The sequence below is a fragment of the Flavobacterium sp. genome (assembly GCF_027531905.1).
Lineage (GTDB): Bacteria > Bacteroidota > Bacteroidia > Flavobacteriales > Flavobacteriaceae > Flavobacterium.
In genome coordinates, this window is sequence record NZ_JAPZSU010000021.1 from 1 (window position 1) to 57,671 (window position 57,671).

Sequence of the window (57,671 nt, forward strand, 5' to 3'; positions counted from 1 at the left end):
TGAAGCCAAATATTCCAAACAGTCTAAGTCTGTTTTGAATGTGTCAAAAAAATCAATAATACTTTCTCCTTTGAATGATTCCATAACCTTTTTTGTTTTCCGAAATATAAGAAAATATCTTTACAGCTCTATACATTTTTAGCAATGGCTTTGGCAGTCATCGTTTTTCCACAACCTGTTTTGCCATAAAGTAACATTTTATTGGCTACAGGTAAATCATATTGTTCGAGTACTTTTCGAAATTGATACTCCTTTAAAAATTGATGGATTTGTTGTGAAACTGCTTCATTAAAGACAACATCTTCAAGGAGGACATTACTTCGGTCCGTAAAATATAATAAACTCAAAAGGATTGAATTAGAGGTTGTAGGTGCAAAAGTATAAAAAAAACAGCTATCGATTTGGATAGCTGTTTTCATTTTTCTCAATGGATTTATCAATTAAGACCCACACATTTCACACTCATCTGGTCCTGCATTTTTGGCCAATTCAATCATGGCTCTGTATTCTTCAGGAGTCATTTCTACCGTTTCAACTTCAACCGCTTCAAGGGGTCTTGCTTTAGGTTTACTTTCTGGTATTGCCTCTTCTTTTTTATCATTATTCAAAGTGAACTTAATCGCATCTACTGCTGCTTTGGTTCTCAAATAATACATTCCGGTTTTCAATCCTGATTGCCAAGCATAGAAATGCATAGAAGTTAATTTTGAATAATTAGCATCTTGCATAAACAAGTTCAGAGATTGCGATTGATCAATAAAATACCCTCTTTGACGAGACATGTCAATAATATCTTTCATAGACATTTCCCAAACTGTTTTGTACAGATCTTTTAAATCTTGAGGAATGGCGTCAATATTTTGTACAGAACCATTATTTCTCATGATTTCTTGTTTCAACGTTTCATTCCATAAACCACGTTCTACCAAGTCATGCAATAAATGTTTGTTTACTACAATAAACTCACCAGAAAGTACACGTCTTGTATAAATATTAGAAGTGTATGGTTCAAATGCTTCGTTGTTTCCTAAAATTTGAGAAGTAGAAGCTGTTGGCATTGGCGCTACCAGCAAAGAGTTACGCACGCCATTAGCCATTACTTCTTTTCGTAAAGCAGACCAGTCCCATCTTCCTGATAACTCTTCGTCTTTTAATCCCCAAAGATTGTGTTGGAATTCTCCTTGAGAAATTGGAGAACCCTTGAAAGTAGAGTAAGCACCTTCTTCTTTAGCCATTTCCATAGAGGCAGTAACCGCTGCAAAATAAAGGGTTTCAAAAATTTCTTGATTCAATTTCTTTGCTTCGTCGCTTGTAAAAGGCATTCTAAGTAAGATAAAAGCATCGGCTAATCCTTGCACTCCCAATCCTACCGGACGGTGACGAATATTAGAATTTTCGGCTTCTTTTACTGGGTAGTAATTTCTATCAATTACTTTATTTAAATTACGAGTTACTCTCTTAGTTACTTTGAACAATAATTCATGGTCAAACTTTCCGTTTTCAATGAACATTGGTAAAGAAATAGAAGCTAGGTTACATACTGCAATTTCATCTTTTGACGTGTACTCCATAATTTCGGTACACAAGTTTGAAGAGCGAATCGTTCCTAAATTCTTTTGATTCGATTTACGATTAGCCGCGTCTTTATATAACATATAAGGGGTTCCTGTCTCAATTTGAGATTCTAGAATTTTCTCCCACAATTCTCTAGCTTTGATCGTCTTTCTTCCTTTACCTTTGCTTTCATAATCAGTATAAAGGGCTTCAAATTCTTCGCCATATACATCATACAATCCTGGACATTCGTTAGGACACATTAAGGTCCAATGTGCATCTTCTTGCACACGTTTCATGAATAAATCCGAAGTCCACATCGCATAGAATAAGTCTCTTGCACGCATTTCTTCTTTTCCAGTATTTTTTTTCAAATCCAAAAATTCAAAAATATCGGCATGCCAAGTTTCTACATAAACCGCAAAACTTCCTTTACGTTTTCCTCCTCCTTGATCTACATAGCGTGCGGTATCGTTGAATACACGTAACATAGGAACAATCCCGTTTGAGGTACCATTAGTACCGCGAATATAAGAACCTGTAGCTCTCACATTATGAATAGAAAGTCCAATTCCTCCAGCAGATTGTGAAATTTTAGCCGTTTGTTTCAACGTATCGTAAATTCCATCAATACTATCGTCTTGCATCGCCAAAAGGAAACAAGAAGACATTTGAGGTTTTGGTGTTCCTGCATTAAATAAAGTTGGCGTTGCGTGCGTAAAGAATTTTTTAGACATTAAGTCGTAGGTTTCAATAACCGATTCTAAATCGTCTAAATGAATACCCACAGAAACACGCATCAACATGTGTTGCGGACGTTCGACTATCTTTCCATTGATTTTCAATAAATAAGAACGCTCTAATGTTTTAAAACCAAAATAATCATAATTAAAATCACGGTTATAAATGATATGAGAATTCAAGAATTCAGCATTTTCCATGATTACTTTATGTACTTCATCAGAAAGTAAAGGCGCTTTTTGACCATTTCTAGGATTTACATAATGATACATTTCGTTCATGGTTTCTGAGAACGACTTGTTGGTATTTTTATGCAAATTAGAAATAGCAATACGAGCGGCCAATTGTGCATAATCTGGATGCGCAATGGTCATTGAAGCAGCAGTTTCGGCCGCTAAATTATCCAATTCAGAAGTAGAAACGCCGTCATACAAGCCTTCGATTACACGCATGGCTACTTTTACAGCATCTACTAAATCATTCAAACCATAGCATAGTTTTTTAATTCTATCTGTGATTTTGTCGAACATTACTGGCTCTTTGTGGCCATCTCTTTTTACTACGTACATAATTTTTGGTTTTAAAAAACAGCAAATCCCTTTGCTATTTTAGGGTATTTGTAATCATTGAATTGGGAAACTAATCCCTAAAATGTTTTGTTTAATTTGAAGCAAATAATACCTTATCACCATAAAAATTCACGCCCAATATAATGGGCAAAATTTAATAGGCAATAAAAAGAACTAATTACTTCTAATTACTAAACGATACTACTTAACTTTTTAAAAATCAGCGTCGAATGAAATCTTCTGCGCGTCACTGTCTGTGTTCATTACGCCCGCTTTCTGATATTCTGCTACTTTTTTCTCAAAGAAATTGGTTTTTCCTTGTAACGAAATCATATCCATGAAATCAAAAGGATTTGTGGTATTGTATTCTCTTTCGCAACCTAACTCAACCAACAAACGGTCGGTTACGAATTCTAAATATTGTGTCATTAATCCTGCATTCATTCCAATCAAACTAACCGGAAGTGATTCAGTGATAAACTCTCTTTCAATATTTAAAGCGTCAACTAAAATTTCTCTTATACGCTCTTTTGGAACTTTATTAATCAGATGATGATTATGCAAGTGTACTGCAAAATCACAATGAACACCTTCATCACGAGAAATCAACTCATTAGAAAATGTCAATCCTGGCATTAAGCCGCGTTTTTTTAACCAAAAAATAGAACAAAAACTTCCTGAAAAGAAAATTCCTTCAACAGCGGCAAAAGCAATCAATCGCTCTGCAAATGAATCAGATTCAATCCATTTTAACGCCCAATCAGCTTTTTTCTTGATGGCAGGAAATACTTCAATAGCGGTAAATAATTCGTTTTTCTCTGCTTCATCTTTTACATAAGTATCAATCAACAAAGAATAAGTTTCGCTATGAATGTTTTCCATCATAATTTGAAAACCATAGAAAAATTTAGCTTCTGCATATTGCACTTCGTTTACAAAGTTTTCGGCTAAATTTTCATTTACAATGCCATCAGAAGCGGCAAAAAAAGCTAAAATATGTTTGATGAAATACTTTTCATCTCCACTTAGCTTATTATTCCAGTCGTTTAAGTCTTGAGATAAGTCAATTTCTTCAGCCGTCCAAAAACTGGCTTCCATTTTCTTATACCATTCCCAAATATCATGATGCTTGATTGGAAAAATCACGAAACGATTTTTATTTTCTTGTAAAATTGGTTCTAATTGTGACATTTTTATTGTTTCTTTTTTTTTGATTTTTTAAGAGAAATTTAATCCATCTGGGGATTACAAAGATTGTGAAATATTGCGTGTATTAAAAGTCAAACTTATTCACAATCGACTCTAGTTTTTAACAAAGGGCTATTTTCGAAATACTGAAATTTAATTTTACAAATATTTGATTTTTAGTACGTTATGCTTTACAAAAAACAAACAAAGCACGTTAGAATATAGGATTTTAAAACTCCTATGCAAGCAAAAAAAGATATTTTTTGGATTTATTTTTTTAGATCATTTGCTACTTTTTCGAGCTCCATATACCAGTCTTCTCCAAACCTTCTAATGAGTGCTTCCTTAACAAATTTGTACACTGGAACTTCTAATTCTTTTCCAAGTGAGCAAGCATCGTCGCAAATATCCCATTTGTCGTAATTAACCGCAGCAAAATCACTAAAATCTTTTACTCTTATAGGATACAAATGACAAGATACTGGTTTTTTCCAGTCGATTATGCCTTGGTTGTAAGCTTGTTCGATACCGCAAAGCGCTGTTGCACCATCAAAAATAACATACGCACAATCTTTATTGTCGATTAATGGCGTTTCTAAATCCCCATCTGTTCCTTTTAGCCAAGTCCCTTGCGATTCTATAGCCTCTATACCTTGTTTGCGCAAAAAAGGTTTTACTTTAGGATAAATCGTTTCTAGAATTTTAGTTTCTTCAACGCTCAAAGGCGCTCCTGCATCGCCATCAACACAACAAGCACCTTTGCATGCAGATAAATTACAAACAAATTCTTTTTCGAGTATATCTTCTGATACGATGGTTTTTCCTAATTGAAACATGAGGGTGCGCTTATTTTTATTTTTGAGGCAAAGTTAATGAAACTCACGGAGTCTACTGTTTTTTAATCCTTCTTTAACTATTAAACTACTTTAATCCGCAAAAACAGCTTTGATAAAACGATTATCAATAACTACCAAATCGTAAGTAAAACAAAGAGAGGAGCATGTTTTTTTGACGAAAATTATTAAAAAAACACTATTTATTGTATCAAACTACTAAAAATCTATGCAATGTTTTACCTTTGTCCCCAAAAAAAGTATGTTAGAATTCAATTTAAGAGAAATCGCTACTGTAGGAATGGTACTATTTGCCGTGATTGATATTGTCGGTTCTATTCCAATCATCATTAATCTTAGAGCCAAACACGGACATATTGAATCCGAAAAAGCCTCCTTTGTTGCTGGCTTAATCATGATTGTGTTTCTTTTTATAGGAGAAGAATTTTTAAGTTTGATTGGAATTGATGTTCATTCTTTTGCTGTTGCAGGTTCGTTTGTGCTTTTCTTTTTGGCACTCGAAATGATTCTCGGCATTCACTTGTACCGAGACGAAGAAGCAAATTCTGCCTCCATAGTACCTATTGCTTTCCCTTTAATTGCAGGGGCAGGAACCATGACCACATTGTTATCCCTTCGCTCTCAATTTCATACCATCAACATTATTATCGGCATCATTCTAAATATTGTATTGGTTTATTTTGTTTTGAAATCTTCTGGTAAAATCGAAAAAATGTTAGGCAAAAATGGGCTTGGAGTCGTTCGTAAAACTTTTGGCGTTGTCCTTTTGGCTATAGCTGTTAAATTATTTGCAGCTAATGTTAAAGGTTTGTTTGCCTAATATAAAATTTTATAAATTTACTCCCTCGAATACTTTTAATCACCCCATGTTGACCACGAAATATTGGAGGGTTAAATCATAATTTAATAAATCCCATGAAGATCTTTACTACTGTTTTAATTTTTTTAGCTGTTGCTTTAATCGTTTTTAATATTACCTTATTGGACTTTTCAGAGCCTTTCAAAGGTAATAGCGGAGTAGCACTTATTGGTGTTGGAGCCTCTTTTTGTGCTATTTTAATTCTTCTGATTTTTAGAATTTCTAAAAAAATTGAAGAAAAAATGAACGACAGCATCTAAATGTTTGATGTTTTAATTATCGGCGGAGGCGTTTCGGGCGTGTCCTGTGCTTTAGTTTTAGGTTCTGCCAAGAGCAAATCTTTTGTTTCAAACAAAAAAATTGGAATTATTACCCATCAAAAAACCTCTTCGCTACAAGAAGCCTTATTCAATAATGCCTACGGAATTCCTGCTGGAACATTAGGTAGTGATTTGTTAAAACACAGCCTCTCACAATTAGGCACTTCCTATCCTCACATCATTCAAATTCCCGAAGAAAAAGTATTTAAAATTGAAGGTGACTACCCTATTTTTAAAGTTATTACAAACAAGAACACCTATACTACCCGAAACCTTGTTGTAGGTATTGGATCAGCTAACACATTTGCCATCGAAGGCTTGATGCAGTTTGTAGAACCTCATAAAAAAGCCTTACCAGAGAAGCAACGTATACAATTACGAAATATAGATCACAAAGTCTCAGAGGGTGTTTATGTTGTTGGAACACTTGCTGGCTGGAGAAGTCAACTAGCCATTGCGGCCGGAAGTGGTGCAGCTGTTGCAACAGACATTCTTACTTTATGGAATAATGGCGTGCAAACGCATGCTCATGATAGCATTCGTTAATTTCATTTTTTAGTCAAGACTTTTTTGACCATTTCATCTTGTTTCAAGACAATTTGATAAAAATAATCTTCGCCGTATAATTGTCTGGCAAATTCCGCTTTGATGTATTGATTTACCGCTATTTTACTTTTTTCTAATGGAAGTAACAAACCATTTCTTTTAAGGTAATCTTGAAAGAGGTCAAAATACTTCTCAGCATTGTATTGCATTTGAAATTCTTGGAAAGTTAATCCCTTAAACGCTTTTCGATCTTGGTCCAAGACTTCAAAAACAAAATGTCCAACCACTCCAGATTGTTCTAATATTGCTGCATTTTCTTCTTCCTTTTCGGTACTTATTGGCACAAAAACATCAGGAACGATTCCGCCACCGCCATAGACTAATTTGCCTTTTTTGGTTTTAAATTTCAACGTATCAGCAACTTTAATGCTGTCTTTGTGAAACAATTCGCCATTCAAATAACGGTGTTCCGATTCTTTAAAATAATCGGCATTGCCTTTAGCATAAGGCTTTTGTATAGAACGCCCTGAAGGAGTATAATATCTAGCCACGGTCAAACGTACGGCTGAACCGTCTTTAAAATCCATTTCGCGTTGTACTAATCCTTTACCAAAAGAACGACGTCCTACTATGGTTCCTCTATCGTTGTCTTGTATTGCTCCAGCCAGAATTTCGCTTGCGGAAGCACTATTTTCGTTGATTAAAACAAACAATCTGCCCGATTCGAAATTCCCTTTTTCGGTAGCGAAGGTTTTTTCTATCGTTCCGCTTTTACTTTTCGTAAAAACAATCAAGTCGTTATCTTTCAAAAAATGATCGGCTATCTCTATGGCTTCTTCCATATACCCTCCGCCATTATCACGCAAATCCAAGACTAGCGTTTGTGCGCCTTGCTTTTTCAATTTTGTCAATCCTGAATTAAATTCGGCAAAAGTAGTTTCGGCAAAACGGTTAATTTTGATGTAACCTACCGTAGGATTCAACATCAAAGCCACGTCGACACTTTTTAGCGGAATTATAGCTCTTTTTATTTTGATTTTGAGCTTTTGGTGTGTGGTTTTTCTGTAAACCGTCACTTCAATATCAGAGCCAACTGTTCCTTTTAGCTTTGCAAAAAGACTATCACTAGGTAAATGGCGTCCGAATAATTTGGTTTTTCCTGCGTATAATAATCGGTCACCGGCTTGTATTCCTGCTTTTGCCGAAGGGCCATTCGCAACAGGTTTTATAACCGCAACGGTATCTTTGTACATGTAAAAATTGATTCCGATCCCTACAAAATCGCCTTTCATACTCTCGGCAACCTGTGTTTGTACGCTTGGCGGAATATAAACAGAATGAGGATCTAACTTGGCCAAAATATTATCTACGGTCATATTCACAATAGAATCCGTATTGACATCGTCTACATACTCATTATTGATGAAATCAATCAAAGAATTCAACTTTGATTTAGAAGAATTTGAAGCTACTAAACCCGGATTTCTCGAAACATTTAGGTATCCGCCAATAGCCACGCCAAGTGCTAAAGTAGCACTCAACAGTATGGGCAAATATTTGTTTTCGAATTTCATTTAGTCTTCTAAAACAGGAATATGAATGACTTCTACGCCTGCTTTGATTAAAAATTGTATTCCAGAATCATCACGATATCCGTTTTGGTACACGACCCTTTTAATTCCTGATTGATGAATCAACTTACTGCATTCTTTGCAGGGAGAAAGTGTGATGTACAAGCTAGCTCCTTCACAAGATTGTGTGGATCGAGCGACTTTGAGAATGGCGTTCGCTTCTGCATGTAATACATCCCAACGCGTTAATCCTTCGTCGTCTTCGCAACAATTATCAAATCCTGAAGGCGTTCCATTGTAACCATCGGAGATAATCATTCGGTCTTTTACAATGATGGCTCCTACTTGTTTGCGTTTGCAATACGACAACAAGCTCCATTCTTTGGCAATTCGCAAGTAGGCTTTGTCGTATTTATTTAATTTAATTTCGTTCATTTTTATCGTAACCAAAATTCACTTTCAACAATCATTGGAAGCACTACACCGATGACAAAAGAAGACATAACCAAAGTCCAATCTCTTTTTGAAAATCTAAAAACTGTTTGTACAATATAAGACAGTACCAAAACTACAAAAACTACTGCAATCTGCGCCGCTTCAATTCCTAAAGCGAATTCGCAAAGGGGTAATAATTTAGAGTTGGCTGTTCCGCCTAATATGGTTTTGAAATAGTTAGAAAATCCTAAACCGTGAATGATCCCAAAGAACAAAGTGATAAAAAACACCAGATTAATACTCTCTTTTTTACTGGACTTTCCAGCAGTAAACAAATTAAACAAAGCCGTTATCAAAATCGTAATGGGAATCAGCAATTCGACCACGTTTACTTTTATAGCTATAATACCATAAACCGAAAGAAACAAGGCCATCGTATGACCAACTGTAAACAAAGTAACCAATAACAAGATGCGTTTCCAATCGTTAAACGAATACGGAACTGCTAAGGCGATTAAAAATAAAACATGATCATAAGCATGAATATCTAAAACGTGGCGTAAACCGATTTGAAAATAAATCCAAAATTCTGACATAAGAAAATAACTATTTTTTTGATTAAGGGTTTGTAAACTTACGATAATTTTTGAAAAGGAAGAGCGTGAAAATTGTAATACATCGATAAAAAAACAAATAAAAAAATGGATTATTTCTAGAACACTTTCCTACTTTTTTGAATAAATTCGTATCTTTATTTCAAACACAAAAAAACAACTATTATGTCAATTTCAGATTTATTTGATAACGAATTCAAACAACGAAACAAAGGTCATTTTTCAGCTATTGTTCGTGTCGCTTTAGCAGATGGAAATACTACACCAGAAGAGCAAGCTTTTTTGGATAAACTGGCTTCTCGTTTGGAAATATCTACCGAGGAATACCACGAAATTTTGAAAAACCCCTTAAACTACGATATTAATCCGCCTTATTTGTATACGGAGCGTTTAGAAAGATTGTATGACTTGGGTCGTATGGTTCACGTAGATCATCATTTGGGTGATGCACAAGAACATTTATTGGTACGTTTCGGTTTGGCGCTAGGCTTTACCCCAGGAAATGTGGGTTACATTGTCAACAAAGCTTTAAATTTACTTGATAAGAAAGTAGACTTAGACACCTTTGTTTTTGAAATGAAGAATATGAATAAGTAGTCTTTAGTGATTAGTGACTTGTATGTCCTTAATAATTATTTCTTAGTGACATAGCAAAAAATTATTTTAAAACAGAAAACCGGTGACTCTTACAGCTACCGGTTTTTTTATGATTACAACAAAGAAGCGAATTGTTTTTCTTTTAAGCCCTGATCGCAGCGGCATCCTTTTGGGGCGGGGTTCGCCCCAAAAGATATAGCGGAGAGCAGGAACCCGTGTTTACTGAAAATGCCCGATGTTTCGCTCCTATTTATTTTTTGCTTTTGCCATAAATTCTTCGGCTTTTACGACCATATTGTAGCTACCACAAAAGAAGGGTACGCGTTGATGCAACTCGGTTGGCTGGATTTCCATGATGCGACCAAAACCATCTGAGGCTTTGGCACCAGCTTGTTCAGCAAGGAAAGCCATAGGATTGCATTCGTACAACAAACGCAATTTCCCGTTGGGTGCTTTGGAACTGGTTGGGTACAAATAAATTCCGCCTTTGATCATGTTTCGGTGAAAATCGGATACCAAACTTCCGATGTAGCGCGAGGTATAAGGACGATCGCCTTCTTCGAGCTGGCAATACTTGATGTAATCTTTGACTCCTTGTGGGAAATGCACATAATTCCCTTCGTTGATGGAGTAGATTTTTCCATCAGGAGCGTATTTCATGTTGGGATGCGACAAGTAAAAAGTCCCAATAGCAGGATTCAAAGTAAAGCCATTCACACCGTGCCCTGTAGTGTACACCAACATGGTGGAGGTGCCGTAAATTACGTAACCCGCAGCCACTTGGTTGACGCCTGGTTGCAAGAAATCCTCTAAAGTCACTGGTGTACCGATTGGCGTAACACGGCGATAGACAGAGAAAATTGTCCCTACTGACACGTTTACATCAATATTAGAAGAACCATCCAAAGGATCCATTAATACGACATACTTGTTGTTATGACTACTATCCGAGCCTTCGACGGTGATGAAATCGTCGTTTTCTTCGGAGGCGATGCCGCAGACAATCTCTCTGTTGATTAAGGTTTGAATAAAAACTTCATTGGCATAGACGTCTAATTTTTGTTGGTCTTCGCCTTGAATGTTTTGCTCGCCTGCTGCTCCAACAATATCGACTAAACCGGCTTTGTTTACCTTATAATTTACTACTTTGGCCGCCAAACGAATGGAGTTGATGATTCGGGATAATTCGCCCGAGGAATACTGAAATTGGTTTTGTTTTTCGATGATAAATTCACCTAAGGTTTTGTTGCGTTCTTCCATTACGAAATCGTTGTAGTTAATTTGAAGTCACAAATATCGTTTTTTTTGTGAAAATGAATTGATAATTATTTAGATAGTTTAGCACTATTGTATCTTTGCAATAAAATTGACGAAAAAATTGTATTTTTATCTGTTTTTTTGGTCATTTTTAGAATCTAAATATCAAATATTATGATAATTCGAAAAGGTACTTCAGTAGATATGAAGGGTGTTTTGGCACTTATTAAAGAACTTGCCGCTTTTGAAAAAGAACCTGAAGCTGTTGTGATTACCGAGGAGGATTTGATTCGAGATGGTTTTGGCGAAAATCCTTTATTTTCAGTCTTTGTAGCCGAGAAAGAGCAAGAGATTGTTGGGATTGCTTTGTATTATTTTCGCTATTCTACTTGGAAAGGGAAAACCATTCATCTTGAAGATTTGGTCGTCAAAGAAAGTATGCGTGGGACTGGTCTTGGCTCTGCGTTGTACTCGGCCATCATTGCGCAAGGTAAAACTGAAGGGGTAAGAAGAATCGAATGGAATGTCTTGGATTGGAACACGCCTGCTATCGCTTTCTATGAGAATTCGGGAGCCAAAATTTTGAAGGACTGGAACGTGGTACAAATGGATCAAAATGGAATTGATGCATTTTTAGAAAAAAGTAAATAACATTAAAGCAACTCTTTCTGCTCAAATGAACAAAAGCAAAAGATTGTTTTACAATTATAAGTTGATACAATGAAAGTATTTAAATTTGGAGGCGCATCGGTAAAAGATGCCGAGGGTATAAAAAACGTACACCACGTATTAAAAACAGTAGGGTACGACGAAGTATTATTGGTCGTTTCGGCCATGGGCAAAACTACCAATGCTTTGGAAGAAGTTATCAAGAACTATTTTGATAAATCTCCCGAGTTAAATTCTTCGGTACAAGAAGTAAAAAAGTACCATAACCAAATCGTTTTGGATTTGTTCGAAGACAAAAATCATCCGGTTTTTAGTGCGGTCAATTTACTTTTTGCCGAATTAGAATATTTCTTGGCGCACAACAAATCGCCGAATTACAACTTTGTCTACGACCAAGTGGTGAGCTTTGGGGAATTGATTTCGACCACTATTTTGAGTTATTTCATGAATCATATGGAAATCGAAACCCAATGGGTAGATGTACGTAATTTGGTAAAAACCAACTCCAACTATCGCGATGCCGAAGTAGATTGGGAGCAAACCAAGAATAATATCAGCAAAACCATCAAAACGAAAACCTTACACATTACCCAAGGTTTTTTGGGATCGGATGAGAATAACTTTACGACTACTTTAGGAAGAGAAGGCTCGGATTATACTGCGGCTATTTTTGCCTATTGCTTGAATGCTGAAAGCGTAACGATTTGGAAAGACGTTCCTGGCGTGATGAATGCCGACCCAAGGTATTTTGAAAATGCAAGTTTGTTGAACCAAATTTCGTACCGTGAAGCGATTGAATTGGCTTTTTACGGCGCTACGGTAATTCACCCCAAAACCTTACAACCTTTGCAGAAAAAGGAGATTCCTTTGTATGTAAAATCCTTTATAAATCCTTTATTGAAAGGAACTTCAGTTTCAAAAGGAGCCGATTTAGAACCTCAATTGCCTTGCTTTATTGTAAAACGCAACCAGTTGATGATTTCGCTTTCGTCTATTGATTTTTCTTTCATTATGGAGGAAAACATTAGTGAAATCTTTGCCTTGTTCCATAAATACAAAATCAAAGTGAACTTGATTCAAAACTCGGCGATTAGTTTCTCCGTTTGTGTAGAGGACAAGTTTGAAAATTTCAAGGAGCTGAATAGTATTTTATCTAAGAAATTCAAAGTAGAGTTTAACGAAGAGGTCACGTTGTACACCATTCGTCATTTTAACGATCAAGCGGCTAAACTAGTCGAAGAAAATAAGCTAGTCCTGCTCAAACAAGTCAGTCGTGAAACGATGCAAATCATCACCAAAGAGACTTTATAAAAACGAAAAAGACCATTTTGAAATTATTTTAAAATGGTCTTTTTTTTTTATTGAAAAACAGCAGTTGATGGATTACAAATAACGTTGTAATAACTTTTCAATATCTGGACTTGAAGGTCTAGGCGCGTCTTTGTGAAGTATTGTCCCATCTTTGCCAAACAAAACATAACGAGGTATCGAATAAACTTTAATCTCTTTCATTAATAGGTTTTCTTCTGATTTTGTGAGCAAAAAACTATTGTCTTTATTTAAGATGTTAGGATATTTTAGCATTGCTTTTTCGCAAGCTGCTGCACTTTGGTCGATGGATACAAAAACAAAAGCTACATTAGGAAACTTATCCATCAAAGCTTTTTCAGCAGGGAACTCTTCTCTACACGGCTTGCACCAAGAAGCCCAAAAATCGACCAAAACCAATTGCCCTTTGTGCTTATCAATTTTACTTTGCAACACAAATGGCGTGTCCTTAGGTTGTAAATCTAAATTGATAGCATCAAGATATTCTTGGTCTTTACAATGCTTTCGAAATAAATCAATAGATGGCTGTTCTACTTTAGTTATCGATTTTGGGTCATTTAAAGAAAAATCCAAATTCTTAAACAAGAAATAATCTTTGACTTTTTGACTTTGAAAAGTGGTTACTACGAATGTTAACTCCTCAAATAACGTAGCTTTTTGAGTTGATTTAGGTAAAGTTTTGTCAATGTACCTGCCTACTAATGATCGATATTCATCCACAACAAAAAGGGAATCTGCTCCCTTAAAACTCTCTTCTATTGCAGAAATAGTTGCCGGAGCAACAGTTGCTTTTTCAAGTTCATTCGTTTTAATCAAAGACCAATACATCATTTTAAAATACGAATAAAATTCTTTAGAAACTTTTCCTGATTTAAAATTACTTTCTAAGAATTCTTGTTCTTTTTGATACGTTGGGTCAAAATTTTTCAACATCTTATTTATAGAACGAACTCTTTTTAGTTGATTATAATTAGAGAAACTTTCTGCTACCCCATACTTTTCAAAACTTTCATTCACATATTGCGATTCGGTTGCTCTGTACTTGTTGGTTTTACAAGAATATTCTATTAGTCCTTTTTCATTGAAATCAAACTCAATCACTTCATTAGGCAAGGCAAAAATGGGTGTTGCTTTTTTGAAATGCGTACATTTAATAACTGCTGGCTGATTGAGCTTAAACACCAATTCTCGTTCACCAGGACTAAAACCTCTGGGACCAATCAAAAATTTTTCGGAGTAACCAACAAAAGAAATACCATCGTCATTATCGCCAATGAATTTTAAAACGATGTTTTGAGAAAAACAAAGGGAAGTAAGAAACAACAAGACAAATGTGGTTTTAAATGCACTCATAAAAAGCAATTAAAGGTTATTAAAAACTGGCATACATATTGAAAAAAAAAAAAAACATTAGTTAAGGCAACTTTAAAAAATACAAAATGGCAAACATTCGTTATCGAGAGTAATGTATTAGAAAAAAAGTCAAATTAGTCATACAATGTAGCAGTATTCCCCATACAAAACCTTGTTTCAATCTCAAATTTGTACCAAAATATCCCATAATCATTTGTGGAAGAACAAAGAATGGATAGATCAATAGTAAAGAAAAATATATCTTTTCTAAGTTATCAATATGCATCAAACCAAATGCTATTATTGAAACTATCGTTAGGCTTCTTTGTAAACGAATTGAAAACTTGATGTTGTCAATTACAAAAAAATACAGCACTACAACAACCGAAAGTGAAATTCCAACCTTTACCCAAGTAGAAAGTAAAAACAAGGCTTCACTAGTAACCCGAATTCCTAATACCAACAGCAACATAAAAAATACACTCAGACAAATTTCCTTTTTCTTGAAATTCAAAAAAAGACGAAATGTAATTTCTTCCAAAATTGGACCAATTACAACAACATACCAAAAAGAAAAAGTAGCGATCCTGACTCCTGACTTTTGTACAGAATCTATTATGGACGGAAAACCCAAAATAGTTGTAACAAAATAGTCTAATGGTTGGAGCAACAATAAAACAATTAGTAGGATTGCTAAATACATATACCAATAAGACAACAAAAGGTTTTTGATTTTTGCCTTCCAATCGTAAGACTGGTGAATTTCTTGAGATGAGCTAAAAACAGTAAATAAATTGAAAAACATAAAATGGTTTTGAGTATAGAATTACAGATTGATATTGTTGGATTACTACTTTCAATCCTTAGCAAATATATTATTAATTCCCGCAAAACCAAAATCTACCCAATCACTATTCACTAAGGACTAACTACTAATCACTAAGAACTAAGGACTAATTACTAACTACTAATCACTAAGGACTAATCACTAAGGACTAAGGACTATTCACTAAGGACTATTCACTAATTACTAACTCCTATTCACTATTAAATACTACTTTTGAACATTGGACGTTATCGTAACTATGTGGAATAAAATTGTGTTTCTTGGAGTCTTCTTTTGGCTTTCTGGCGTTTACGCGCAAGAAAATCAATCGTCCTATCGCACTAAAAAAATCCGTGTGACTACCGATACCATTTGGTTAGAAAAAACGAGCATCAATCCGAGTTTTTTTAAAATTACGACAGACAAAAAAGAAACGCTTCCCGCCACAAACTACAGCGTTAATTTTGAGAAAGGCTATTTGTTGTTACAATCTCTTTCGACACTTACCGCCGAAGAACTATCGGTTCAGTACCTAAAGTATCCCGATTTTTTAACCAAAACCTACCAAGTGTACTCGGATAGTCTAGTGGTCAACAACGAGGCGCTGAAGGGTACTTTGTATCAAATGGCTGATACAAATCCCAAAAAAGCAACGCCTTTTGATGGGCTCAATACCTCTGGAAGCATCACGCGTGGGGTCACGGTGGGCAATAATCAAAACGCGGTACTCAACTCGAATTTGGACCTACAAATCAGCGGTAAACTCTCCGAAAAAGTCAGTATTAGCGCCTCGATTCAAGACAGTAATATTCCGTTACAAGACGGCGGCTATTCGCAAAGACTGGATCAGTTTGATAATATTTTTATGGAATTGTATAGCAAGGATTGGAGAGTTCGAGGAGGCGATTTGTTTTTAGAAAATCGAACGGCTCAGTTTATGAATTTCAACAAAAAGGTACAAGGTCTTAGTACGCAATTCGATTGGGGCAACACCGAGAAACATACCAAAATCGAAACTGCGGTTGGTTTGGTCAGAGGGCAATATGCCAGAAGTGCATTTACTGGTCAAGAAGGCAATCAAGGGCCTTATAAACTCAAAGGTAACAATGAGGAAGCGTACGTATTGATTGTTTCAGGTTCCGAGCGCGTGTATGTGAATGGCAATTTGCTAAAACGAGGCGAAAACAACGATTATGTGATGGATTACAACGCAGGAGAGTTGGTCTTTACGCCTTTATTCACCATCACTTCCGAAATGCGAATTGTAGTCGAATACCAATTTACAGATCAAAATTACACTCGAATTGTTGGGTATGCGGGTGGAATGCACGAAAACAAAAACTGGCGATTTGGTAGTTATTTGTATTCCGAAAGTGACTTGAAAAACCAACCCGTGCAACAAAGTTTGTCCAAAGAACAAGTCGCCATTTTACAAAATGCAGGCAACGACCCGAGCAAAATGAATGCGCCTTCGGCCTATGAGGATTCGTATTCTGAAAACAAAATTTTGTACGAGAAAAAAAGTGCCAATGGCATCGAATACTTTGAAATTTCCACCAATAGCCAAGCTGTTTTGTACAATGTTCGGTTTAGCAAAATAGGACCAAATCAAGGAAATTATGTCTTAAAAAACTCTGGAGCCATTGGCCGAATTTACGAATACCTAGCACCACTCAACGGTATTTTGCAAGGAGAATATGAGCCTACGATTCCGCTCATTGCTCCCAAAAAAATACAGATTGCCACCTTTTTAGGAAGATACAATCCAAATGAAAAAAGCAGTACTGATTTTGAAATTGGCGTAAGCAACAACGACCAAAATTTGTTCTCGAGTCTTGATGACAATCAAAACAAAGGATTAGCCGCAAAACTCAACACCAAACAACGCTTGTTTACCGGAAAATGGAATTTGGATTTCATAGGCAATTACCAATACATAGCCGAAAGTTTCAAAACCGTAGAACGCTTGTTCAACATCGAATTCAATCGAGATTGGAATTTGGGCACCACAACAGCTGGTAACCAAAGCTTCTGGACCGCAGGAATACAAAGCGAATGGAACCCAAACTACAAAGGAAAACTAAAAGGCAATGCCTCCTATCAACTAGAAAAATTAGATTTTACCGATTCTTTTTCTGGGCAAAAACACCGCATTATGGCACACTTACAGCTTCCGAATTGGCGTTTTCAAAACCAGACTAGTGTGCTCAAAAGTGATAATTTGTTAAGCACTTCTAATTTTATTCGCCAACAAACGCAAGTCCGTTTTCACAAAAAGAAAAATTGGGTGGGCGCTACCTTCCGATTAGAAGACAATCAAGAAAAGATTAAAAGTACACAAGCCTTTACTCGTATCAGTCAGCGTTTTTCAGAGATAGAAGGATTTGTGGGTCGCGGGGACAGCACCAAAGTCTTCGTGGCTTTGGGCTATTTACAAAGAGCCAACGACAGTATTCAAAATGGCTTGTTACAACGCGTCAATCATTCCCAAACCTTTAGCTTAAAATCGAAAGTATTCCAAACCGCCAAAAGCGATTTGTCTGTTTTTGCCAATTATCGTGTCTTAGAATACACCAATAATTTGATCAAAAAAGAGCCTTCACTCAATTCGCGAGTGGTCTACAACGACCGTTTTTGGAACCAATTAGTACAAAGCACCACCGCGTATGAAACCAATTCGGGTTCGATCGCCCAACAAGAATTTACCTTTCTAGAAGTCAATGCGGGTCAAGGTGTATATACTTGGAACGATTATAACGGCAATGGTATTCAAGAATTGCAAGAATTCGAAATCGCTCCCTATCCCGATTTGGCCAAATACATTCGCGTGTTTTTGCCCAACCAGATCTTTGTCAAAACCCATCAAAATAAGTTTTCGCAATCCCTCATCATTAATCCAAACCAATGGCAAAACGAAAAAGGAGTCAAAAAAATAGCTTCCTATTTTTACAACCAAACCTCGTTTATTATGGATCGGAAAATTAAAAACGAAGGCGGTAACTTTGATTTGAATCCGTTTGGAAAGCCACAGGACAATGTCTTGGGACTCAACTCCGTTTTCAGGAACAGTCTGTTTTTCAATCGAGGCAAACAAAAAAACTCGATCACTTATACTTTTTTACTAAACAAATCCAAAAGTTTATTGTCCAATGGTTCGCAAGAAGCCAGCAATGCCTCCCATCAATTGCAATACCAACATTTGTTTCAAAAAAGTTGGCTGTTGAACTTCTTTACCAAAACATTGGCCACTGCCGTTGTTTCCGAAAATTATGTTGAGAAAAATTTTGACATCAAAGGCTATCAAATAGCTCCCAAAATCAGCTATTTGTTTTCTAAAAACGCCAGTTGGGAATTGTTTTATGAATTGCAACACAAAGAAAATCAACTCGCTAAAGCCGAAACCTTGCAACAAAACCGTTTAGGAACCGCCTTTAGTTATGCTCGTAACGCCAAATTCACACTCAACGGCGAACTCTCTATTTATCAAAATAAATTCGATGGCAACGCCCAATCAGCCGTGGGTTTCCAAATGCTCGAAGGCCTACAAACCGGACAAAACTTCACTTGGCGTGTGTTATTGCAAAAAAATATCACTCAGTTTCTCGACATTAATTTCAACTACCAAGGCCGAAAAAGCGAAACCAGCGCAGCCATCCACACCGGCAATGTGCAGTTAAGAGCTTATTTTTAATCAAAATTGAAATAGTATTATTAAAACCGTTAGGTGAAATTCAAAATATAATAAAAAATTAACCACATAGAAACATAGATTTACTTTCAATAATTTAAGAACCTATAGAAATAGCTATATTTTTCACATAGATTGACTATGTGAATAGTAAAACGTCTATTGAGTTCTTTTTAAAAACTAAAAAATTCTATGTTTCTATGTGGTTAAAAATAATTGCAGTCTACGGTTATTATTTAGCAAAAATTAAATAGAAGGAGAGCCAACAAAAGGCTTTTTCAGCCATCAGGGATTCCTGCTATCCACTATATCTCTTGTCTTGTTGTAAGGGCAAGACAAGAGGATGCCGTTCCTATCAGGACTAAAAGGAAAATTGAGGCATTCTTGCTAACAGTAACATTAACATTTTTAGAACTTTATATCTAATTTCCAAAAATAATTAGTAGTTTTAGTATTCCATTAATTTAAAAACCTAAAAACTATGAAAAGAATACTGATTTTATGTTTCTTATTTATCGCGTCCAACACCATTTTCGCACAAGAAACAGCCACGAAAAAGAAAACCACAAAAGCTAAAACAGAAGTTTCCGCTGCCGAAAAAGAAGCCAAACAAAAAGCAGCCAACGAAAAAAGAAAAACAACTATAGCAGCGAAAAAAGAAGCCGAAGCCCAAGCTGCTGAAGCCAAAGCAGCCAAACAACAAGCGGCTAACGAGAAAAGAAAAGCAACCATAGCTGCCAAAAAAGCCGCTGCAGAAAAAGAAACTGCTGAAAAAGAAGCTAAAAAAGCCACAACTGCAGCTAAAGCAGAAAAAAGCAAAGCAGAAAAAACCGTAACTGAAAAAGCTACCAAAGCCAAAAAAACAGCCGAGGTTAAACTCAAAGAAACCACCGAAAAAGCGCCAAAAACACCAGACAAAGTAACGGGTGAATACAATGGAAAAAAAGTATACACAGGCCCAAGAGGCGGAAAATATTACATCAATAAAAACGGAAACAAAACCTATATCGAAAATTAATTTCGGCGTAAAACATAGTGTTTCAAAGGCTTTCTTTAACTAGAAAGCCTTTTTTTATGCAAACAGTTATTAAATTAAACTTTTGGTAATGTTGCCTAAACTTAAAAAAATAAGAATATTGCTACCTTGCCTCTGTATTAATATTTAATTTTGCACACTAAATGACCTTGGATTCTACCTCAAAAACAATACTCATCGCGCCCTTAAATTGGGGATTAGGCCACGCGACCCGCTGTATTCCAATTATAAAAGCCTTGCAAGAAAACAATTTTACGCCCATCATCGCCTCGGATGGCGTGGCGCTCGAATTGTTAAAAAAAGAATTCCCTTACATTCAAACCTTACAACTCCCCTCCTACCAAATAGAATATGCCAAAAATGGCAAAAATTTTAAATGGAAACTCCTGAAAAGCTTGCCAAAAATGTTGGAAGCCATAAAAGATGAAAAGAAATTGGTCAAAAAATGGATCAAAAAATACGAAATCGAAGGCATTATCTCAGACAACCGTTTAGGCGTTTATAGTCCCAAAGTTCCTTCAATTTTTATGACCCATCAATTGAATGTAATGACCGGGAATACGACCTGGTTTACCAGCAAATTACATCAAATCATTATCAAAAAATACACCCAGTGTTGGGTACCAGATGTTGAAGGAACTCCCAACCTTACCGGCAAACTAGGCCATCTAAATGGAAAACATTTTCCTGTACATTACATTGGTCCTTTGAGCCGATTGCACAAAAAAGAAAGTCAAAAAGTCTATGACTTGATGGTAATTCTTTCTGGGCCAGAACCACAAAGGGGAATGCTTGAAAAAAAGTTAACCGAAGAAGTAAAGCGCTTTCAAGGTAAAGTCGTTTTTATAAAAGGAATCATCGAAAAGACACAAGTTAAAGAAACCGTCAGTGCGGTAACCTTTTACAATTTTATGAATACACGCCAGTTAGAACAAACCTTTAACGAAAGTGAATATGTTCTTTGTCGATCAGGCTATACCACGATTATGGATTTGGTCAAACTAGGCAAAAAAGCCTTTTTTATCCCCACTCCAGGACAATACGAACAAGAATATTTGGCGATCAAGCTAGATCAAGAACGTATCGTTCCTTATGCTTCTCAAGATACTTTCAAAATAGAAATGCTGTCCAAAATAGCGGATTACAAAGGACTTTCGGAGATGAATACCCGCATAGATTGGGAACAACTTTTGTCTGTTTTTCAAACAAACAAAAACAAAAAAGACCTATCAGAACATTTAATTTGCAAGAGCAACTTATAGGTTCTTATAGGCCTTATGTGGTTCAAAAAAACAGTTAAAAAAAGCTACTCTAGTCCAGGTAGATCAAATTTTTCGTGTTTGATAATCTTAGCGTGAACCATAAAATAAACCGATTCGGCTACATTGGTACAATGCTCAGAAATGCGTTCTAAATGCTTCACCACCATTACTAAATTCGTCCCAGAAACCACCACTTTCGAATTGGATTTCATTTCACTTATGATTTGATGAACGGTGTCGTCAATTTTGAATTTAATGGCTTTGTTCAGCACAAAAATTTCACCAATTACACTTTCATCTTTGATAGCAAAACAAGCGTTGGTTTTTGCAACAATTTGAACGATTTCCCGAGTCAGTTCCTCGACTTCAAACTTGGCGATCAAATCGTGTTTGTCCTTAATACTCTTGGTTTTTTTGATAATACTTATCGACAAATCGCCAATACGCTCAATCTCATTACTAATTTGCATCGCCGACATGATGAATCGCAAATCAGAAGCTACAGGCTGGTGTAACGCAAAAATGTTTTGACAAATCTCCTCGATTTTTACATCCAATTTATCAATTTTATGCTCCGTTTTTTTGACTTCTTTGCCTTCGATTGGTTCGGACAAAATAGCTTTTACTGCTTCCCCAACTTGTGTTTCCGCCAAAACACCAATCTTGGTGATGATGTCTCTCAATTTTGTTAATTCTATTTCAAAATGTGTCATCCTCTATTTTTTTTAGTTTAAAAAGATTAATCGATGAAACGGTTAAACAACTAACCGACTAAACAATGCAACAATTATCCAAATCTACCCGTAATATAATCTTCCGTTTGTTTTTTCTCTGGTTTGGTAAAAATATCTTTGGTTTTTCCCATTTCGATTAACTCTCCCATATAAAAAAAAGCCGTATGATCACTCGTTCTTGCGGCTTGCTGCATATTGTGGGTCACTATAATTATGGTGTATAGTTCTTTCAATTCGTGTACCAATTCCTCAATTTTAGAAGTAGAAATAGGATCAAGCGCACTCGCTGGCTCATCCATCAAAATAATATCTGGACTCACCGCCAAAGTTCTAGCAATACACAATCGCTGTTGTTGCCCGCCAGAAAGTCCCATGGCCGACTCCGCTAAACGATCTTTTAATTCCTCCCAAATGGCAGCTTTTCGCAAGGAAACCTCCACAATTTCATCCAACTCTGCCTTGTTTTTAATGCCGTTAATTTTAGGACCATACGCCACATTTTCATAAACAGACTTCGGAAAAGGATTTGATTTTTGAAAAACCATTCCAATTTTCTTCCTGATATTGACCACATCTACATCCTTATCATAAATATCGACCCCTTCTACGAGCATTTGTCCCGAAATTTTTACCCCAGGAATCAAGTCATTCATCCTATTAATACACCTCAAAAAAGTCGATTTTCCACAACCCGAAGGCCCTATCAAAGCGGTAACTTTGTTGGCAGGAATTTGCAAAGAAATTTCATCCAAGGCTTTCTTCTCCCCATAATACAACGACAAGTCATTGACCTGTATTTTTATATCTTTCATAATAATTTCTACTTCAAATTTTTAAAATAAGGCATTCAAAATATAAGTTGGGCGTGACCCCATTTGCAAAAGGCTTCCTTCAGCAACCCGTTAGTTTGCGCCTTTCGCAACTGCGGTCGGGCTATACGCAGTACTTCGGTACTTTGCTCCTATCCCTCACGCAAAAGATCATTATGTTAAGGAATAATCATGAATTTAATGCTTCTACCCTGAATTGTTTGGGTTTTACTATTTTAACAGTGTTATTCCAACACAAGCAACTTCTATTTTTGAACCATTTAAGGCATTTAAGGTCATATAAGTTTACTAAACATACCGCTCTTATTATTTATACAACTCATCCCAACTTCAACGAATTAATAGACTTACATTTATAAAATGGTACATTTTCTCAATTCTTATATGACCTTACATGCCTTATATGTTTTTTTTTGCTCGGGTGTTTACCCACACAGTTGAGGGTAGAACCAATTTAATTGCTGAATTTTGATTAACGATTTTTGATTGCTGATGTATAAGATACTGAAAATCATTTAATTTTTTACTCACTTGCTCCAAAATCTAAAATCAAGAATCGTTAATCTTCAATCTAAAATCTCTTATATTATTCCCATTACCCTCACGCAAAATATCATCACCCTTTCGCTCTTCTTCTAATTCTAGATCTTATCAATACTGCTACTAAATTCAACGACAAGGTAAGAATTAATAAAACCAAAGTGGTTGCAAACTGAATCGGCATGGTTTTCTCCACATCCGAAGATTGCGTAGACATAATATAAATATGGTATCCTAAATTCATAAACTGATCACTCAAAGAACCCGGCAACGACGCCAAATAATAAGCCGCACCCGTAAACAAAATCGGCGCTACCTCACCCGCACCCCGACTCACCGCCAAAATAGTTCCTGTCATAATTCCAGAAACTGAACCGGGCAGCACTACATTTTTTATCGTTTCCCATTTTGTAGCACCCAAAGCCAAACTCGCTTCTCGTAATTCTCTTGGAATGGTTTTTAACGCTTCTTCAACCGACACTATAATCACCGGAAGCGTCAACAAAGACATCGTTAAACTCGCCCATAAAATATTAGGTTGCCCCCAACGTAATTCTCCTCCGTTAAAAACACTATCAGCGCCAGTCCCAACAAATTGAATAAAAAAGCCCAATCCAAAAAGCCCAAAAATAATCGAAGGCACCACCGCTAAGGTACGAATGGAAAAACGAACCGCAGCAGCAAATTTTGAATGCTCACTCGCGTATTCTGTCAAATACAAAGCCGTAATCGTTCCAAAAGGTACCGCTGCAATCGACATTACAATTACCAAAATAAACGTTCCAATCAAGGCGGGTAAAATTCCTCCTTCGGTCATTCCATCAGTAGGAAAAGAAGAAATAAACTCCCATGAAAATTTAGATCTTCCCTCATACACTATGATGCCTAAAATAATAAATAGAATAGCGACAATTAAAACAACTGCCAATTGGGTAATCCCAACAACAGCTTTTTCTTTTAAATCTCCTTTTGGGTTGCCTGTACTCAAAAAAGGATGTTGCATTTCGGTTGTAGATGTTTTCATACTTTATTTTCCTTGAAATTTTTTGATCAATTTTCCTTTTACATAAAACTCTGCAATCGCATTCAACCCAAAAGAGAAAATAAAAAGCAGCGATCCTATAAAAAACAAAACACTATAATGCGTTTCTCCGAAAACCGTTTCGGCCATTTCAGAACCAATAGTAGCAGCAAAAGTTCGCACACTCTCAAACGGATTGGCTGATAGCAAAGCAGCATTACCCGTTGCCATCAAAGCAATCATCGTCTCGCCAAATACACGACCAACCCCTAATAACAAGGCGGCGAAGATACCTGGTGTAGCTGCTGGCAACGTCACCAAAAAAGCCGTTTGCGATTTACTAGCGCCTAAGGCCAAACTCGCTTCGATATACGTTTTTGGCACTGCCGAAAGCGCGTCTTCCGAAATAGTATAAATAATTGGTATGGCGGCCAATGCCATCGCTACCCCTCCGACAAAAGCATTCAAACGAGAATCATACCCAAAAACATCTTGAAAAAAAGTAGCCAACACCATTAATGCAAAAAAACCAATCACCACAGACGGAAAAGCGGCTAACATTTCTATAATAGGTTTAATGATTTCTTTTCTTCGTTTGGAAGCAAAACAAGAGGTGTAAATGGCGGCCAAAATGGCTAAAGGCCCAGCTATAAGCATCGCAATAAGAGTCACTTTTAATGTTCCGGCCAATAAAGAAATCAAACCAAAACGAGGATTATCCGAAACGGGAACCCACTCTGTTGACGCAAAAGTACTCCACGTTTTATCGGCTCCTTCTTGATTTGGCGCTGCTTTTTTGGTCACTTCTTCGGTGTCCACTGCTAATTCTTCTACAGGATCACCATACGTTTCCGGCTTTAAATCGGTCGATTCCTCTTCTGTAGGAGACAAATCTTCTACAGGTGCTCCGTAGGTTTCGGGCGCTAAATCCTCAGTGGCTCGGCCATAGGTTTCGGGTTGTGCCACAGTAGTAACTTTTACTTCGGTTGTCTCAACTTTTTTAGTGGTACTAAAAAGAGGCAAGGATTCCTTGAAAACAAAAATAAAAATCAAGAAAATAATAGCAATGGATAAAAAAGCTATACTTGAAATGATTTTTTCGGCTAAAAACTCAGACCATCGGAATTGTTTTTTTAGACTGTCTTTAGTAAACTTAGCATTCGATAAAGGTGTAGCTTCCATGATATGAATTTAGGAATTCGTAGTAAAAAAAAACTTCCTTCGTTAACAAAAAAGAAGGAAGTCTAGCATTGGGTTTATTTTAAAGGATAATATCCAACCTCAACAATTACATTTTGGCCTTCGGCACTCAAAATCCAATCGACGAATTTTTTGGTTTCTCCTGTTGGTTTTTCTCTCAAGTACATAAAAAGGTATCTAGAAATTGGATACGTTTTATTTTTAATTGTAGCTGCCGTTGGTGAAATTCCTTTGCTCTTAGCGTCTCTTTTAACTTTACAATCTTTCACGCCTTCGGCATAAGCAGCGCCACCATACCCGATTCCGAATTTGTCTTTTTTTACTGCATTTACAATTGCTGCTGTTCCTGGTAACGTTTGGCAATAACGAGCAAAATCTGTTTTTACTACATGATCTTTAAAAAACTCAAAAGTTCCTGAACTACTCTCTCTTCCATACAACTGAATTTTTGCGTCAGGTCCGCCTACTTGTTTCCAATTCGTGATTTTTCCAGAAAAAATATCGCCGAGTTGCGCAATTGTTAACTCTTCTACAGGATTGACTTTATTCAAAAAAATAGATAAACCATCTTTAGCACAGGCAATTTGAATACTGTTTTTATTATACTTTGTCTTCATTTTCTCTAACTCTTCCTGGCTTATAGGTCGGCTAGAATTTGCAATCATAGTTGAGCCATTAATCAAAGCTGCAATACCAACACCCGATCCTCCACCGGTAACTTGAACAAAAATACCTGGATTTTTTCTCATAAATACTTCGGCCCATTTTTGAGATAAAATGACCATAGTATCTGATCCTTTTACGGTGATTTTGGAAGCAGTCGTAAACGAAAAACCAATCATCATAACAGTCACTACTACAACTGCTAATTTTGTTTTATACATTTTTTAAAGTTTATTTAATTCTAAGGGAAAGTAAGGGGTGAATGTTAAGCGTGTGTTAAGTCAATGTTATTCAATCTTTATGCTTTGATTGAAATTGTCATTACAATGTGAAATAAAAAGGGTTCTACACTGAATTGTGTGGTTTTTACTATTTTAATAATGTTATTACAACACAAGAAACTTCTATTTTTAAACCATTTAAGGCATTTAAGGCCATATAAGTTTGATAAACATACCGCCCTTATTTCTTACACAACTCACACCTACTCCGATGAATTAATAGACTTACATTTTAAAATGGAACATTTTCTTAATTCTTAAATGACCTTACATGCCTTATATGGTTGTCTTTTTTTTTGTGTGTTTACCCACACAGTTGAGGGTAGAACCATAAAAAGAGACCAAAAATCGTGGTCTCTCTTTAGAATCTATCTATTTCAATGATTTAGAAATTAAACTGCGCTTGTAAACGCAATAAATTTCCTCTTTGTCTGTTGTTTCTTAGTACACTATCCTCGAATGTTCTGTCTGAAATAACCCATTCAGCAACAAATTCGAAAGCTTTGAAAGGCTGCCATTCAAATCCTAATTCATAATCTCTCACGATATAACTGCGTGCATCCCTTTCAAATTTCTTTCCTCCATCATAATATTGAAATTTAACAAAAGGGAGCACTATTTGTTTTCTAGGCAAATCCCACTTATAATTTAAAGTAATGTAACCTCCCTCTAAATCCGACACCTGAACAGAATTAGTTACTTTGTCATATCGAGGTCCTCTACCAATATTGTACTCGGTTTGGATTCCGAATGGTTTTGGATACAAAACAAAAGTAGCTCCAATTCGCTGATCTGTAGTCTGTAGTTTGTTTGGAGTAGTCACTCCTGTTGACAATTCTGATGTAAATGCCCATTTACCAGTATAAGCCTGTAATCCTGGTTCGATAATTTGATTACCAATAATGAATGGATATGTAATTCTAGAAATTACATGCAAATTTCTGTTGCCTTCGGATCTGTTTGCCGTTTGTCCATTGTATGCTCCGAAAGCAAACACACCATAATCTCCAGAACCTTTATAACCATCTCTTACCAACATCGCAAAACGTTCTCTAATTTCCGCAGGTGCCCAATAGAAAAACACTCCCAAATCACGCTCATTAGCTGCCGCACTGTTAATCGCATCATTACGGTCTAATGATAGACGATTTTGACTTGACTGCATGTTTTCAAAACCATAAGGAATTTTACTTTGTCCCACTCTGAAACGATATTCTCTTTTCTTATCAATAGACAAATCAAAATAAGCATCCCGCAATTGTACAAAATGATTCATTCCTGAACTAGGTGAACTAGCAAAATCAGGCTGTATATATACAAATACATTTGGATGAACTTGCCCGGAAAATATAATACGGGCACGTCGTATAAAAAAACCATTATTCGCTTTTGCATCTGGAGCCGTGGAGGTAGTTCCCCAAGACCTGTCACATTGCTCGCAAGAAACTTTATCATTGGTAGAGAGTAAACCATTGTAACGCACTTGTACATATCCTCTTATCCCTAAGTTGTTGTACCATTGCTCTTTAGTAGTATTATCTTTTTCTTCAGCGATTTTTGCTTTGTTTATAGAATCTAAAACATGCATTACCGCTTTTGTGATTTCGTCTTTCTTTACTTCTTGAGCACTTGTTACAAAATAACCTAATGATAACATGGCCACCAAAATTTTTCTCATCTTTTCCTGTATGAATTATTCGGGTGCAAAAGTCTAGGTGCAATGTTAATATAACGTTAGTAATATGTTATCATGACAACAAATTATCATTAAATATTCAAAACAATCTTTCACTACTAGTTTTTAAGTACTAAATTGTACTATTTTTTGTTTTTATTCATTGTTAAGTAATTGTAAATTAATTATTTACAACACACCTCTAAAATTAAACAGTTTATAAAAAACAATTCTATTTGGTGATATACAACAAGGAAAACTTATAGCCACAAGGACTCAAGCAAGCCTTACTAAGCTAATTTATTAAGTGTTTTATTAAATTTTGGAAAATTAGGCAAGTCCTACAACATTACCTTTTTAGACAAAAAGCGGATTATTAATCCTCTTGAGAAGTTATTTGGCTTACTTTTTTATCCTTTGCTTTTTCTAATGTAAAAGAAAATTCAGAACCAATGCCAAATTCACTTTCCACATAAATTTTTTCTTTATGGGCTTCGATAATATGTTTTACTATAGAAAGGCCTAAACCAGATCCTCCTTCTGAACGAGCGCCACTTTTGTCCACACGATAAAAACGCTCAAAAAGTCGGGGTACGTTTTGTTGTTCTATTCCTTCGCCATTATCTGTAACCCGAATTAAGACTTTTTTATTCGTCAAATTAACAATGGTGACTTCGGTATTTCCACCTTCTCTACCATATTTAATTGAATTCACGATAAGATTTTCGATTACTTGTTGAATTTTATCTTTATCCCCATGCACATAAACCGACTGAAGATTACTGCTCTCAAAACCTAGCGAAATTTTCTTTTTATCGGCTTTCATTTCTAACAAATCAAATACATTTTGAATGAGATCTACAATATCAAAATTAGAAAATTCCAGATTCAAATCACCGGATTCTAGCTTTGTAATCATATCTAAATCTTCAACAATATAAATCAATCGTTCTACTCCTTTTTCGGCACGTTTCAAATATTTCTTTCGAACAGATTTATCATCCATGGCGCCATCTACCAAAGTAGACAAATAGCCTTGCACCGTAAATAATGGCGTTTTTAACTCATGAGAAACGTTACCTAAAAATTCACGTCGATAGGCTTCACGAACCTGCAACATCTCGATTTCTAATTTTTTATCGGTGGCGAATTTCTTCACTTCGCGCGTCAACGTTTCCATATCAGTAGTGATGGGCTGATTGATGAACGAACTGGATTCTAAAAGGGCTACGTCATCATATATTTTTTTAACTCTTCGATAAATAAAACGTTCTACACGATATTGAATCACTAAGAAAGAAAAAATATAAGTTCCTACGAAAGCAATTAATGCATAAGAAAGAATGATTTGAGAAGGAGGTTTAAAAAAAGCTTGTTGCAGAATAGCCGAAGATAAAGCCACAAAAATGCTGACGTACAAAGCGGATTTTATGGCAAATTTATAGGTCTTTTTAAAGTTGATTTTTACCATGGGATTCAATTCCAATTTGTTACTTTTTAGGATTAAAAATATATTTTGAACGCTTAGTTTCTTTTTTATAAGACAAAAATCACAAATTATAACCAATAATTTGGTGTCAATTTGTGATTTTATTTTAAAATTTCGAATACGCTTCTGTAAAAGGACAGAAGCATTTATAGGTAGTTATACTTCAAATTTATACCCTACCCCTTTGATGGTTTTGAACAAGTCTTCACCAATTTTTTCTCTTAATTTGCGAATGTGTACATCGATGGTTCTTCCACCAACCACTACTTCATTTCCCCAAACTTTATCAAGAATCTCATCTCTTTTAAAGACTTTTCCAGGTTTTGAAGCTAGCAAATAAAACAATTCAAACTCTTTTCGTGGTAAGGCAATTTCGATATTGTCTTTTATAATTTTGTATTCTTCACGATTGATTTCGATTCCTCCAACATTAAGGGTTTCACTATTCTGGGTTTCTTCTTTTAATCTACGCAGTAATGCTTTGACTTTACTTACCAATAATTTAGGCTTAATTGGTTTTGTGATATAATCATCAGCACCGGCATCAAAACCAGCTACTTGGGAGTAATCTTCGCTTCTGGCGGTCAAAAAAGTGATGATCACATTGTTCAATTCAGGGATTTTACGAATATGTTCACAGGCTTCCATTCCGTCCATTTCTGGCATCATAACATCCATAATAATCAAATCTGGCAATTCTTTTTTGGCTTTGGTAACCGCTTCTTTTCCATTGCTGGCAGTTACAATTTGATAGCCTTCTTGAGAAAGATTGTAGCCTACAATTTCCAAAATATCTGGTTCATCATCAACCAATAAAATCTTTGTGCTTCTTTTTTTCATAAAAAATGGTGCAAAATCTATTAAAACAAATCAAATTTAGGCTTTTATTACTACAAATTCACAAAAACCATCGTAAATGTAGTTATAAAGAAATCATTTGTAAAAACAGAATTCGAGGACTTAACTTTAATTTAATATGTTAACATTTGCATAATGATAATAAAATACAATGTTAATATTGAAATAACATCGGGTTTAAAGCATGGTTGTTAATTTGCGCCAACAAACAAAGACAACAAATGAAATTAAAATTTTTAATCCTCACCTTATTTATTAGTGTACTTGGATTTTCTCAAAACAAAGGAACAATTACAGGAATCTTATCCGATAAAGATTCTAACAATCAACCCTTACCATTTGCAAATGTAACTTTAAAAGGAACAAAAATTGGCGTAAATACTGACATTGATGGTAAATACACCATTAGTACTACTTCTGGAAATTATGTTATACAATTTAGTTTCGTAGGTTACGAAACGATAGAAGTTCCAGTTACTGTTAAAGCAAATGAAACAGTAACAATAAACAAATCTATTGGTTCAGGAAGTTACAAACTACAAGATGTAGTTGTAAAAGCTACTGCTCCAAATAGAGAAAAAGAAACTGCTATTTTATTAGATCAAAAAAATGCAGTGGTTTTTAAACAAAGTATTGGAGCGCAAGAAATGGCAAGAAAAGGAGTAAGTGATGTAGAAGAAGGCTTGACCAAAATTACTGGTATTACCAAAGTAGAATCTAGAGGTTTATTCGTAAGAGGTTTAGAAGAGCGCTATAACAACTTGCTTATAAACGAACTACAAGCTCCATCCAACAGCCCTTTTACTAAAATCATTCCTTTGGATTTATTCCCTACAGATATCGTAGGAGTTTTGAATGTATACAAAACATTCAATCCGAACATACCTGGAGATTTTGCTGGAGCAACAGTAAATATCGAAACGGTTCAAGCCAAAAGTATCACTAAACTTTCTATTGGTACTAGTTTTACAACTGATAATAATGGATCTGACTTTTTGATTCACAGCGATGCCAACAATACACAAGGATTTTTTGGATTAAACGGTAGAGACCGTCAATTAAGTCCATTATATGGTAATGTTCCTGCAAGTAAAGTACTAACCCCTGATGAGTACAATGCAACTTACAAAAACAATACTTGGAATGTTGACAAAACCTCTAGCCCATTAAATACAAGTATCGGTTTAATTCACTCAGAAAAATTCAACCTAGACAATGGTGACAAAATCAACTATACTTTTTCTATCAATGGCGATAACAAATTTATTATCAGAAAAGGGGTTGACCGTACTTTCATTTTAGGAGGCGGTGACTATGACAACAATTTTCAAAAAGAAAGCTACAGTTACCAAACAAACGCCTCTGCATTGGCAGCTGTTAACTATAAAGCCAAACGTTTTGATGTTGCACTAAATTCATTTTACTTGCGCTCAACTGACAGCAAAATTATTGACCAATTGGGATATACCAACAACCAATCAAGTAATCCAAACATCTTGATTCGAACCAACCAGTTTGACCAGTCAGATTACTTAAACACCCAATTGATAGGAAATGTAAAACTTACATCAGACGAAAAACATACCTTAAAATTTGGAGGATCTTTTGTGAAAACCGGTTACGAACAACCTGATCGTAAATTTATTATTGGAGAAAAAGTTTCACCAACAGAGATAGAAACTCGCTATGGTGGTAACCATTTGAACAAACAGTATTTAGACATCAATGGCAACTACTATTTTTCAGGATTGCTGGAATATAATTATAAATTTGATGAAAAAGAAAATGGCAAATCAAACCGTTTAACTGTAGGATACAATGTTTTTGAAAATGATTTAAAATCAACTTATAGAACATTTGCATCACGCGGCTTGAATAAAAGTTATATCGCACCTATAAATTCAATCAACTCACTAATAGTTGATGATATCAACAACGGAATAATCTTTGAAAGAGAAGAATCAAATACAGACTATAAAAACAAATTAAATCAAATTGTTAATAGTGGTTACATAAACTACTTGCATAATTTTAATGAAAAATTAGAAATTAATGCAGGTATCCGTATTGAAAGTTCAATAAGAACTTCAAAATATAGAAATCAAGGAGCTACTTCTTTTACAAGACCTTATGATGTATTAACATTTGAAAAGCTTGATTTTCTACCTGTCTTAAATTCAAAATACGCATTAAATGACACTAGCAATCTACGCTTTAATGCCTCAAAAACAATCACAAGACCGGTAACGATGGAAGTATTACCAATAACTTACATTAGTCCAGATGGAAAATCTACAAACGGAAATGCTTCTTTAAAAGACACAGACAATTATAATGTAGACTTTAAATACGAATTGTTTCCGAAAAACAACGAATTAATTGCATTAGGTTTATTTGCTAAACAAATTCAAAATCCAATTGAAAGAATTTTTATAGCAAGTGCTGGTGGAAGTGGCCAACAAATTACTTACAAAAATTCAAAAGACGCTTTTTTATATGGAGCTGAAATCGAATTGTTATTACAACTTGAAAGAATTTCTCCAACTTTATCTAACTTTTCATTTGGTCTAAATACTTCGTTAATGAAAACAAAAGTAAATGTTGAATTTGGATCTAGTTCTATAGAGAACAAACCAAACAGAAAATTACAAGGAGCTTCGGAATGGATTATCAATTCAGATTTGAAATATGATTTTGAGTTTAATGAAGTAATGAAAAACTCTATTTCATTAGTATATGGTGTATTTGGTCCTAGAATTTTTGCAGTAGGTTCAGCAGGAATGGATCACATTTACGAGAAACCATTTCACAAATTAGATTTAGTTTGGTCTAGTAAATTAACCAAAAACATTGATGCTAAACTTGCCATCGACAACCTATTAAATCCATTGTACAAAATGGAACTAGGAAATGAGAATCGATTTACCATAAACGAAAACTCATTACTACTAGAGAGTTTCAAAAAAGGAAGAGGATTTTCATTAAATCTTTCTTATACCTTCTAAAAACCAAAGCTACCTATACGGGTAGCTTTTTTTTTGAAAAACGAAGAACCAAAAGAGAAAAAGACTTTACATAAAATTTACCTAAAGTTCAAATTTTAGCAATGGTATTATAATGTTGCGTTAACTTCCCTCTTAGAAGTAGTAGTTACATTTGTATCAAATAATCACAACAAACAAATAGTAAAAAAATGAAAAAATTAGTTTTAAGCTTATCAATCGTAGCTTTATTTTTAGGTAGTTGTTCATCTGATAATGAAGAGATCACAACAGATCCTATCCCTACAGGAACAATTTCGGGAGAGATAACAACTGCTAAATCTTACCCAAAAGGAAATTATACTATACAAGGAACTGTAAAAGTAAAAAACGGTGGATCCTTAACTATTGAAGCTGGATCAGTAATTACAGCAGTTTTAACAGACGGATCTGATGCTTTATTGGTAGAAAACGGAGGTAAGTTATTCTTAAATGGAACAGCTGCTTTACCAATCATATTTACTGAAGCTTCTAAAACTCCAGGATCTTGGGGAGGAATTATCATGTTCGGAGATGCTCCAATCGTGGGTGCAAATGGAGTTACGACTGCTACTTCTGAAGACGGAAACAACTTATCTTACGGAGGAACAAATGCTGCTCACAATGGTGGTTCTTTGAAATATGTAAGAGTAGAATATGCTGGGAAAAAATTAACTGACAATACTAGTGAAATGAATGGATTCTCTTTCTATTCAGTAGGATCAGGAACAGTATTAGAAAACTTAGTAGCTTACAAAGGAGCTGATGATGGTTTTGAATTTTATGGTGGAACTGTTAGTGCTAAAAACTTGATTTCTTACGGTAACTTTGATGATTCTTTCGACTGGCAAGATGGTTGGAGAGGTGATGCAAATACTAACTGGTTGGCTTACCAAGTTGCTACTGGAAACTATGGAATGGAAATTGAAGCAAAATCTGTAAACAATGCTTTCGGACCAAAAGTAAGCAACATTACTTTAACTAGAGCTTCTGGAACTGTAACTGAAGGAGGTTCTTCTGCTGCTGAGTATGATGCTATCCAATTCAAAAAAGAAGGAAATGGCGAATATACAAACGTTGTGATCTCAGGATATACTACTGGTACTACAGCTCTTCCAGCTACAGCAGTGAGAATTCAAGATAAAGCAACATTTGACAACCAAGTAACTGGTGGTAAAATCAAAATGTTGAATGTAAAAATCAATGACGGTACTTCTCAGTTTGCTGGAGTAGGAACTACTTTTACAGTAGCTTTCCCAACAGGAAACTACACTACAAGTACTACAGCTACTGGTGCTACTTTAACTCCTGGTGCATGGGCAATTGTTGATGGTGTTAGCTTGATCAAATAATTTAAGGTTTCTTTTTTTATACTTCACAAAATGCCTTTCGAAAATGAAAGGCATTTTTTTATTTATTTGAATCAATTTTTATATCTTTACTATTAAATTTAAGCTAATGGTAAAAAACTACTCTTATATTATACTCTTATTGGTCTTGTTTTTTTCTGTGAGCGTTTCAGCTCAAGAAGCCAAACAACAACCAAAGGCACAAGAAAACACTTCAATTGAAGGGTTGAGCTTGTATCCAAATCCTGTGAGTAATGGTAAAGTATATATTTCTACCAAAGAGGATTTAGAAAAAGAAATCACCATTTTTGATGTTTTAGGTAAAAAAGTGCTTCAAACCCAATTAAGCTCTCGAGAACTTAATGTTTCTGCACTACCTCCTGGAGTATACATTATAAAAATAAATGAAAATCAAGCTACCGCTACACGAAAACTAATTATTAGGTAATCCTAAATACACTGCGCTAAAGCTCCAATTCAGTTGGGGCTTTTTTTTATTCCATTTTTAATATCAACTCAAAAAAGAGCAAAAAAGTATACCTTTGCAAAAAACATACTGCATTGGTCTCAAATTCTGATCTTTTTTCGATATCCAACCAAAAGCAATTTGAAAAAATTGCTTTAAAAACGTTTCGTTACCAATACGAAAACAACTTGGTTTATCAAGAATTTTGTGATTTACTACATACTAATGTGCAAAAGGTAAAAACATTGCAACAAATTCCGTTTTTACCCATTCAGTTTTTCAAAAGTCATACGGTTGTGAGCAATAACGAAGCTCCTCAAGCTATTTTTACAAGCAGTGGAACTACAGGTATGGCCACCAGCCAACACTTTGTTACTGATGTTTCCCTTTACGAAGAAAGTTATCGTAGAGGATTTTCTCAATTTTATGGCAACATTGAAAATTATGTCGTTTTAGCGCTTTTACCTTCTTATTTAGAACGCGAAGGCTCCTCTTTGATTTATATGGTCGAAGATTTGATTCAGTTATCCAATCAACCCGAAAGTGGCTTTTACCTCAATAATCACGAGGAACTAATCAAAAAGATGATAGAGCTGAATCAAGCTGAAAAAAACATACTACTGATTGGTGTTACCTATGCATTGCTCGATTTAATAGAATATGCGAAATCAATTGCATTCCCCCTTTGGGGGTTAGGGGGCTCCACCATCATTATGGAAACGGGCGGTATGAAAGGCAAACGCAAAGAAATGATACGCGAAGAATTACACCAACAGTTATGCGCTGGTTTTGGAGTTTCTAGCATTCATTCAGAATACGGGATGACCGAATTACTCTCACAGGCGTATTCACTTGGAGAAGGCATATTTGAATGCCCTTCTTGGATGCAAATACTCATTCGAGATACCGAAGATCCTTTAAGCTATATAACCAACGGAAAGACTGGAGGAATCAACGTAATTGATTTGGCCAATCGCAATTCCTGCTCTTTTATTGCTACTCAAGATTTGGGTAAAAAATACGCTAACGGTACTTTTGAAGTGTTAGGTCGTTTTGACAACTCAGATATTCGTGGGTGTAATTTGATGGTGGTTTAATTCTTTTTTTATGAAAAAAATATTGATGTTATTTTTTTGCTTTCCACTATTGGTTGCTGCTCAATTACAAATAAAAATCAACACAATTACTACTGATAACAGTGATAAAAACCATAGAAAATTCAACATTGAATATACTTTAGAAAACACTAGTGATAAAGAAATTGCTTTTTTCTTTACTCCAAATCATTTCAATTCTGCTCACCGTGGATCCTTGCAAACAGCAATGTTATTTAAAATATTTCAAAATGACACATTAATTCCAGCCGACGGAATGCTATCGAATTCAAAAAATGATTACTCGAAACTCTCGAATGTATTAGATGTTGAGGAAAGAATTAAAGTTTTGGATAAAATGAAAGCAGATGAACTAAACATCACTTTGGACTCACTCCGCTCCTATCGAAAAAGAATAACTAGTGATCCTGATTTTTTTCAAAAAGAATCTAGCAAAAAATTAATGAGTAGCATAATTAGGCTGCCTTCAAAATCACACAAAACGTACCATCAAATTCTTTATTGGAACAAAAAAAGATACTTTAAAACCGATGATAACGAATATTATTTAGGAGAAACAAGTCCCTTTTTTATTGAACTTTGCTTAGTTGCACTTAAAGAAGAATTGAGTTTTAAATTAAGTCCAGAAGACTTCAAAACCATAAAAAATAATCCTTCTTTCATCAAAGGCTATTTTACATCCAACAAAACTCTCATCGATTTGTCAAAATAAAAAAGTCCACAATAAAAATTGCAGACTTTTGAATGTATAAATTTCGGGTGTTACACCACTCTAATTACAAAATAATTTTTCTTACCACTTTGCAACAAGACGAATCTATCGTTGATTAAATCATTGGCTGTCAACACAAAATCTTCTTTTACTTTTTCTCTATTTACAGAAATAGAATTGGCTGTCAAAGCTCTTCTCGCTTCTCCATTCGATTTAAAGAAACCTGTTTTTTCATTTAAAACTGTAATGATATCCAAGCCAGCTTCCACTTCATTTTTGGCAATTTCTGCCTGAGGAACACCATCAAAAACTTCTAAGAATGTGGCTTCATCTAATTGTTTCAAATCATCAGCCGTAGCATTTCCAAACAAAATTCCAGAAGCTTTAATCGCATTTTCTAAATCTTCCTTAGAATGTACCATAATCGTGATTTCCTCGGCTAATTTCTTTTGTAATAAACGCAAATGCGGTGCTTCTCTATGTTGCAACGTCAACTCCTCGATGGCTTCTTTAGTCAAAAATGTAAAAATTTTGATGTATTTCTCAGCGTCAACATCAGAAGTATTCAACCAATATTGGTAGAATTTATATGGAGAAGTTCTAGCGGCATCCAACCAGATATTTCCTCCTTCGGATTTTCCAAACTTAGTTCCATCAGCTTTAGTAATCAAAGGACAAGTTAGAGCATAAGCTTTCCCTCCTTCTTTTCTACGAACCAATTCGGTTCCTGTGGTAATATTTCCCCATTGGTCACTTCCTCCCATTTGTAGGGTACAACCTTTGGCTTTGTATAAATGCAAGAAATCATAGCCTTGCACCAACTGATAGGTAAACTCCGTGAAAGACATTCCCTCGGCTGCTTCTGAGGACAAACGTTTCTTTACCGAATCTTTCGCCATCATATAATTCACTGTAATATGCTTTCCGATATCGCGAATGAAATCCAGAAACGAAAATTCTTTCATCCAGTCATAGTTGTTCACCAATTCGGCAGCATTATCAGCATTCGAAGTGAAATCTAAGAAACGAGCCAATTGACCTTTTATCGCTTCTTGATTATGACGTAAAGTAGCTTCGTCTAATAAATTTCTCTCATTTGATTTCCCAGATGGGTCTCCAATCATTCCAGTGGCACCACCAACCAAAGCCAATGGTTTATGTCCAGCTAACTGAAAATGTTTCAATAGCATCACGCCTACCAAATGACCAATATGCAATGAATCGGCAGTTGGGTCAATACCCACATATGCCACACGCATTTGCTCCAACAAATGTTCTTCGGTGCCTGGCATAACATCGTGGAGCATTCCTCTCCAAGTCACTTCTTCAATAAAATTCTTCATTTTTTTTCAATTTTGACAAAGATAACAATTTCGATGGCAATGACAATTTGAGTTATGAGTCAAAATAGTATATTTGCCCATATGATATTAGTAACAGGAGGAACTGGCTTAGTTGGCGCACATTTATTACTTCATTTGATAGAAAATGGAGAACAAGTTCGAGCAATCTATCGAACTGAAGCAAATTGTGCTAAAACCAAAGCGCTATTTAGCCATTACCAAAAAGAGCATTTGTTTGGTGCAATTGAGTGGATATCAGGAGATATTTTGGACATTCCTTCTCTTGAGATGGCATTCCAAAACATTAATCAAGTGTATCATTGTGCTGCTTTGATTTCCTTTGACCCCAAAGACGAAGACGCCATCCGAAAAACGAATATCGAAGGAACCGCCAATATTGTCAATTTTTGTTTGGCAAAAAAAACTGAAAAATTATGTTTTGTGAGTTCGATTGCCGCATTGGGCGACTTAGCCCCTCACGAAACAGAAATCACCGAAACCACCGAATGGAATCCAGAAAAACCACATAGCGATTATGCTATTTCAAAATACGGTGCCGAAATGGAAGTTTGGCGAGGTCAGCAAGAAGGACTGAAGGTGATTATTGTAAATCCAGGTGTGATTTTAGGCCCAGGTTTCCCGTCGCAAGGAAGTGGGACTTTATTTACTACTATAAAAAAAGGCTTGTCATACTACACTTTAGGAACTACTGCTTTTATCGCCATTTCTGATGTAATAAATTGTATGTACCGCTTAATGAAAAGTGATTGTTGCAACGAAAGATTCACTTTGATTGCCGAAAATTTAGTTTTCAAAGATGTTTTTTTTACTATCGCTGATGCCTTAAAAGTAAAAAGACCGACACGATATGCCAGTCCTTTACTTACTACTATTGCTTGGAAAATAGATGCGTTTTTAGCATTCTTATCCATCAAAAAACGTACTTTTAGTCGTGTGACTGCCAAAGCTTCGCATTCTGCAATACCTTACAGCAACCAGAAAATCGTTTCCCAATTAGAGCCTACTTTTACGAACATAAAAACTTACATTCAAGAGATTGCACCTACGTTTTAAGTTATTGTGCTAATTTTTCAGCTCTACTCTTTGAATGGGTTTTGGAGTTCAATTTTACTTTTTCTTGCTGACGTTTTATAATGGTATCCATTTTATCACTATTGACTTGCAGTCGTTTCTGCACCTGCTCAAACATAGCTTTATACTCCTCAATAGAAGACGCATAATAAATATTACTTTGCGAAAACTGAGCACTATCAATCTTGTATTTTTTATAAATGAATTCTTTAGGAACAATTTTTTGATACTCCGTTTTAGACATCATCTGATATTTTGAAGCATCCAAAATGGCCAAATCGTAAAAAACGTTTACCATAACGGCTTTATCAATCAACTTTTTGGGCGTTTTGACTGTTTCTTCTTTTCGACATCCAACGAATGAAACTAAGAGTGCAAAAAATAAGATTCCTTTTTTCATTTTTATCTATCAAATAATAATCGTTTACCAGCTTTCTTTGGGCTTACTTTAAAGCCTTGATACACCAATTGACCGTTTACAAAAGTGTGGGTAATTCTAGATTTGAAAGTATAACCTTCAAAAGGCGACCAACCACATTTGGCTAAAATATTTTCTTTCTTCACACTCCAAGGCAAGCCTGCATTCACAATGGCCAAATCGGCATAATACCCCACTTTAATAAAACCTCTTTTCTCAATTTTGAAAAGCGATGCAGGATTGTGACACATTTTCTCCACAATTTTTTCGATAGTGATTTTTCCTTGATGATAAGCTTCAAACATTGCCACTACCGCGTGTTGCACCAACGGTCCGCCAGAAGGAGCTTTGGTATACACTTGTTTTTTTTCTTCTAGAGTATGAGGCGCGTGATCTGTAGCAATAACATCAATTCTGCCATCATTTACCGCTTTCCATAAAGCTTCGCGGTCATTGGCTGTTTTAACTGCTGGATTCCATTTGATAAAGTTTCCTTTGGTTTTATAATCTTCGTCCGAAAACCATAAGTGGTGAATACATACTTCAGCAGTAATCATTTTCTCAGCCAGTGGAATTTTATTAGTAAACAAATCTAACTCCTTAGCAGTAGAGATGTGAAAAACGTGTAATCTTGCTCCAGTTTTCTTGGCCAATTCTACAGTTCGAGAAGACGATAAATAACAAGCTTCTTCGCTACGAATCAAAGGATGGCACTCCACAGGAATATCGTCACCGTATTGCTCTTTGTATTTTGCTAAATTAGATTTAACCGTGTTTTCATCTTCACAATGCACAGCGATTAGCAATTTTGTACTAGAAAAGATTTTCTCTAATGAAGCGGTACTGTCTACCAACATATCTCCTGTTGAAGAACCCAAAAAGAGCTTAAGTCCAGCAACATTTCGCGGATTTGTTTTTAAAATTTCCTCCAAATTATCATTGGTTCCCCCCATCATAAATGAATAGTTGGCAAAAGAAGACTCCGCTGCAATTTGGTATTTTTGTTCCAATAACTCTTGGGTTACCGCATTTGGAACAGTGTTGGGTTGTTCTATAAACGAAGTTATTCCTCCCGCTACAGCCGCTCTAGATTCTGATTCAATATCGCCTTTATGAGTAAGGCCCGGTTCTCTAAAATGCACTTGATCATCGATAGCACCAGGAATCAAATAGTTCCCTTCGGCATCAACAATTTTACAATCGGATGACTTTGGGCTAATCGTTTCTGCAATTTCAACAATTATATCATTTTCAATTAATAAATCACCTTCAAAAATGGCTCCTTCATTTACAATCTTAGCATTTTTTATTAAAATCTTATTCATTTTTATGGTATTAAAGTCTTCTAATTAACTGTCGCATTCGGAGGGAAATGACTCCAAAAACAGCTTCTATTATAATGGAATTGCTCATTTTTGAAACCCCTTTGGTTCGATCGGTAAAAATAATCGGAACTTCGGTGATTTCAAATTTTTTGCAATACGTTCTATACTTCATTTCGATTTGAAAAGCATAGCCTACAAACTTTATTCTATCAATATTAATCCGCTCTAGCACTTCTCTTTTGTAACAAACAAAGCCTGCGGTTGCGTCGTGAATTTTCATTCCAGTAATCATTCTAACGTAAACAGAAGCAAAATACGACATCAAAACGCGACTCAACGGCCAGTTGACCACATTAACTCCCGTTACATATCGAGAACCTATGGCTAAGTCGGCTCCGCCTAAATGACAAGCATCGTATAGTTTTTCTAAATCGTTAGGATTATGAGAGAAATCGGCATCCATTTCAAAAATGAATTGGTAGTCCCTTTGCAACGCCCACTTAAAGCCATGAACATAGGCTGTTCCTAAACCAGATTTTTCTTTTCTTTTTTCTAAAAACAACCTTTCTGGATATTCTTCTTGAAGCAATGTTACCTTATCAGCAGTGCGATCGGGTGAGTTATCATCTATAATTAGAACATGAAAAGATTTGTGCTGAGAAAGCGTCGCTCGAATGATTTTTTCGACATTCTCAATTTCGTTATAGGTTGGAATTATAACTATACTATCGTTCATATTTGTAGCAATTTCACGGCAAAAGTAAACTTTTTATAGCATTTGATTCATAATAAATCTATAATAAAAAGATTCAAACAAAAAATTAGTAATTTTGTTGGCTATGATGGATCCCATACTTCACCCAAGAATAATAGAGAATAAAGACTGGGCAACTGCTCTATTTGTTTTATCATTGGTATTGATTGCTTTAACCAAATCGATGTACGAAAATCGTTTCAATGAATTCACTAAATTGATTTATTCGGACAAATATGTCAAAATGTATCGCGATAGCAGCCATATAATGAGCGGTTTTACGATAACACTTTTTATAGTCCAAATCATATCATTTGCTTTTTTTCTACAGCTTTTTTTAAGTTATTACGGTCGGGCTTCAAAATCAGATTGGATGTTGTTTATTCAATTGTTTACGTTTCTTACTTATTTTATTTTAGCCAAATTTTTACTAGAAAAAATTATTGCTACTGCTTTTAATATTGAAGACATAATGGAGCAATTCAATTTGAAGAAAGTAACCTATCGAACTTACATTGGGTTAATCATCTTACCAATCGATTTAATTCTTTATTATTTTGATGTCTTTTCCAAAAACATTTTTTTACCAATTTTTGTTATTATACTGATAATAAACCTCTTCACATATCTACTCACAATAAAAAAATACCAAAGTTTAATAATGAGTAAATTGTTTTATTTTATTTTATATCTTTGCGCACTTGAAATAGCACCCTATTATTTTATGTATTATTGGTTTACAAAAGGGAATACTTAGACAATATTAACTATGAAAGTGAAAACAATTTTGGTGTCACAACCAGAACCTAAAGTAGAGAACTCTCCTTACTTTGAGTTGCAACAAAAGCATAAAGTAAAAATTGATTTCAGGCCTTTTATTCATGTAGAAGGAGTCAGCGCAAAAGAAATTCGATTGCAAAAAATCGACCTACACAATTACAGCGCCATTATTTTAACCAGTCGTAATGCGGTAGATCACTTTTTTAGAGTGGCCGAAGAAATGCGATACAAAGTTCCCGAAGATTTAAAATATTTTTGTCAATCTGAAGCTATTGCTTTTTATCTTCAAAAATATGTAGTGTACAGAAAACGTAAAATTTATGTTGGACCAAAAGATTTCGCCGATTTATCTCCGCTAATCAAAAAGTATAAAGACGAAAAATTCTTATTACCCGCATCTGATCAATTGAATGCAGATATTCCAGTTACTTTAAATGCTTTGAAAGTAGATTGGACACCCGCTACTTTTTACAAAACCGTAATGAGTGACTTATCGGATTTGGCTGATGTATATTATGATGTTTTGGCTTTTTTCAGTCCAACTGGAATCAAATCATTGTATAAAAACTTTCCAGATTTCGAACAAAACAACACGAGAATTGCTGTTTTTGGAAGCACAACGCAAAAAGAAGCCCTAGACCATGGATTACGTGTAGATATTATGGCACCCACTCCAGGGACACCCTCAATGACTATGGCGTTAGAAAAATACATTGCAGAGGCTAACAAAGGAAAATAATACATCTCAATTCCAAAATATAAAATCCAAATTCCAATTACTAAACGGAATTTGGATTTTTTTATACCCTCAAATTTGATTTTAATTTCAAATCTAAACTAAAATCATTATTTTAGTTAAAAATTATAACATGAAAATCAATTCACTTATAGTTGAAATTGACGGAATCGACAAAGAAATCTTGCGCTACCTTATGGAGGATGCCAGAAAACCCATTTTGCAAATCGCCAACAAAATTGGAATTTCGGGAGCCGCCATTCATCAACGACTGCGCAAATTGGAGCAATCGGGCGTAATTTCTGGGTCTAAATTCACAGTAAACCACAAAGTATTAGGCTATAACACGATGGCTTTCGTTGGAGTATATCTCGATAAAGCCGCCCGAAATTCAGAAGCGGTAAAAGATTTAAAAAAAATTCCAGAAGTACTCGAATGCCATTACACCACTGGTAACTGGTCTATTTTGATTAAAATCATTTGCCGAGATAATGAACACTTAATGCAGCTTTTGAATTCAAAAATCCAGACTATAGAAGGTGTTTCTAGAACTGAAACGTTTATTTCGCTAGAACAGCAAATAGAACGACAAATACAACTCTAAAAATCCCAAATCCCAAATTTCAAATTTCAAATTTCAAATTCTAGTAAAAAAAATCCAACCTCAAGACTTCGAGATTGGAATTTAAATGTTCTGTCTTGGAATTTTTCTTTTACTCCCTTCTACCACCCAAATAGATAGAAACATAGTATAACAAAGTCGCGATAGAACCTAAAGCCGCTACTACATAGGTTCTAGCTGCCCATTTTAAGGAATCTTCGGCTCCATCATACTCGGCACGATTGAGCATGTTCTTATTTTTCAACCAAGCTAAGGCGCGATTGCTAGCATCATATTCTACTGGCAAAGTAACAATGGAAAACAAAGTGGTGGCTGCAAAAATCACAATCCCAATCAGCAACAAGCTCGGAAAGGTTTTAATCATTAGAATTCCTGCCAACAAAATCCATTGCACAAATCCAGAAGCTACGCTTACAACAGGTACCAACTTAGAACGCATTTGCAACCATTCGTACCCCACAGCATGTTGTACAGCATGACCACATTCGTGCGCCGCCACAGCAGCCGCAGCCGCATTACGCTGATTATATACCGCCTCACTCAAATTGACCGTTTTATCTACTGGATTGTAATGATCCGTTAATTGTCCTGGAGTCGAAATGACACGAACATCATAAATCCCATTATCTGCAAGCATTTTTTGAGCAATCTCTGCACCCGACATGCCGTTTTGCAATTGCAATTTAGAATAGTGCGCGAACTTACTCTTCAATCTTGAACTCACCAACCAGCTGAAAAGCATAATGGCTCCAGCCAAAATCAAATAACTACTTCCCATATTTTTGTTTTTTAGTTTTATTTTTTTTGTCTTATTTATTGACCACAATTTACGAACCAAAATTAAAAAATGCCATTTTGACACGAGTTAAATATTCTTTAAAAAATCCAAATCAGCCAAATCTCTTTTCACGATTTTATACAAAATAAAACTAAAAAATATTAAAAATCCAAATCCACTAAACTGAACATATAAATAAAGCCAATTTGACATAGTTTCTTTAAAAAGAGGCAACAATGAAACAAAGCCATAAACGTATAAGACATAGATAAATGGAGTAAGAACAAAGTGGATCAATCTCCTGAATTTATAGAACTTTACCAATTGTTTAATATAACTTTTAAAATCAGTTGTAAAATCAATTTCATTAAATTTAAAAACACTTATTGATTCTAAAACAACCCTTACTACGATAACAGCAATCATTATTTCTAATCCTTTAATTTGCTTAGCAATCTGACTATTAAAAATAGAACTATAATAGTAACCTAAAACAAATATTAATACAGTAAGAATTCCAATTGTTGAATAATAATTAAACTTAAGCTTTTTGGCTTTTTGGTTAGATTCATCAATAATACTACTACTATCTTTTTCTGGACTAGCTTCTAATTGCTGATTCCAAATAGATTTCATTTCATTAAACTCTTCCATTTTGTACACATTTTGTTAATTTAGACTTAATTCTATGGATTTTCACTCGTAAATTTTCTTCGGTTATACCCATGACTTCTGCTATTCTATCATAACCTAAATCTTCTAAAACCATCATGATAATTAACCTACTCCCTGGCTCCAACTGATTTATACAACTATACATTTTAAAAAACTTCTCTTCAGAATCTTGTAAATCAGCTCCAGTAATCATTTCTGGAATTTCATTTGTATGAACAACTTTTCTATTTGAAGTTTTTCTCAAATACATCAAACAAGTATTAGAAGCAATTTTATAAATCCAAGTACTTACATTAGATTCATTTCTAAATTTTGACAAATTCTCCCACACTTTTATAAAAACCTCCTGAGTAACATCCGATGCGATATCATTATCACCATTAAAATACCCTTTACACAACCTATATACTTTTGCATAGTACAATTTATAAGTCGTATCGAAATTATTAACTTGTTCCAAACTAATTCAATATTTGTTTTACTTGTTTTAAAAACCATTCAGACTGGTCAAACATTACGAAATGAGCTGATTTTTCTGCATATAAAATAGATACCGAAGGTAAATTTTTATACTGATCATTATACGTTTTAGTGACCACTTCTAAACTGGGATTTGTTGCTGCTAAAATTGTAACTGGTTTTTTTATTTTGGCAATTTCAGATCTTAAATCTAAATTTAGCATATCGATATAACCATAAATAAATGTTTTTCTATCAGCTTGATTCATCATTTCTGCAAGAAACTTTTGTTTTTCTTTATTATTACACATATACATCACAGATTGATTGTTCATCTTTTGAAAATCCACATCTGACATATTTAACATACTTTTACTTTGAAGATTATCATAAGGAATAACATCGCCTTTATAGTTAGGAATCATCAATGCTGCTGAAGCTGCTAATGCATCTACAAGAATCAATTCTTTAAACCAACTAGGATTACTAGAAGCTAACCATAAACTTAAAGTCCCTCCAATACTATGGCCCAATAGTGTTGATTTTGTTAGTTTATTTTCGACTATATATTTTTCTAAATCTTTTTTTATAGTTTCAAACCAAGGCGAATCAATAGGCTTCAAATTACCAAATCCTGCAAAAGTAAATATATAACATTTGTTTGTTTTTGAAATCTCTGCTACAGTTTCATCCCAAACTTGTCCGGTACAACCAAAGCCTGGAAACAACAAAACAGGATCCCCTTTTCCTGTTATTTTAACATTGAACGAATTTTGAGAAAACAAATTTGTTGTGCTTAACATCGCTACAATTAGTAGTGTAAAAATGGAGTTTTTCATAATTAAATAATTTAAATTTTTCCTTTTGATGCATAGCTATTAAAATTGTTACACCTTTTTTTTAACTATTTTACAAAAAAATAAAAAACCAATGTTTACAAGCATTTATAACCACATAAAAAAATCCAAATCCCAATCGCGAAATTGGAATTTGGATTTTTTTTTCAAAACTAAAATTGAATTTTACAACAGTTGTTTGTCTATTTCTTCAAATTTTTCAATTAGACTATTTATCTTATCTTCTTGTTTTTTAATTTGTTTCGGACGGATATAAAACCAGTTAAATCCTATCCAAAGCAATGTTACACCATAAGTAACCACAGCATAAAAAACAGTCATTCTTGAGGCATACTCATACATATACAAACATATACCCACAAACAGCAAAACAAAATAACAAGTTAATATTGTAGACTGAATGAATTGCTGTTTCTTTTTAATTACAATTAGCTGCTGCAAATAGTCGTGATTCGTATGAGTGGCATCACTATTTTTAAAATCTTTTAGCGAGCGATTATAAACTAACACATACATCGCCATAGCAACAATTGCCAAAACGATCCCAATTTTACTTGAAATGAATTGTGGCTGAAAATAATACCACACAAACAGAATGAAAGCGCTTGTTGCAAAAAGGAGAATGTTCGTTATCCATAAACTTCTCAAATTTGTTCTTTTAAACTTCTTCAACCTCAACATTAAATCTTCCATATTAGGCTGACTTACGGCTTGTTTTTTCCATAAATCTTTAAAATCTATATTATTGTTGTCCATTTTCTTTAAATTTTTGAGTCAATTTTTCTTTTATTCTGTGAATTTTCACTCTAACATTCGCTTCAGAAAGTCCAACGATTTTGGCAATTTCTGCTTGCTTTACCTCTTCTAATTCCAATGAAATAATAATACGTTCCGTTTCTGGCAACTCGGCAATACATTTGTACAAAAACTGAATTTGTGGCTCTAGGGAGTGTTGTTTTTCTTCTGTCAAATGAATTGGCAAATCTGATTTTTGAAAACGTTTTTCTTTTTCAAGCTGCCTTAAACAATTATTAGAAGCAATTCTAAAAATCCAAGTCCCGATGCTCGATTCATTTCTAAAAGTTTCTAGCTTTTGCCAGACAATTATAAAAGTTTCTTGAGCCAGATCCTGTGCGATAGCGTAATCATTGACAAAACCCATGCAAAGCCTGAATATTCTGTCCCAATACGTTTTATAGACTTCTTCAAACTCCATCATTACGATTTTATAAAATTGTTTAACTGCGCCAAATACCAGTCTTTATCATCGTACATAATAAAATGCAATCCTTTATTGGCGTATTGAAAATTAGCCGTTTTCAAGTTTTTATATTGTTCTTCGATTGCTGGTTTTAAATTTATAAAATTAGATGCTAATAAAATTAGCGATGGACATTTTATAGTCGAAATTCTTTCTCTCAAATCAGTATTAAAGAAATCACAGTACATTTGAGCAAAGGTTTTTCGATCTGATTTTACACTCCAATCAATAACCATTTCTAGTTTTGAAGCATCTTGCAAGAGTCTCGGCATCGCTTGTTTCTGCATTTCATAAAACTGCGTTTCGTTCATTGCTGTCATTTGTGCAACCATTGGCGAACAATCATTATTTTCTTTTGATTTAAAAGAAACATTGCTCAAAGCTGCCAAACACGGAAGCGCATCTACCACCACAATTTTCCCAATTAAATCTGGATAATCTGCGGCTAATGCCAGAGCCAACCCTCCGCCCATACTGTGACCAATTACAATTGGTTTTTCAATTTTATTTGTTTTAATGTAAGTAGCGATTTCTGCTTTCCAATTTTCAAAAGAAGAACTTGGATGTGGTTTTGCGCCAGCAAAACCTGCCATTGTAAGCGTATAACAAGTGAAGTCTTTTTCGAAAGCTGTTTTGGTTTCATTCCATACTGCTCCAGAAGAAGCAAATCCGGGAATAAATAGAATAGCTTGTTTTCCTTTTCCGGTTTTAATTACTTCGAAAGGATATGATTTTGTCTGAGCAAAAAGATTTAGACATAAGGCAGAAAACAAAAGGGTGATAATTAAAATATACTTTTTCATTTTAAATTGTTTTAAGTTGTTCATTTAATCGGATCCGCCCTTTGGATACGTGAACTATTAAAATGTTACAAATATTTAAAAAAAGCAATAAAAAAATTACAAATCCCAGTGTTTGCAAGCGTTTTAAACACAAAAAAAAATCCAAACTCCAATCGTGAAATTGGAATTTGGATTTTTTAAAGTTACAATTTTATGGTTTATCCCACCAAATTAATAATTTTTCCTGGTACGATAATGACTTTATTTGGAGTTCTGCCGTCTAATTGTTTTTGAGTTCTTTCGTCTTGCATTACGATTTCCTCGATTTGTTCTTTGGTTAAATCCAAAGGCAATTTGATGGTGAAACGCATTTTTCCGTTGAAAGAAACTGGATATTCTTTCTCGCTTTCTACCAAATAGCTGGCTTCAAAAACTGGAAAAGGAACCGTAGCAATAGACCCTTCATGTCCTAACAACGACCATAATTCCTCAGCAATATGAGGCGCATAAGGCGAAATCACAACCGCCAAAGGTTCTAAAATGGCACGAGAATGACAGTTTTGCGATGATAATTCATTCACACAAATCATAAATTGTGAAACCGAAGTATTAAAAGAGAATCCTTCAATGTCTTCTGCCACTTTTTTGATGGTTTTGTGTAATGATTTTAAGTTGTCTTTAGTAGGTTCGTCGTTGTTTACAATCAAACCGTTTTCATCAAAATACAAACGCCATAATTTTTTCAAGAAACCAAAAACTCCAGAAATTCCTGCCGTATTCCAAGGTTTGGCTTGTTCTAATGGTCCTAAAAACATTTCATACAAACGCAAGGTATCCGCTCCATACTCTGCACAAATTGCATCTGGAGTGACTACATTGTAATATGATTTTGACATTTTTTCTACTTCTCTTGTAACAAAAAATTTATCATCAATTTCCGAAAATGTGACCGCATTCTTGTAATCCTCTCTCCAATTTCTGAATTTTTCAACGTTCAATTCATTTTTCAAGTTCACAAATTCAATTGGAACTCTTGTTTTATAAAATGTAAATTCTCTACCTAAAATATTATAACTAGGGGTAACTTTCTCATCTAGCCCCAGCTCTTTCAACTCACTAGCCAAATCTTTAGTAAACACTTTAACTAATTTTTCACGAATCTCTAAGCTATATTTATCATCATCTTTTGTTGTTTTAAAATAATTTAAGACCTCTTCGGACAAAAAATAATCTTTAACCAAAGAATATTTCTCTTGTAATTGTTTTAAACTTTGTTTTTCATTTTCAGATAAAAAAGACAATGCTCCATAAGCTGAATTTACTTCAACTTTTAACGTATCATTATATTCTTTTCCAAAAAATGTTATATTCAATCCAATTCTATTTACAAATGCACTTTCCCCCAAAATCATCCCCTGATTAATCAGTTTTTTGAAAGGTTCTTCTGTTGGCGCAAACCCTTTATCTTTTAAGAATTTGTTCCAAAAACGAGAATACAACAAATGACCTGTCGCGTGTTCACTTCCGCCAATGTATAAATCTACGCTTTCCCAATATTTCAAAGCATCGGTAGAAGCAAATTCGGTGTCGTTTTGCGCATCCATATAACGCATCCAATACCAAGAACTTCCAGCCCAACCTGGCATCGTATTCAATTCTAAAGGAAAAATGGTTTGGTTATCTACCAACTGAGTACTAACCACTGAACACTGAACACTATCCCAAGCCCAAACCGCTGCGTTCCCCAAAGGAGGCAATCCGTCTTCGGTTGGTAAATATTTCTCTACTTCTGGTAAAACGATTGGTAAATGTATGGCATCAATCATTTGTGGCAAACCATTCACATAATATACTGGAAAAGGCTCACCCCAATAGCGTTGACGCGAGAATACTGCATCACGCAAACGGTAATTGATTTTTCCTTTACCTTGACCTATCGCTTCAAGTTCTGCAATGACTTTTTGGGTCGCTTCTTTATAACCTAAGCCGTTCAAGAAATCAGAATTTTTAAATACAAATCCTTCTTTGGCAGTAAAAGCGCAATCCTCCCCCAGCCCCTCCGAAGGAGGGGAGCCAGCTACTGTTGCTGTTCCCCCTTCGGGGGTTAGGGGGCTTATTATATTTTTGATGGCTGGCATTCCGTTTTGCCCTTTGAAGAAATTTGCAAAAGCATAATCTCTTTCGTCTCCACAAGGCACCGCCATCACCGCACCAGTTCCGTAACCCGCCAACACATAATCACCAATCCAAACTGGAATTGGCTCTTTGGTAAACGGATGTTCCGCATAAGCCCCTGTAAACACTCCCGAGATAGTTTTCACATCGGCCATACGCTCTCTTTCGGAACGTTTCGTTGTTTTTTCAATATAAGCGTCTACCGCTTCTTTTTGTTCAGGAGTCGTGATTTGAGCCACCAAATCGTGTTCTGGAGCCAAGGTCATAAACGTTACTCCAAAAATAGTATCGGGACGAGTTGTAAAGACACTAATCCCCCTAGCCCCCGAAGGGGGAACATCAGCGTTGAGTAATTCATGTTTGATAATATTTAAAACACTATCAATATTATTTAAAACCTCTTTATTATTAAAACGAATTACCTTAAACCCTCTTTCATTAAGAACTTTTGTTCTTTCTGCATCAGCTTCTTGTTGAGCATCATGAATTTCGCCATCAACTTCAATTACTATTTTTTTTGAAAGACAAACAAAATCTACAATAAAATCAGCGATCAAATGTTGTTGTCTAAATTTAAAATCTAAAGCTTTCGACTTTAAATTTAACCACAATATTTTTTCAGCTTCTGTTGGATTATTTCTCATTTCTTTTGCTCTTTCAAGCAATAAATGTGAATTATTTCCACCCGTCATATAACCCAAAGTTTTTTTAGACTCCGAGTTCTCTTCCCCTTTGGGGAAGGATAGGATGGGGAAAGTTACCATCGCTCCCACCGATTTTCCAATCCAGTTTCTCTGACTTTCTTTGATACTTTCGCTCCAGTCAATATCGTTTAATCCTTGCAACAAACGCTCGGCGTAGGCAGAAATTCGCATACTCCATTGTGTCATTTTCTTGCGAATCACAGGATAACCACCACGCTCCGAAACGCCATTCACAATTTCGTCATTCGCTAAAACCGTTCCCAATCCAGGACACCAGTTTACTTCAGTTTCTGCTAAATAAGTTAATCGGTATTGCAATAAGATTTTTTGTTGCTCATCGGATGAAAATGCGTTCCATTCGCTTGCTGAAAAACTAATAATATTGTCATCACAAACAGCATTCACAGTAGCATTTCCTTCTTTTTCGAAAATAGCTATCAAAGTCGAAATATCTTCGGCTTTGTCGGTTTCGTTATTGTACCAAGAATTGAACAATTGGATGAAAATCCATTGCGTATGTTTGTAATAATCAGGATTGGAAGTTCTCACTTCTCTGTCCCAATCGAATGAAAAACCTATTTTATCCAATTGTTTTCGGTAACCCGCAATTGCATTTCCCTCTTTATCTAAACCTCCGTCAATATTAACGCGTGTCGTATCTTCTGGACGCTGTCCCGTTTGTATCGCATATTGTTCAGCAGGTAATCCAAAACTATCATAGCCCATTGGGTGCAACACATTGAAACCTTGATGTCTTTTGAAACGCGAATACACATCTGATGCGATGTACCCTAGAGGATGTCCAACGTGTAATCCCGCTCCAGAAGGATAAGGAAACATGTCCAAAACATAATATTTTGGTTTATCAGAGTTGTTTTGCGCTGCAAAAGTCTTGTTGTCAGCCCAATATTGTTGCCATTTGGCTTCGATTTCGTTCGGATTGTATTTCATTTTTTTGGTTTATTTTACCCTTTCAGGGTTTTGAACCCTGAAAGGGTTGCAAAAAAAATTAGGTCGCAAATTTACATTTATTGTACGAAAGTTGAAAGTTTGGGCGTTATTAACTTTAAATAAAGAATTTGTTTGTTATTTTTACGGCATAATTTAAGTACACTATGAGTTCTAACTTTGACAAATTTCAAAAAAGAAGACTAATTTCCTCTTATTTCTCTGTGGTATTGAGTGTTTTCCTAGTATTGTTTTTACTAGGAACCTTGGGACTTTTCATCGTTAATTCTAAAAAATTAGCCGATGATTTTAGAGAAAATATCGCTATGACTGTTTTCTTCAAAAAAGAAGCTACTGACAGTACTTTTCAGGCCTTTGAAAAAGAATTAAAAGCGGCTAAATTCCCGAAACAGTTTGTATACGTTTCCAAGGAAAAAGCAGCCAAAGAACACACGGACATTATTGGAGAAGATTTCCTTACTTTCTTGGGAGAAAATCCACTTCAAAATTCCTACGACATCAACCTAAAAGCAGATTATGTGGTTCGTGATAGCATCGCTAGAATTGAAAGTCATTTTCGTAAAAACCCAATGATTTCTGATATTGTTTATGACAAACAATTGGTAAATTTGGTTAACGACAACATCAAGAAAGTCAGTATGTGGATTTTAATCATTAGTGGTTTTCTAACGGTAATTGCTGTATTATTGATTAATAGTTCTTTGCGTTTGTCGATTCATTCCAATCGTTTTATCATCAAAACAATGCAAATGGTGGGCGCTACCAAATCCTTTATCCGCAAACCTTTTGTCATTAAAAGCATAAAATTAGGAATGATTGGAGCTGGTTTGGCTATCGTGGCTTTGATTTCTTTATTGATTTATATCGAAACTAACTTCCCAGATTTAGGAATTTTAGAAGATAAATTAATCATTGCTGTGATTCTTTTGGGCGTATTTGGTCTTGGCGTTTTAATCACTTGGTTGAGCACGTACTTTGCTACACAACGTTTCTTGAACCTAAGAACAGACGATTTATATTAGTCCTTCAATATTCAGTTACAACTATTCGATAATTCATTAAGTTGAAATAAAAATGAAAAACAACGAAATAAAAAAAGAATTCCTTTTTGAAAAAACCAACTATATCATTTTATTGATTGGTATTGCCGTGATTACCCTTGGTTTCATTTTAATGTCTGGCGGTGGTAGTCATGACCCTGCTGTTTTTAGTGAAGCTATTTTTGACTTCAGAAGAATTCGTTTGGCTCCAACAACCGTTTTGATTGGTTTTGGAATCACTATTTATGCTATTCTTAAAAATTCAAGCCCCCTAACCCCCAAAGGAGGAACTTCTGACTTGACTGATAAAAAATAATCATTAAAGTTTATGATTTGTGTTATCAAAAGTCAGTTTCTTAAAAAATTAATTTAAAATGAATACACTACAAGCAATCATCCTTGCGATTATTGAAGGAATTACTGAATTTTTGCCTGTTTCTTCGACTGGGCATATGATTATTGCTTCATCTTTTTTTGGAATTGCGCATGACGATTTCACCAAATTATTCACTATCGTGATTCAATTGGGAGCGATTTTATCAGTAGTGATATTGTACTTCAAACGGTTTTTTCAATCCTTAGATTTCTATTTCAAATTATTGGTGGCTTTTATCCCTGCAGTCGTTTTGGGATTGCTATTAAGCGATTTTATTGATGGTTTACTAGAAAACCCAGTTACCGTGGCAGTGTCATTGCTAATTGGTGGTTTTATTTTATTAAAAGTTGACGAGTGGTTCAATCACACCACTACCGAAAACGAAAAAGAAATCACTTACGGACAAGCTTTTAAGATTGGTTTGTTTCAATGCTTGGCCATGATTCCGGGAGTTTCTAGAAGCGGAGCGAGTATTGTGGGCGGAATGTCGCAAAAATTATCTCGTACTTCTGCTGCTGAATTTTCTTTTTTCTTAGCTGTTCCAACGATGTTGGGCGCTACAGTCAAAAAATGTTACGACTATTATAAAGACGGATTTGTTTTGACCGACGACCAAATCAATTATTTGATTATTGGTAATATTGTGGCTTTCGTGGTCGCTTTACTAGCGATTAAAACCTTCATTGGTTTTTTGACTAAAAACGGCTTCAAAGTATTTGGATACTATCGCATATTGGCAGGGATTGTCTTGCTTATCATCCATTTTTTCATTCATCCCCTGACCATCATTTAATGACACCCGAAGACTATTTAGAAGGACAAGTTCTTTTAATCGATAAACCCTTGCATTTTACTTCTTTTCAAGCGGTAAATAAGTTGAAGTATTTATTGATTAACAAAGTGGGATTGCCAAAAAAATTTAAGATTGGTCACGCGGGAACCTTAGACCCATTGGCTACTGGTTTATTATTAATCTGCACTGGTAAATTCACCAAACGCATAACAGAATTACAAGGGCAAGCCAAAGAATATACCGGCACTTTTCATATTGGAGCTACTACTCCATCCTACGATTTAGAAACCGAAGTAGACCAACACTTTCCTACCACACACATCACTGAGGCGTTGATACACGAAACAGTACAACAATTTTTGGGAGAGATTGATCAAAAACCACCTATTTTTTCTGCCATAAAAAAAGATGGCGTACGCTTGTACGAACACGCGAGAGCAGGAGAAACCATTGAAATTGCAAGCAGAAAAACCACCATTCACGAATTTGAAATCACCAGAATTGCACTACCAGAAGTTGATTTTAGAGTAGTTTGCAGCAAAGGAACTTACATCAGATCTTTAGCCTTTGATTTTGGCAAAGCCCTGCAATCTGGAGCGCATTTAACAGCACTAAGAAGAACCAAGATTGGAGATTATGATGTTGCTAATGCCTTAACTCCAGCCGTTTTTGAAGAACATTTAGGATAAAACATAAAAAAACACATGACAATTTCTTTTTTTAGAACTTGCGATGTGTTTCTTTTTAAACAAAGTACTTTTTCAAACCATACTTGTTGTTTTTAAAAGGCTGGGGCTAGACCGAAGTTAATAATGAATTGTTGTCTTTCCTCCAAACAACATTGAAGAAAAGAAGTCATAAAACTTGTCAAATAGCTTTTTCATAACGATGTTTTTTTAAATTGTGAGACACTATTTTAAACACCAATAAAAAAGTAAATCAAATTAATAGACTTGGTTAGCTGCCACCAATTTACAACATTTCTTTCATAAACAGAATATTTTGACGATATTTTTTTTTATAAACATCTGAAATAAAGAAACTTACCTTTAAATATGAGCTATTTCGACTCTTTCAAGCATTAAGCCCAAAATTTCCTCTTGTGTACTTAATCCTTTGTCATGCAAATACCATAATTGTAGCTCTGATTTAGCGGTTTCATCGACCATTCCATGCTCTTTTTTGTAATTCAAAATTAAGTCTTTGGCTCCTTTTGGACGAGGTCCCCAGTCAGCAATAACCTCAGAAGTAGCTTTATCAATAATAATCAACTTAGGGATAGCTTTTCCTCCATTCGTTAAAAAATGCTGCATTAAATCGTCATTTTCATCTCTAAAGACAATTTTTAAATCAATTTTATCGGTTTCTAAAGCCATTTTATTCATAATTGGCAATAATTGGGCAGCATCACCGCACCATCCTTCCGATAAAACCAACCAAATATATTCATTTTGTAATCCTTTCAGTTGTTCGGCAACAGTTGCATCAATCTTTATCGTTTTATCCAAACGATTCATTCTTGTTTCATTAAGTGCACTATAGTGTGTCAAATCTTCCGATTGTTCGCTGCCTGATGATTTTCCATCTTTCAACAAATCAGAAACTATTTTTCTATAATTGATATAAGGATGACTATGAAATAATGCTTTTGCGATTGATGTTTTCATTTTATTACTATTTTTAAGCAAAATTAAACATATCACATCGTTAATAGCGTGATAAAAATCACTTATGAATAAAATAAAACATAGCATTCTATGTTGAGTAACTCACAATCAACAGGTTTAGTGTTGTCTGGCGGTGGTTCCAAAGGAATTGCCCATGCTGGAGTTTTGCAATTTTTAGAAGAGCAAAACATCATTCCAAAAAGCATATCAGGCTCAAGTGCTGGATCAATCGTTGCTGCCCTTTATGGAAGCGGAAAATCACCAAAGGAAATTCTGGCTTTCTTCAAATCGATTTATTTCTTTCATTGGAAACATTTTACCTTTTCAAAAGCGGGTTTAATTGATCCGGAATCATTTAAAGAATATTTTACAGACATTTTCAACGACTCTGTGTTAGGCGATTTGAAAATTCCAATTCACATTACGGCTACCAATATGGTAAAAGGAAATTTAACCGTTTTTGATGCCAATACCAAAACCATAGATGCCATTTTAGCTTCAAGTGCTTTTCCAGGCGTTATTTCTCCTTACGAAATCAATGGACAATTGTATAGTGATGGCGGCATCTTGAATCATTTTCCAACAGAGTTACTACAGGACAAATGTGACTTTATCATTGGCGTCTATGTGAGTCCAATGCAAAAAATTAATGCAAAAGACCTTTCCTCCATAAAATCGGTTACCAGTAGAGCCTTTGATTTGCTAACGGCAAATTCAAGTCTAATTAAATTCGACCACTGCCATTGGTTGATTGAACCTGAGGAATTGTCAACCTATAGCACCTTTGAAACCAGCAAAAGCAAAATGGATGCTATTTTTAACATTGGCTACGAATCGGCTAAAA

54 protein-coding genes (1 of these 54 running past the window's edge) are annotated in these 57,671 nt (G+C 35.0%); 24 read left to right on the top strand and 30 right to left on the bottom strand.

The features are described 5' to 3' along the window. Positions 1-128 precede the first annotated feature (128 nt). The 4 genes from O9307_RS06355 to O9307_RS06370 all read right to left on the bottom strand — a co-directional run bounded on the left by O9307_RS06355 (position 129) and on the right by O9307_RS06370 (position 4,888). Positions 129-419: an AAA family ATPase gene (locus tag O9307_RS06355; RefSeq protein WP_298296544.1), complete on the bottom strand. Its 291-nt coding sequence runs from the start codon at positions 417-419 to the stop codon at positions 129-131. Positions 420-440: 21 nt separating this feature from the next. Further along, the gene (locus tag O9307_RS06360; RefSeq protein WP_298296547.1) at positions 441-2,864 is read right to left on the bottom strand and encodes a ribonucleoside-diphosphate reductase subunit alpha; all 2,424 of its coding nucleotides are present in this window, start codon (positions 2,862-2,864) and stop codon (positions 441-443) included. A 213-nt stretch (positions 2,865-3,077) separates the two neighbouring features. Further along, a complete protein-coding gene (locus tag O9307_RS06365; RefSeq protein ID WP_298296549.1) occupies positions 3,078-4,055 on the bottom strand; it encodes a ribonucleotide-diphosphate reductase subunit beta in 978 nt (325 codons plus the stop codon). A gap of 266 nt (positions 4,056-4,321) precedes the next feature. Continuing rightward, positions 4,322-4,888 carry a DUF3109 family protein gene (locus O9307_RS06370; RefSeq protein ID WP_298296552.1) on the bottom strand — a complete coding sequence of 189 codons (567 nt, stop codon included), beginning with the start codon at positions 4,886-4,888 and terminating at the stop codon, positions 4,322-4,324. A gap of 259 nt (positions 4,889-5,147) precedes the next feature. Here O9307_RS06370 and O9307_RS06375 point away from each other — a divergent pair, with 259 nt between their 5' ends. The 3 genes from O9307_RS06375 (at position 5,148) to O9307_RS06385 (ending at position 6,631) form a co-directional block, all read left to right on the top strand. Next, on the top strand, positions 5,148-5,726 hold the full coding sequence (locus O9307_RS06375; RefSeq protein WP_298296555.1) for a MarC family protein: 579 nt from the start codon (positions 5,148-5,150) through the stop codon (positions 5,724-5,726). A 95-nt stretch (positions 5,727-5,821) separates the two neighbouring features. Then, complete coding sequence (locus O9307_RS06380) at positions 5,822-6,025, top strand: hypothetical protein (RefSeq protein ID WP_298296557.1); 204 nt, start codon at positions 5,822-5,824, stop codon at positions 6,023-6,025. Next, positions 6,026-6,631, top strand: a complete 606-nt coding sequence (locus O9307_RS06385) for an FAD-dependent oxidoreductase (RefSeq protein WP_298296560.1) — start codon at positions 6,026-6,028, stop codon at positions 6,629-6,631. A gap of 2 nt (positions 6,632-6,633) precedes the next feature. Here the strand turns inward: O9307_RS06385 and O9307_RS06390 are convergent, their stop codons facing one another. From O9307_RS06390 to O9307_RS06400, 3 genes are read right to left on the bottom strand one after another with little or no spacing between them, the layout of a single operon-like run. Further along, positions 6,634-8,205, bottom strand: coding sequence for a S41 family peptidase (locus tag O9307_RS06390; RefSeq protein ID WP_298296563.1), 1,572 nt, complete (start codon positions 8,203-8,205; stop codon positions 6,634-6,636). Then, entirely contained in the window at positions 8,206-8,637 is a 432-nt protein-coding gene (locus O9307_RS06395; RefSeq protein ID WP_298296565.1) for a dCMP deaminase family protein, read from the bottom strand. It lies immediately after the preceding gene. Between the two features lie 2 nt (positions 8,638-8,639). Next, positions 8,640-9,233 (bottom strand): HupE/UreJ family protein, encoded by a 594-nt coding sequence (locus O9307_RS06400; protein ID WP_298296568.1) that lies wholly within the window; start codon positions 9,231-9,233, stop codon positions 8,640-8,642. A 183-nt stretch (positions 9,234-9,416) separates the two neighbouring features. Between O9307_RS06400 and O9307_RS06405 the strand changes: the two genes are divergently transcribed. Beyond that, positions 9,417-9,848 (top strand): TerB family tellurite resistance protein, encoded by a 432-nt coding sequence (locus tag O9307_RS06405; protein ID WP_298296570.1) that lies wholly within the window; start codon positions 9,417-9,419, stop codon positions 9,846-9,848. Between the two features lie 246 nt (positions 9,849-10,094). Here O9307_RS06405 and fbp read toward each other — a convergent pair whose 3' ends face one another. Next, positions 10,095-11,108: a class 1 fructose-bisphosphatase gene (gene fbp / locus O9307_RS06410; RefSeq protein WP_298296573.1), complete on the bottom strand. Its 1,014-nt coding sequence runs from the start codon at positions 11,106-11,108 to the stop codon at positions 10,095-10,097. 171 nt (positions 11,109-11,279) lie between these two features. Between fbp and O9307_RS06415 the strand changes: the two genes are divergently transcribed. Both O9307_RS06415 and O9307_RS06420 read left to right on the top strand, forming a co-directional pair. Beyond that, positions 11,280-11,756 carry a GNAT family N-acetyltransferase gene (locus tag O9307_RS06415; RefSeq protein WP_298296576.1) on the top strand — a complete coding sequence of 159 codons (477 nt, stop codon included), beginning with the start codon at positions 11,280-11,282 and terminating at the stop codon, positions 11,754-11,756. 69 nt (positions 11,757-11,825) lie between these two features. Next, positions 11,826-13,085 carry an aspartate kinase gene (locus O9307_RS06420; protein ID WP_298296579.1) on the top strand — a complete coding sequence of 420 codons (1,260 nt, stop codon included), beginning with the start codon at positions 11,826-11,828 and terminating at the stop codon, positions 13,083-13,085. Positions 13,086-13,157: 72 nt separating this feature from the next. Here the strand turns inward: O9307_RS06420 and O9307_RS06425 are convergent, their stop codons facing one another. Then, a complete protein-coding gene (locus O9307_RS06425; RefSeq protein ID WP_298296582.1) occupies positions 13,158-14,456 on the bottom strand; it encodes a TlpA disulfide reductase family protein in 1,299 nt (432 codons plus the stop codon). Between the two features lie 347 nt (positions 14,457-14,803). Here O9307_RS06425 and O9307_RS06430 point away from each other — a divergent pair, with 347 nt between their 5' ends. The 4 genes from O9307_RS06430 to O9307_RS06445 all read left to right on the top strand — a co-directional run bounded on the left by O9307_RS06430 (position 14,804) and on the right by O9307_RS06445 (position 21,268). Further along, positions 14,804-15,109 carry a hypothetical protein gene (locus O9307_RS06430; RefSeq protein WP_298296585.1) on the top strand — a complete coding sequence of 102 codons (306 nt, stop codon included), beginning with the start codon at positions 14,804-14,806 and terminating at the stop codon, positions 15,107-15,109. 432 nt (positions 15,110-15,541) lie between these two features. Further along, positions 15,542-18,973 carry a hypothetical protein gene (locus O9307_RS06435; RefSeq protein ID WP_298296588.1) on the top strand — a complete coding sequence of 1,144 codons (3,432 nt, stop codon included), beginning with the start codon at positions 15,542-15,544 and terminating at the stop codon, positions 18,971-18,973. 478 nt (positions 18,974-19,451) lie between these two features. Beyond that, positions 19,452-19,988: a hypothetical protein gene (locus O9307_RS06440; RefSeq protein ID WP_298296591.1), complete on the top strand. Its 537-nt coding sequence runs from the start codon at positions 19,452-19,454 to the stop codon at positions 19,986-19,988. A gap of 161 nt (positions 19,989-20,149) precedes the next feature. Continuing rightward, positions 20,150-21,268, top strand: a complete 1,119-nt coding sequence (locus O9307_RS06445) for a glycosyltransferase (protein WP_298296594.1) — start codon at positions 20,150-20,152, stop codon at positions 21,266-21,268. Positions 21,269-21,312: 44 nt separating this feature from the next. Here the strand turns inward: O9307_RS06445 and phoU are convergent, their stop codons facing one another. The 8 genes from phoU to O9307_RS06485 all read right to left on the bottom strand — a co-directional run bounded on the left by phoU (position 21,313) and on the right by O9307_RS06485 (position 30,541). Then, a complete protein-coding gene (gene phoU / locus O9307_RS06450; protein ID WP_298296597.1) occupies positions 21,313-21,981 on the bottom strand; it encodes a phosphate signaling complex protein PhoU in 669 nt (222 codons plus the stop codon). A 74-nt stretch (positions 21,982-22,055) separates the two neighbouring features. Beyond that, positions 22,056-22,814 carry a phosphate ABC transporter ATP-binding protein PstB gene (gene pstB, locus O9307_RS06455; protein WP_298296599.1) on the bottom strand — a complete coding sequence of 253 codons (759 nt, stop codon included), beginning with the start codon at positions 22,812-22,814 and terminating at the stop codon, positions 22,056-22,058. Positions 22,815-23,448: 634 nt separating this feature from the next. Then, entirely contained in the window at positions 23,449-24,396 is a 948-nt protein-coding gene (gene pstA, locus O9307_RS06460) for a phosphate ABC transporter permease PstA (protein ID WP_298296603.1), read from the bottom strand. Between the two features lie 3 nt (positions 24,397-24,399). Beyond that, positions 24,400-25,575: a phosphate ABC transporter permease subunit PstC gene (gene pstC, locus O9307_RS06465; protein WP_298296606.1), complete on the bottom strand. Its 1,176-nt coding sequence runs from the start codon at positions 25,573-25,575 to the stop codon at positions 24,400-24,402. Between the two features lie 74 nt (positions 25,576-25,649). Then, entirely contained in the window at positions 25,650-26,477 is an 828-nt protein-coding gene (locus O9307_RS06470; protein WP_298296609.1) for a phosphate ABC transporter substrate-binding protein, read from the bottom strand. Between the two features lie 445 nt (positions 26,478-26,922). After that, complete coding sequence (locus O9307_RS06475) at positions 26,923-28,215, bottom strand: porin (protein WP_298296613.1); 1,293 nt, start codon at positions 28,213-28,215, stop codon at positions 26,923-26,925. Between the two features lie 373 nt (positions 28,216-28,588). Next, entirely contained in the window at positions 28,589-29,683 is a 1,095-nt protein-coding gene (locus tag O9307_RS06480; RefSeq protein ID WP_298296842.1) for an ATP-binding protein, read from the bottom strand. Between the two features lie 174 nt (positions 29,684-29,857). Next, on the bottom strand, positions 29,858-30,541 hold the full coding sequence (locus O9307_RS06485) for a response regulator transcription factor (protein ID WP_064715669.1): 684 nt from the start codon (positions 30,539-30,541) through the stop codon (positions 29,858-29,860). A 239-nt stretch (positions 30,542-30,780) separates the two neighbouring features. Here O9307_RS06485 and O9307_RS06490 point away from each other — a divergent pair, with 239 nt between their 5' ends. The 5 genes from O9307_RS06490 to O9307_RS06510 all read left to right on the top strand — a co-directional run bounded on the left by O9307_RS06490 (position 30,781) and on the right by O9307_RS06510 (position 37,221). Then, the gene (locus tag O9307_RS06490; RefSeq protein WP_298296618.1) at positions 30,781-33,564 is read left to right on the top strand and encodes a TonB-dependent receptor; all 2,784 of its coding nucleotides are present in this window, start codon (positions 30,781-30,783) and stop codon (positions 33,562-33,564) included. Between the two features lie 188 nt (positions 33,565-33,752). After that, complete coding sequence (locus O9307_RS06495; RefSeq protein WP_298296621.1) at positions 33,753-34,931, top strand: hypothetical protein; 1,179 nt, start codon at positions 33,753-33,755, stop codon at positions 34,929-34,931. A gap of 106 nt (positions 34,932-35,037) precedes the next feature. After that, positions 35,038-35,376 (top strand): T9SS type A sorting domain-containing protein, encoded by a 339-nt coding sequence (locus O9307_RS06500; protein ID WP_298296625.1) that lies wholly within the window; start codon positions 35,038-35,040, stop codon positions 35,374-35,376. A 113-nt stretch (positions 35,377-35,489) separates the two neighbouring features. Next, on the top strand, positions 35,490-36,491 hold the full coding sequence (locus O9307_RS06505; RefSeq protein ID WP_298296627.1) for an acyl transferase: 1,002 nt from the start codon (positions 35,490-35,492) through the stop codon (positions 36,489-36,491). Between the two features lie 10 nt (positions 36,492-36,501). Continuing rightward, entirely contained in the window at positions 36,502-37,221 is a 720-nt protein-coding gene (locus tag O9307_RS06510) for a hypothetical protein (protein WP_298296629.1), read from the top strand. Positions 37,222-37,271: 50 nt separating this feature from the next. Here O9307_RS06510 and tyrS read toward each other — a convergent pair whose 3' ends face one another. Next, positions 37,272-38,564, bottom strand: coding sequence for a tyrosine--tRNA ligase (gene tyrS, locus O9307_RS06515; RefSeq protein WP_298296631.1), 1,293 nt, complete (start codon positions 38,562-38,564; stop codon positions 37,272-37,274). An 81-nt stretch (positions 38,565-38,645) separates the two neighbouring features. Here tyrS and O9307_RS06520 point away from each other — a divergent pair, with 81 nt between their 5' ends. Continuing rightward, entirely contained in the window at positions 38,646-39,638 is a 993-nt protein-coding gene (locus tag O9307_RS06520) for an NAD-dependent epimerase/dehydratase family protein (RefSeq protein WP_298296632.1), read from the top strand. Between the two features lies 1 nt (position 39,639). On the opposite strand, the gene O9307_RS06525 is transcribed toward O9307_RS06520, so the two are convergent. The 3 genes from O9307_RS06525 to O9307_RS06535 are packed head-to-tail and all read right to left on the bottom strand — an operon-like array spanning position 39,640 to position 42,135. Then, positions 39,640-40,056, bottom strand: a complete 417-nt coding sequence (locus O9307_RS06525) for a DUF4296 domain-containing protein (protein WP_298296634.1) — start codon at positions 40,054-40,056, stop codon at positions 39,640-39,642. Positions 40,057-40,058: 2 nt separating this feature from the next. Then, entirely contained in the window at positions 40,059-41,399 is a 1,341-nt protein-coding gene (locus tag O9307_RS06530; protein ID WP_298296637.1) for a dihydroorotase, read from the bottom strand. 10 nt (positions 41,400-41,409) lie between these two features. Then, entirely contained in the window at positions 41,410-42,135 is a 726-nt protein-coding gene (locus O9307_RS06535) for a polyprenol monophosphomannose synthase (RefSeq protein ID WP_298296640.1), read from the bottom strand. A gap of 106 nt (positions 42,136-42,241) precedes the next feature. Here O9307_RS06535 and O9307_RS06540 point away from each other — a divergent pair, with 106 nt between their 5' ends. The 3 genes from O9307_RS06540 to O9307_RS06550 all read left to right on the top strand — a co-directional run bounded on the left by O9307_RS06540 (position 42,242) and on the right by O9307_RS06550 (position 44,273). Further along, the gene (locus tag O9307_RS06540; RefSeq protein ID WP_298296845.1) at positions 42,242-42,910 is read left to right on the top strand and encodes a DUF4271 domain-containing protein; all 669 of its coding nucleotides are present in this window, start codon (positions 42,242-42,244) and stop codon (positions 42,908-42,910) included. Between the two features lie 12 nt (positions 42,911-42,922). Continuing rightward, the gene (locus O9307_RS06545) at positions 42,923-43,672 is read left to right on the top strand and encodes a uroporphyrinogen-III synthase (protein ID WP_064715680.1); all 750 of its coding nucleotides are present in this window, start codon (positions 42,923-42,925) and stop codon (positions 43,670-43,672) included. Between the two features lie 130 nt (positions 43,673-43,802). Further along, positions 43,803-44,273, top strand: coding sequence for an Lrp/AsnC ligand binding domain-containing protein (locus O9307_RS06550; RefSeq protein WP_064715681.1), 471 nt, complete (start codon positions 43,803-43,805; stop codon positions 44,271-44,273). Positions 44,274-44,382: 109 nt separating this feature from the next. Here the strand turns inward: O9307_RS06550 and O9307_RS06555 are convergent, their stop codons facing one another. The 8 genes from O9307_RS06555 to O9307_RS06590 form a co-directional block, all read right to left on the bottom strand. After that, complete coding sequence (locus O9307_RS06555; protein ID WP_298296647.1) at positions 44,383-45,069, bottom strand: zinc metallopeptidase; 687 nt, start codon at positions 45,067-45,069, stop codon at positions 44,383-44,385. Positions 45,070-45,156: 87 nt separating this feature from the next. After that, positions 45,157-45,723, bottom strand: coding sequence for a hypothetical protein (locus O9307_RS06560; RefSeq protein WP_298296650.1), 567 nt, complete (start codon positions 45,721-45,723; stop codon positions 45,157-45,159). Then, the gene (locus O9307_RS06565; protein ID WP_298296654.1) at positions 45,710-46,204 is read right to left on the bottom strand and encodes a sigma-70 family RNA polymerase sigma factor; all 495 of its coding nucleotides are present in this window, start codon (positions 46,202-46,204) and stop codon (positions 45,710-45,712) included. The genes O9307_RS06560 and O9307_RS06565 overlap by 14 nt, the downstream gene beginning before the upstream one ends. Position 46,205: 1 nt before the next feature. Further along, positions 46,206-47,042 carry an alpha/beta hydrolase gene (locus O9307_RS06570; RefSeq protein ID WP_298296658.1) on the bottom strand — a complete coding sequence of 279 codons (837 nt, stop codon included), beginning with the start codon at positions 47,040-47,042 and terminating at the stop codon, positions 46,206-46,208. A 183-nt stretch (positions 47,043-47,225) separates the two neighbouring features. Next, entirely contained in the window at positions 47,226-47,816 is a 591-nt protein-coding gene (locus O9307_RS06575; protein WP_298296661.1) for a hypothetical protein, read from the bottom strand. Next, the gene (locus O9307_RS06580; RefSeq protein ID WP_298296848.1) at positions 47,803-48,276 is read right to left on the bottom strand and encodes an RNA polymerase sigma factor; all 474 of its coding nucleotides are present in this window, start codon (positions 48,274-48,276) and stop codon (positions 47,803-47,805) included. Before O9307_RS06580 ends, O9307_RS06575 begins: the two co-directional genes overlap by 14 nt. 2 nt (positions 48,277-48,278) lie before the next feature. Continuing rightward, a complete protein-coding gene (locus O9307_RS06585) occupies positions 48,279-49,124 on the bottom strand; it encodes an alpha/beta hydrolase (protein ID WP_298296664.1) in 846 nt (281 codons plus the stop codon). Between the two features lie 197 nt (positions 49,125-49,321). After that, entirely contained in the window at positions 49,322-52,933 is a 3,612-nt protein-coding gene (locus tag O9307_RS06590; RefSeq protein ID WP_298296665.1) for a DUF559 domain-containing protein, read from the bottom strand. Positions 52,934-53,097: 164 nt separating this feature from the next. Between O9307_RS06590 and O9307_RS06595 the strand changes: the two genes are divergently transcribed. From O9307_RS06595 to truB, 4 genes are read left to right on the top strand one after another with little or no spacing between them, the layout of a single operon-like run. Further along, the gene (locus O9307_RS06595; protein ID WP_298296668.1) at positions 53,098-53,973 is read left to right on the top strand and encodes a permease-like cell division protein FtsX; all 876 of its coding nucleotides are present in this window, start codon (positions 53,098-53,100) and stop codon (positions 53,971-53,973) included. 52 nt (positions 53,974-54,025) lie between these two features. Then, the gene (locus O9307_RS06600) at positions 54,026-54,307 is read left to right on the top strand and encodes a DUF3098 domain-containing protein (protein ID WP_298296672.1); all 282 of its coding nucleotides are present in this window, start codon (positions 54,026-54,028) and stop codon (positions 54,305-54,307) included. Positions 54,308-54,365: 58 nt separating this feature from the next. Then, positions 54,366-55,160: an undecaprenyl-diphosphate phosphatase gene (locus O9307_RS06605; RefSeq protein ID WP_298296674.1), complete on the top strand. Its 795-nt coding sequence runs from the start codon at positions 54,366-54,368 to the stop codon at positions 55,158-55,160. Then, a complete protein-coding gene (gene truB / locus O9307_RS06610) occupies positions 55,160-55,849 on the top strand; it encodes a tRNA pseudouridine(55) synthase TruB (protein ID WP_298296676.1) in 690 nt (229 codons plus the stop codon). The genes O9307_RS06605 and truB overlap by 1 nt, the downstream gene beginning before the upstream one ends. A 360-nt stretch (positions 55,850-56,209) precedes the next feature. On the opposite strand, the gene O9307_RS06615 is transcribed toward truB, so the two are convergent. Further along, a complete protein-coding gene (locus O9307_RS06615; RefSeq protein ID WP_298296678.1) occupies positions 56,210-56,827 on the bottom strand; it encodes a thioredoxin family protein in 618 nt (205 codons plus the stop codon). Positions 56,828-56,917: 90 nt separating this feature from the next. On the opposite strand from O9307_RS06615, the gene O9307_RS06620 reads away from it, so the two are divergent. After that, positions 56,918-57,671: the 5' portion of a patatin-like phospholipase family protein gene (locus tag O9307_RS06620; RefSeq protein WP_298296681.1), read on the top strand. It continues 32 nt past the right edge of the window; 754 of the gene's 786 nt are visible here — the first part of the coding sequence; its start codon is at positions 56,918-56,920; the stop codon falls past the right edge of the window.

Coding starts and splice junctions, on each gene's coding strand:
- O9307_RS06555 (WP_298296647.1), bottom strand. CDS start 45,069: ATGGGAAGTAGTTATTTGATTTTGGCTGGAGCCATTATGCTTTTCAGC.
- O9307_RS06430 (WP_298296585.1), top strand. CDS start 14,804: ATGTTGTCAATTACAAAAAAATACAGCACTACAACAACCGAAAGTGAA.
- O9307_RS06510 (WP_298296629.1), top strand. CDS start 36,502: ATGAAAAAAATATTGATGTTATTTTTTTGCTTTCCACTATTGGTTGCT.
- O9307_RS06395 (WP_298296565.1), bottom strand. CDS start 8,637: ATGAACGAAATTAAATTAAATAAATACGACAAAGCCTACTTGCGAATT.
- O9307_RS06550 (WP_064715681.1), top strand. CDS start 43,803: ATGAAAATCAATTCACTTATAGTTGAAATTGACGGAATCGACAAAGAA.
- O9307_RS06390 (WP_298296563.1), bottom strand. CDS start 8,205: ATGAAATTCGAAAACAAATATTTGCCCATACTGTTGAGTGCTACTTTA.
- O9307_RS06435 (WP_298296588.1), top strand. CDS start 15,542: ATGTGGAATAAAATTGTGTTTCTTGGAGTCTTCTTTTGGCTTTCTGGC.
- O9307_RS06575 (WP_298296661.1), bottom strand. CDS start 47,816: ATGGACAACAATAATATAGATTTTAAAGATTTATGGAAAAAACAAGCC.
- O9307_RS06425 (WP_298296582.1), bottom strand. CDS start 14,456: ATGAGTGCATTTAAAACCACATTTGTCTTGTTGTTTCTTACTTCCCTT.
- pstC (WP_298296606.1), bottom strand. CDS start 25,575: ATGGAAGCTACACCTTTATCGAATGCTAAGTTTACTAAAGACAGTCTA.
- pstB (WP_298296599.1), bottom strand. CDS start 22,814: ATGAAAGATATAAAAATACAGGTCAATGACTTGTCGTTGTATTATGGG.
- O9307_RS06600 (WP_298296672.1), top strand. CDS start 54,026: ATGAAAAACAACGAAATAAAAAAAGAATTCCTTTTTGAAAAAACCAAC.
- O9307_RS06580 (WP_298296848.1), bottom strand. CDS start 48,276: ATGGAGTTTGAAGAAGTCTATAAAACGTATTGGGACAGAATATTCAGG.
- tyrS (WP_298296631.1), bottom strand. CDS start 38,564: ATGAAGAATTTTATTGAAGAAGTGACTTGGAGAGGAATGCTCCACGAT.
- O9307_RS06590 (WP_298296665.1), bottom strand. CDS start 52,933: ATGAAATACAATCCGAACGAAATCGAAGCCAAATGGCAACAATATTGG.
- O9307_RS06365 (WP_298296549.1), bottom strand. CDS start 4,055: ATGTCACAATTAGAACCAATTTTACAAGAAAATAAAAATCGTTTCGTG.
- O9307_RS06375 (WP_298296555.1), top strand. CDS start 5,148: ATGTTAGAATTCAATTTAAGAGAAATCGCTACTGTAGGAATGGTACTA.
- O9307_RS06530 (WP_298296637.1), bottom strand. CDS start 41,399: ATGAATAAGATTTTAATAAAAAATGCTAAGATTGTAAATGAAGGAGCC.
- O9307_RS06380 (WP_298296557.1), top strand. CDS start 5,822: ATGAAGATCTTTACTACTGTTTTAATTTTTTTAGCTGTTGCTTTAATC.
- O9307_RS06475 (WP_298296613.1), bottom strand. CDS start 28,215: ATGAGAAAAATTTTGGTGGCCATGTTATCATTAGGTTATTTTGTAACA.
- truB (WP_298296676.1), top strand. CDS start 55,160: ATGACACCCGAAGACTATTTAGAAGGACAAGTTCTTTTAATCGATAAA.
- O9307_RS06415 (WP_298296576.1), top strand. CDS start 11,280: ATGATAATTCGAAAAGGTACTTCAGTAGATATGAAGGGTGTTTTGGCA.
- O9307_RS06405 (WP_298296570.1), top strand. CDS start 9,417: ATGTCAATTTCAGATTTATTTGATAACGAATTCAAACAACGAAACAAA.
- O9307_RS06495 (WP_298296621.1), top strand. CDS start 33,753: ATGAAAAAATTAGTTTTAAGCTTATCAATCGTAGCTTTATTTTTAGGT.
- O9307_RS06400 (WP_298296568.1), bottom strand. CDS start 9,233: ATGTCAGAATTTTGGATTTATTTTCAAATCGGTTTACGCCACGTTTTA.
- O9307_RS06420 (WP_298296579.1), top strand. CDS start 11,826: ATGAAAGTATTTAAATTTGGAGGCGCATCGGTAAAAGATGCCGAGGGT.
- O9307_RS06485 (WP_064715669.1), bottom strand. CDS start 30,541: ATGAAAAAAAGAAGCACAAAGATTTTATTGGTTGATGATGAACCAGAT.
- phoU (WP_298296597.1), bottom strand. CDS start 21,981: ATGACACATTTTGAAATAGAATTAACAAAATTGAGAGACATCATCACC.
- O9307_RS06535 (WP_298296640.1), bottom strand. CDS start 42,135: ATGAACGATAGTATAGTTATAATTCCAACCTATAACGAAATTGAGAAT.
- O9307_RS06595 (WP_298296668.1), top strand. CDS start 53,098: ATGAGTTCTAACTTTGACAAATTTCAAAAAAGAAGACTAATTTCCTCT.
- O9307_RS06520 (WP_298296632.1), top strand. CDS start 38,646: ATGATATTAGTAACAGGAGGAACTGGCTTAGTTGGCGCACATTTATTA.
- O9307_RS06545 (WP_064715680.1), top strand. CDS start 42,923: ATGAAAGTGAAAACAATTTTGGTGTCACAACCAGAACCTAAAGTAGAG.
- O9307_RS06605 (WP_298296674.1), top strand. CDS start 54,366: ATGAATACACTACAAGCAATCATCCTTGCGATTATTGAAGGAATTACT.
- O9307_RS06440 (WP_298296591.1), top strand. CDS start 19,452: ATGAAAAGAATACTGATTTTATGTTTCTTATTTATCGCGTCCAACACC.
- O9307_RS06500 (WP_298296625.1), top strand. CDS start 35,038: ATGGTAAAAAACTACTCTTATATTATACTCTTATTGGTCTTGTTTTTT.
- O9307_RS06355 (WP_298296544.1), bottom strand. CDS start 419: ATGAAAACAGCTATCCAAATCGATAGCTGTTTTTTTTATACTTTTGCA.
- O9307_RS06585 (WP_298296664.1), bottom strand. CDS start 49,124: ATGAAAAAGTATATTTTAATTATCACCCTTTTGTTTTCTGCCTTATGT.
- O9307_RS06360 (WP_298296547.1), bottom strand. CDS start 2,864: ATGTACGTAGTAAAAAGAGATGGCCACAAAGAGCCAGTAATGTTCGAC.
- pstA (WP_298296603.1), bottom strand. CDS start 24,396: ATGAAAACATCTACAACCGAAATGCAACATCCTTTTTTGAGTACAGGC.
- O9307_RS06570 (WP_298296658.1), bottom strand. CDS start 47,042: ATGAAAAACTCCATTTTTACACTACTAATTGTAGCGATGTTAAGCACA.
- fbp (WP_298296573.1), bottom strand. CDS start 11,108: ATGGAAGAACGCAACAAAACCTTAGGTGAATTTATCATCGAAAAACAA.
- O9307_RS06525 (WP_298296634.1), bottom strand. CDS start 40,056: ATGAAAAAAGGAATCTTATTTTTTGCACTCTTAGTTTCATTCGTTGGA.
- O9307_RS06540 (WP_298296845.1), top strand. CDS start 42,242: ATGGATCCCATACTTCACCCAAGAATAATAGAGAATAAAGACTGGGCA.
- O9307_RS06385 (WP_298296560.1), top strand. CDS start 6,026: ATGTTTGATGTTTTAATTATCGGCGGAGGCGTTTCGGGCGTGTCCTGT.
- O9307_RS06470 (WP_298296609.1), bottom strand. CDS start 26,477: ATGTATAAAACAAAATTAGCAGTTGTAGTAGTGACTGTTATGATGATT.
- O9307_RS06370 (WP_298296552.1), bottom strand. CDS start 4,888: ATGTTTCAATTAGGAAAAACCATCGTATCAGAAGATATACTCGAAAAA.
- O9307_RS06445 (WP_298296594.1), top strand. CDS start 20,150: ATGACCTTGGATTCTACCTCAAAAACAATACTCATCGCGCCCTTAAAT.
- O9307_RS06490 (WP_298296618.1), top strand. CDS start 30,781: ATGAAATTAAAATTTTTAATCCTCACCTTATTTATTAGTGTACTTGGA.
- O9307_RS06480 (WP_298296842.1), bottom strand. CDS start 29,683: ATGGTAAAAATCAACTTTAAAAAGACCTATAAATTTGCCATAAAATCC.
- O9307_RS06615 (WP_298296678.1), bottom strand. CDS start 56,827: ATGAAAACATCAATCGCAAAAGCATTATTTCATAGTCATCCTTATATC.
- O9307_RS06560 (WP_298296650.1), bottom strand. CDS start 45,723: ATGGAAGAGTTTAATGAAATGAAATCTATTTGGAATCAGCAATTAGAA.